The 55,855-nt window shown below is 70.8% G+C and carries 56 protein-coding genes and 1 tRNA gene (1 of these 57 cut by a window edge); 25 read left to right on the top strand and 32 right to left on the bottom strand.

The features are described from left to right. The 4 genes from OG700_RS22110 to OG700_RS22095 all read right to left on the bottom strand — a co-directional run. On the bottom strand, positions 1–610 hold the start of the coding sequence (locus OG700_RS22110) for an SDR family NAD(P)-dependent oxidoreductase (RefSeq protein WP_405616172.1). 797 nt of this gene lie to the left of the window's left edge; 610 of the gene's 1,407 nt are visible here — the first part of the coding sequence; its start codon is at positions 608–610; its stop codon lies off the left edge, out of view. A gap of 211 nt (positions 611–821) precedes the next feature. Further along, complete coding sequence (gene otsB / locus OG700_RS22105) at positions 822–1,664, bottom strand: trehalose-phosphatase (protein WP_405616170.1); 843 nt, start codon at positions 1,662–1,664, stop codon at positions 822–824. A 19-nt stretch (positions 1,665–1,683) separates the two neighbouring features. After that, positions 1,684–2,022, bottom strand: a complete 339-nt coding sequence (locus OG700_RS22100) for a DUF3263 domain-containing protein (RefSeq protein WP_405616168.1) — start codon at positions 2,020–2,022, stop codon at positions 1,684–1,686. A 12-nt stretch (positions 2,023–2,034) separates the two neighbouring features. Continuing rightward, positions 2,035–3,255 (bottom strand): ABC transporter substrate-binding protein, encoded by a 1,221-nt coding sequence (locus OG700_RS22095; RefSeq protein ID WP_405616166.1) that lies wholly within the window; start codon positions 3,253–3,255, stop codon positions 2,035–2,037. Between the two features lie 298 nt (positions 3,256–3,553). On the opposite strand from OG700_RS22095, the gene OG700_RS22090 reads away from it, so the two are divergent. From OG700_RS22090 to OG700_RS22075, 4 genes are all read left to right on the top strand, one after another. After that, a complete protein-coding gene (locus tag OG700_RS22090) occupies positions 3,554–4,486 on the top strand; it encodes an ROK family protein (protein WP_405616164.1) in 933 nt (310 codons plus the stop codon). After that, a complete protein-coding gene (gene nagA, locus OG700_RS22085) occupies positions 4,486–5,721 on the top strand; it encodes an N-acetylglucosamine-6-phosphate deacetylase (RefSeq protein ID WP_405616162.1) in 1,236 nt (411 codons plus the stop codon). The genes OG700_RS22090 and nagA overlap by 1 nt, the downstream gene beginning before the upstream one ends. 215 nt (positions 5,722–5,936) lie before the next feature. Then, positions 5,937–6,860 carry a 1-phosphofructokinase family hexose kinase gene (locus tag OG700_RS22080; RefSeq protein ID WP_405616160.1) on the top strand — a complete coding sequence of 308 codons (924 nt, stop codon included), beginning with the start codon at positions 5,937–5,939 and terminating at the stop codon, positions 6,858–6,860. A 47-nt stretch (positions 6,861–6,907) separates the two neighbouring features. Further along, positions 6,908–7,771, top strand: a complete 864-nt coding sequence (locus OG700_RS22075) for a ketose-bisphosphate aldolase (protein WP_405616158.1) — start codon at positions 6,908–6,910, stop codon at positions 7,769–7,771. Between the two features lie 36 nt (positions 7,772–7,807). Here OG700_RS22075 and OG700_RS22070 read toward each other — a convergent pair whose 3' ends face one another. Both OG700_RS22070 and cdgB read right to left on the bottom strand, forming a co-directional pair. Continuing rightward, complete coding sequence (locus OG700_RS22070; protein ID WP_405616155.1) at positions 7,808–8,812, bottom strand: CBM35 domain-containing protein; 1,005 nt, start codon at positions 8,810–8,812, stop codon at positions 7,808–7,810. A gap of 206 nt (positions 8,813–9,018) precedes the next feature. Further along, positions 9,019–10,950 carry a diguanylate cyclase CdgB gene (gene cdgB / locus OG700_RS22065; protein WP_405616153.1) on the bottom strand — a complete coding sequence of 644 codons (1,932 nt, stop codon included), beginning with the start codon at positions 10,948–10,950 and terminating at the stop codon, positions 9,019–9,021. A 371-nt stretch (positions 10,951–11,321) separates the two neighbouring features. Between cdgB and OG700_RS22060 the strand changes: the two genes are divergently transcribed. After that, complete coding sequence (locus OG700_RS22060) at positions 11,322–11,924, top strand: flavin reductase family protein (protein WP_405616151.1); 603 nt, start codon at positions 11,322–11,324, stop codon at positions 11,922–11,924. 172 nt (positions 11,925–12,096) lie between these two features. Here OG700_RS22060 and arfB read toward each other — a convergent pair whose 3' ends face one another. Further along, the gene (gene arfB / locus OG700_RS22055; protein WP_405616149.1) at positions 12,097–12,528 is read right to left on the bottom strand and encodes an alternative ribosome rescue aminoacyl-tRNA hydrolase ArfB; all 432 of its coding nucleotides are present in this window, start codon (positions 12,526–12,528) and stop codon (positions 12,097–12,099) included. Between the two features lie 156 nt (positions 12,529–12,684). On the opposite strand from arfB, the gene OG700_RS22050 reads away from it, so the two are divergent. Both OG700_RS22050 and OG700_RS22045 read left to right on the top strand, forming a co-directional pair. Continuing rightward, complete coding sequence (locus OG700_RS22050) at positions 12,685–13,260, top strand: TerD family protein (protein WP_354606872.1); 576 nt, start codon at positions 12,685–12,687, stop codon at positions 13,258–13,260. A gap of 180 nt (positions 13,261–13,440) precedes the next feature. Next, complete coding sequence (locus tag OG700_RS22045; protein WP_405621874.1) at positions 13,441–13,938, top strand: hypothetical protein; 498 nt, start codon at positions 13,441–13,443, stop codon at positions 13,936–13,938. A 318-nt stretch (positions 13,939–14,256) separates the two neighbouring features. Here the strand turns inward: OG700_RS22045 and OG700_RS22040 are convergent, their stop codons facing one another. After that, positions 14,257–14,979, bottom strand: a complete 723-nt coding sequence (locus OG700_RS22040; protein ID WP_405616147.1) for a pentapeptide repeat-containing protein — start codon at positions 14,977–14,979, stop codon at positions 14,257–14,259. 136 nt (positions 14,980–15,115) lie between these two features. Here OG700_RS22040 and OG700_RS22035 point away from each other — a divergent pair, with 136 nt between their 5' ends. Both OG700_RS22035 and OG700_RS22030 read left to right on the top strand, forming a co-directional pair. Continuing rightward, entirely contained in the window at positions 15,116–16,282 is a 1,167-nt protein-coding gene (locus OG700_RS22035) for an NAD(P)-binding protein (protein ID WP_405616145.1), read from the top strand. Between the two features lie 123 nt (positions 16,283–16,405). Continuing rightward, the gene (locus OG700_RS22030; RefSeq protein WP_405616143.1) at positions 16,406–17,416 is read left to right on the top strand and encodes a zinc-binding dehydrogenase; all 1,011 of its coding nucleotides are present in this window, start codon (positions 16,406–16,408) and stop codon (positions 17,414–17,416) included. Here the strand turns inward: OG700_RS22030 and OG700_RS22025 are convergent, their stop codons facing one another. The 3 genes from OG700_RS22025 to OG700_RS22015 all read right to left on the bottom strand — a co-directional run bounded on the left by OG700_RS22025 (position 17,417) and on the right by OG700_RS22015 (position 19,435). Then, positions 17,417–17,914, bottom strand: a complete 498-nt coding sequence (locus OG700_RS22025) for a hypothetical protein (RefSeq protein ID WP_405616141.1) — start codon at positions 17,912–17,914, stop codon at positions 17,417–17,419. 81 nt (positions 17,915–17,995) lie between these two features. Beyond that, positions 17,996–18,520 (bottom strand): GNAT family N-acetyltransferase, encoded by a 525-nt coding sequence (locus OG700_RS22020; RefSeq protein ID WP_405616139.1) that lies wholly within the window; start codon positions 18,518–18,520, stop codon positions 17,996–17,998. 24 nt (positions 18,521–18,544) lie between these two features. After that, the gene (locus OG700_RS22015; RefSeq protein WP_405616136.1) at positions 18,545–19,435 is read right to left on the bottom strand and encodes an aminoglycoside phosphotransferase family protein; all 891 of its coding nucleotides are present in this window, start codon (positions 19,433–19,435) and stop codon (positions 18,545–18,547) included. Between the two features lie 189 nt (positions 19,436–19,624). Between OG700_RS22015 and OG700_RS22010 the strand changes: the two genes are divergently transcribed. The 3 genes from OG700_RS22010 (at position 19,625) to OG700_RS22000 (ending at position 22,441) form a co-directional block, all read left to right on the top strand. Beyond that, on the top strand, positions 19,625–20,293 hold the full coding sequence (locus OG700_RS22010) for a rhomboid-like protein (RefSeq protein WP_405616134.1): 669 nt from the start codon (positions 19,625–19,627) through the stop codon (positions 20,291–20,293). Next, the gene (locus tag OG700_RS22005) at positions 20,290–21,687 is read left to right on the top strand and encodes an NAD(P)/FAD-dependent oxidoreductase (RefSeq protein WP_405616132.1); all 1,398 of its coding nucleotides are present in this window, start codon (positions 20,290–20,292) and stop codon (positions 21,685–21,687) included. The genes OG700_RS22010 and OG700_RS22005 overlap by 4 nt, the downstream gene beginning before the upstream one ends. Positions 21,688–21,907: 220 nt before the next feature. After that, entirely contained in the window at positions 21,908–22,441 is a 534-nt protein-coding gene (locus tag OG700_RS22000; protein WP_405616130.1) for a hypothetical protein, read from the top strand. Between the two features lie 13 nt (positions 22,442–22,454). Here the strand turns inward: OG700_RS22000 and OG700_RS21995 are convergent, their stop codons facing one another. Then, positions 22,455–23,738, bottom strand: a complete 1,284-nt coding sequence (locus tag OG700_RS21995) for an ankyrin repeat domain-containing protein (RefSeq protein WP_405616128.1) — start codon at positions 23,736–23,738, stop codon at positions 22,455–22,457. A 273-nt stretch (positions 23,739–24,011) separates the two neighbouring features. Then, positions 24,012–24,088: transfer RNA gene (locus OG700_RS21990), tRNA-Thr, on the bottom strand. A gap of 203 nt (positions 24,089–24,291) precedes the next feature. Here OG700_RS21990 and OG700_RS21985 point away from each other — a divergent pair. The 3 genes from OG700_RS21985 to OG700_RS21975 all read left to right on the top strand — a co-directional run bounded on the left by OG700_RS21985 (position 24,292) and on the right by OG700_RS21975 (position 26,802). Then, a complete protein-coding gene (locus OG700_RS21985) occupies positions 24,292–25,428 on the top strand; it encodes an ABC transporter ATP-binding protein (RefSeq protein ID WP_405616126.1) in 1,137 nt (378 codons plus the stop codon). Between the two features lie 196 nt (positions 25,429–25,624). Further along, positions 25,625–26,047: a hypothetical protein gene (locus OG700_RS21980; RefSeq protein WP_405616124.1), complete on the top strand. Its 423-nt coding sequence runs from the start codon at positions 25,625–25,627 to the stop codon at positions 26,045–26,047. A 38-nt stretch (positions 26,048–26,085) separates the two neighbouring features. Next, the gene (locus OG700_RS21975; RefSeq protein ID WP_405616122.1) at positions 26,086–26,802 is read left to right on the top strand and encodes an NDP-sugar synthase; all 717 of its coding nucleotides are present in this window, start codon (positions 26,086–26,088) and stop codon (positions 26,800–26,802) included. A 206-nt stretch (positions 26,803–27,008) separates the two neighbouring features. Here the strand turns inward: OG700_RS21975 and OG700_RS21970 are convergent, their stop codons facing one another. From OG700_RS21970 to OG700_RS21940, 7 genes are all read right to left on the bottom strand, one after another. After that, positions 27,009–28,763: a DoxX family protein gene (locus tag OG700_RS21970; protein WP_405616120.1), complete on the bottom strand. Its 1,755-nt coding sequence runs from the start codon at positions 28,761–28,763 to the stop codon at positions 27,009–27,011. A gap of 137 nt (positions 28,764–28,900) precedes the next feature. Further along, entirely contained in the window at positions 28,901–29,851 is a 951-nt protein-coding gene (gene rlmB / locus OG700_RS21965) for a 23S rRNA (guanosine(2251)-2'-O)-methyltransferase RlmB (RefSeq protein ID WP_405616118.1), read from the bottom strand. A gap of 164 nt (positions 29,852–30,015) precedes the next feature. Continuing rightward, a complete protein-coding gene (gene cysS / locus OG700_RS21960; RefSeq protein ID WP_405616115.1) occupies positions 30,016–31,437 on the bottom strand; it encodes a cysteine--tRNA ligase in 1,422 nt (473 codons plus the stop codon). A gap of 186 nt (positions 31,438–31,623) precedes the next feature. Further along, entirely contained in the window at positions 31,624–32,028 is a 405-nt protein-coding gene (locus tag OG700_RS21955) for a PPOX class F420-dependent oxidoreductase (protein ID WP_405616113.1), read from the bottom strand. A gap of 88 nt (positions 32,029–32,116) precedes the next feature. Beyond that, a complete protein-coding gene (gene ispF / locus OG700_RS21950; RefSeq protein ID WP_405616111.1) occupies positions 32,117–32,647 on the bottom strand; it encodes a 2-C-methyl-D-erythritol 2,4-cyclodiphosphate synthase in 531 nt (176 codons plus the stop codon). Further along, positions 32,637–33,383: a 2-C-methyl-D-erythritol 4-phosphate cytidylyltransferase gene (ispD, locus tag OG700_RS21945; protein WP_405616109.1), complete on the bottom strand. Its 747-nt coding sequence runs from the start codon at positions 33,381–33,383 to the stop codon at positions 32,637–32,639. Before ispD ends, ispF begins: the two co-directional genes overlap by 11 nt. Positions 33,384–33,846: 463 nt before the next feature. Continuing rightward, the gene (locus tag OG700_RS21940; protein ID WP_003953493.1) at positions 33,847–34,329 is read right to left on the bottom strand and encodes a CarD family transcriptional regulator; all 483 of its coding nucleotides are present in this window, start codon (positions 34,327–34,329) and stop codon (positions 33,847–33,849) included. Between the two features lie 686 nt (positions 34,330–35,015). Here OG700_RS21940 and OG700_RS21935 point away from each other — a divergent pair. Next, positions 35,016–35,765: a DUF461 domain-containing protein gene (locus OG700_RS21935; protein WP_405616107.1), complete on the top strand. Its 750-nt coding sequence runs from the start codon at positions 35,016–35,018 to the stop codon at positions 35,763–35,765. Between the two features lie 84 nt (positions 35,766–35,849). On the opposite strand, the gene OG700_RS21930 is transcribed toward OG700_RS21935, so the two are convergent. Next, positions 35,850–36,530, bottom strand: coding sequence for a response regulator transcription factor (locus OG700_RS21930; RefSeq protein ID WP_189110519.1), 681 nt, complete (start codon positions 36,528–36,530; stop codon positions 35,850–35,852). Next, positions 36,527–37,792 (bottom strand): sensor histidine kinase, encoded by a 1,266-nt coding sequence (locus OG700_RS21925; RefSeq protein ID WP_405616105.1) that lies wholly within the window; start codon positions 37,790–37,792, stop codon positions 36,527–36,529. Before OG700_RS21925 ends, OG700_RS21930 begins: the two co-directional genes overlap by 4 nt. A 199-nt stretch (positions 37,793–37,991) precedes the next feature. Here OG700_RS21925 and phoU point away from each other — a divergent pair, with 199 nt between their 5' ends. Together phoU and OG700_RS21915 are read left to right on the top strand one after the other, a co-directional pair. After that, positions 37,992–38,672, top strand: coding sequence for a phosphate signaling complex protein PhoU (gene phoU / locus OG700_RS21920; RefSeq protein WP_078076550.1), 681 nt, complete (start codon positions 37,992–37,994; stop codon positions 38,670–38,672). A gap of 133 nt (positions 38,673–38,805) precedes the next feature. After that, positions 38,806–39,006, top strand: coding sequence for a hypothetical protein (locus OG700_RS21915; protein ID WP_405622278.1), 201 nt, complete (start codon positions 38,806–38,808; stop codon positions 39,004–39,006). 377 nt (positions 39,007–39,383) lie between these two features. Here the strand turns inward: OG700_RS21915 and OG700_RS21910 are convergent, their stop codons facing one another. Beyond that, positions 39,384–40,145, bottom strand: coding sequence for a phosphoglyceromutase (locus tag OG700_RS21910; RefSeq protein ID WP_405616103.1), 762 nt, complete (start codon positions 40,143–40,145; stop codon positions 39,384–39,386). 144 nt (positions 40,146–40,289) lie between these two features. On the opposite strand from OG700_RS21910, the gene OG700_RS21905 reads away from it, so the two are divergent. After that, the gene (locus OG700_RS21905) at positions 40,290–41,612 is read left to right on the top strand and encodes an MDR family MFS transporter (RefSeq protein WP_405616101.1); all 1,323 of its coding nucleotides are present in this window, start codon (positions 40,290–40,292) and stop codon (positions 41,610–41,612) included. A gap of 13 nt (positions 41,613–41,625) precedes the next feature. Here the strand turns inward: OG700_RS21905 and OG700_RS21900 are convergent, their stop codons facing one another. The 3 genes from OG700_RS21900 to OG700_RS21890 form a co-directional block, all read right to left on the bottom strand. Next, on the bottom strand, positions 41,626–43,281 hold the full coding sequence (locus OG700_RS21900) for a N,N-dimethylformamidase beta subunit family domain-containing protein (protein WP_405616099.1): 1,656 nt from the start codon (positions 43,279–43,281) through the stop codon (positions 41,626–41,628). A gap of 150 nt (positions 43,282–43,431) precedes the next feature. Then, positions 43,432–44,667 carry a helix-turn-helix domain-containing protein gene (locus tag OG700_RS21895; RefSeq protein WP_405616097.1) on the bottom strand — a complete coding sequence of 412 codons (1,236 nt, stop codon included), beginning with the start codon at positions 44,665–44,667 and terminating at the stop codon, positions 43,432–43,434. Positions 44,668–44,669: 2 nt separating this feature from the next. Further along, positions 44,670–44,984, bottom strand: a complete 315-nt coding sequence (locus OG700_RS21890) for a putative quinol monooxygenase (RefSeq protein ID WP_405616095.1) — start codon at positions 44,982–44,984, stop codon at positions 44,670–44,672. Between the two features lie 598 nt (positions 44,985–45,582). Between OG700_RS21890 and OG700_RS21885 the strand changes: the two genes are divergently transcribed. Both OG700_RS21885 and OG700_RS21880 read left to right on the top strand, forming a co-directional pair. Further along, a complete protein-coding gene (locus tag OG700_RS21885) occupies positions 45,583–45,831 on the top strand; it encodes a hypothetical protein (protein WP_405616092.1) in 249 nt (82 codons plus the stop codon). Continuing rightward, on the top strand, positions 45,828–46,070 hold the full coding sequence (locus tag OG700_RS21880; RefSeq protein ID WP_405616090.1) for a hypothetical protein: 243 nt from the start codon (positions 45,828–45,830) through the stop codon (positions 46,068–46,070). The genes OG700_RS21885 and OG700_RS21880 overlap by 4 nt, the downstream gene beginning before the upstream one ends. A 98-nt stretch (positions 46,071–46,168) precedes the next feature. On the opposite strand, the gene OG700_RS21875 is transcribed toward OG700_RS21880, so the two are convergent. Together OG700_RS21875 and mshA are read right to left on the bottom strand one after the other, a co-directional pair. Next, on the bottom strand, positions 46,169–46,717 hold the full coding sequence (locus tag OG700_RS21875; RefSeq protein WP_405616088.1) for a YbjN domain-containing protein: 549 nt from the start codon (positions 46,715–46,717) through the stop codon (positions 46,169–46,171). After that, positions 46,710–48,053, bottom strand: coding sequence for a D-inositol-3-phosphate glycosyltransferase (gene mshA, locus OG700_RS21870; RefSeq protein ID WP_405616086.1), 1,344 nt, complete (start codon positions 48,051–48,053; stop codon positions 46,710–46,712). Before mshA ends, OG700_RS21875 begins: the two co-directional genes overlap by 8 nt. A 259-nt stretch (positions 48,054–48,312) precedes the next feature. Between mshA and OG700_RS21865 the strand changes: the two genes are divergently transcribed. The 3 genes from OG700_RS21865 to OG700_RS21855 all read left to right on the top strand — a co-directional run bounded on the left by OG700_RS21865 (position 48,313) and on the right by OG700_RS21855 (position 52,029). After that, positions 48,313–49,179, top strand: a complete 867-nt coding sequence (locus tag OG700_RS21865) for a class I SAM-dependent methyltransferase (RefSeq protein ID WP_405616084.1) — start codon at positions 48,313–48,315, stop codon at positions 49,177–49,179. Between the two features lie 155 nt (positions 49,180–49,334). Then, positions 49,335–50,474 (top strand): C40 family peptidase, encoded by a 1,140-nt coding sequence (locus OG700_RS21860; RefSeq protein WP_405616082.1) that lies wholly within the window; start codon positions 49,335–49,337, stop codon positions 50,472–50,474. A 286-nt stretch (positions 50,475–50,760) separates the two neighbouring features. After that, entirely contained in the window at positions 50,761–52,029 is a 1,269-nt protein-coding gene (locus OG700_RS21855; protein WP_405616080.1) for a PP2C family protein-serine/threonine phosphatase, read from the top strand. 39 nt (positions 52,030–52,068) lie between these two features. Here OG700_RS21855 and OG700_RS21850 read toward each other — a convergent pair whose 3' ends face one another. From OG700_RS21850 to OG700_RS21840, 3 genes are all read right to left on the bottom strand, one after another. Next, positions 52,069–52,410, bottom strand: coding sequence for a DUF2516 family protein (locus tag OG700_RS21850; protein WP_405616078.1), 342 nt, complete (start codon positions 52,408–52,410; stop codon positions 52,069–52,071). A 132-nt stretch (positions 52,411–52,542) separates the two neighbouring features. Further along, positions 52,543–53,223 carry a hypothetical protein gene (locus tag OG700_RS21845; RefSeq protein ID WP_405616076.1) on the bottom strand — a complete coding sequence of 227 codons (681 nt, stop codon included), beginning with the start codon at positions 53,221–53,223 and terminating at the stop codon, positions 52,543–52,545. 17 nt (positions 53,224–53,240) lie between these two features. Next, positions 53,241–53,717, bottom strand: coding sequence for a helix-turn-helix domain-containing protein (locus OG700_RS21840; protein ID WP_405616074.1), 477 nt, complete (start codon positions 53,715–53,717; stop codon positions 53,241–53,243). A gap of 266 nt (positions 53,718–53,983) precedes the next feature. Between OG700_RS21840 and OG700_RS21835 the strand changes: the two genes are divergently transcribed. Beyond that, the gene (locus OG700_RS21835) at positions 53,984–54,454 is read left to right on the top strand and encodes a DIP1984 family protein (RefSeq protein WP_405621872.1); all 471 of its coding nucleotides are present in this window, start codon (positions 53,984–53,986) and stop codon (positions 54,452–54,454) included. 399 nt (positions 54,455–54,853) lie between these two features. Here OG700_RS21835 and OG700_RS21830 read toward each other — a convergent pair whose 3' ends face one another. After that, positions 54,854–55,444: a DUF4240 domain-containing protein gene (locus OG700_RS21830; RefSeq protein WP_405616071.1), complete on the bottom strand. Its 591-nt coding sequence runs from the start codon at positions 55,442–55,444 to the stop codon at positions 54,854–54,856. Positions 55,445–55,855 lie beyond the last annotated feature (411 nt).

Genomic DNA, 55,855 nt, shown 5'->3' with positions numbered 1-55,855 from the left:
CCTGCCGGGGGTCGCGCAGGTCGAGCGCGGCGACGCGCAGCCGGTCCCACCAGTCGGCGGCGTCGGGGGCCGCCGCGAAGCGCCGTACCGCGTCCTGGGGGAAGCGGGTGGTCACGGTGAGGTCGGCGCCGTCGCGCAGCAGCATCAGCGCGAGCTGGTGGCCGATCTTGACGCGCCCGCCGGTCAGCAGCGCACGGTGCCCGGTCAGATCGGTGCGGGCGCCGCGGCGGGTGAGGTTGTCGCGGGCGCAGTCGGGGCAGAGGCGGTGGTAGAAGTGGTGGATCCGCCGGTAGTGGTCCTTGCAGACGTAGCAGCGCTGGGCGCGCCTCAACTCGCCCACGAACCGGTCGTCTTCATCGCCGCGGGTCGGCGCGTCGGCGGCGAGCGGGGCGTCCGTCGTCCGGTCCGGCGCGCCCATGACGGTGCCGGCCTGGGTCTTGGCGTCCACCGCCGCGCGGGCGCCACGGGTGGCCGAGCGGCGTTTGCGCCGCCCGTCCCGGAACAGTTCGCTCGCGGCCCGCTCCAGCCGCTCGCGCCGGGGATCCTCGATCGACAGGCCCCGCGCCTCGTTCAGCGACTCCAGCGTCGCCTGTATCCGGTCGTCGTCCATCGCGCCCTCGCCCCCGTAAACACCGAAGGACCATGATGCGCGACCCGGCCGCGCAGTGTCGCCCGCGTTTCCGCGCGTGGCATCTCCAGTGCTATGACCGGAAGGGTTCACCGGGTCGGTCCGGTGGGCCGCGCAACCCGGTCGACGTTCCCGGCCACAGCACGAGGGCGTGTTGCGAAAGTCCCGCCTGGCCGACGACGCCTGGCACGCCCTAGAGACGGGCCGCCACCGATGCCAGGAAGCCGACCAGTGCCCCCGGGCCCGGCAGCACCAGGTCCGCCTTCTCGGCGAGTTCGGGGACCTCGCCCGTGCCGCTGCACAGCAGCAGACCCGGGTGGCCGTTCGCGCGCAGGGTGTCGACCGCCGCGAAGGCCGGGAGGTCGCCGAGGTCGTCGCCGCCGTAGACGACCGTCTCGGCGCCGACCTCGCGGACGTACTCCTCCAGGGCCACGCCCTTGTCCATGCCGGGCGGGCGCAGCTCCAGGACGAGGCGGCCCGGTTCGAGCATCAGGCCGTGCCGGGCCGCCAGGCCGGCGAGGGGGCCACGCAGGGCGTCGAACGCCCCCTGGGGGTCCGTGGCGCGGCGGGTGTGGACCGCGACCGCCTGGCCCTTCTCCTCGATCCACGTACCGCGCCAGGCGTCGAACCGTTCGAGCAGTCCGGGGAGTTCGGCGCGGACGGCGGCGACTCCGGGGTGCGGTGCGGGGGTGCGTACGGTGCCGCTGACCGCGTCCCAGCGTTCGGCGCCGTAGTGGCCGAGGACGACGAGGTGTTCCAGGCCGGGCACACCGGCGAAGCCGCCGTACCGCACCGCGACACCGGCCGGGCGGCCGGTGATCACCGCGACGGACGCCACGTGCGGGGCGAGGGCGACGAGCGCGGGGACGGCGCCGGGGTGGGCGCGGGCCTGTTCGGGGTCGGGGACTATCTCGGCGAGCGTGCCGTCGAAGTCGAGCGCGACGACGGCTTTACCGGGCCGGGCGAGGAGCGCGGCCAGGCCGTCGGCGCCGGCGGGGGTGACGGGGGTCGGCAGGGGGTGCGAGTGGCTGCCCATGTTCCGACCCTAGCCGCCGTCAGCGGCGGGCGCGGCGGGCGTCGCGGATCCGGCGCAGGCGGTTGACCGTCACCGGGTCGTGGGCCAGGGCCGGCGGGTCGTCGATGAGGGCGCCCAGCAGTTGGTAGTAGCGGGTGGGCGAGATACCGAGCTGTTCTCTGATGACGCGCTCCTTGGCGCCGGGACCGGGCCATGAGCGCTGCTCGACGGCGAGGACGGCGCGGTCGCGCTCGGTCAGTTCCGACCGTCCGGCGGAACCGCGCCCCTCGTGCGGCGTGGGTACGGCCTCGTGCTCGGCCTCGGGCTCGGATCCGGATCCGGGCTCAGGTGCGGGTGTGGGTGCGGGTGCGGCGGTCATAGGGCTGACACGCTACTCGGCGCTCTCCGCCGTGGTCGCGTCCCGGCCGATCCTCGCCAGGATCTCCGACGGCACCGCCCCGGGCCGCACCGTCTTGCCGATGTTCTTCTTGATGTCGTCGCTGACGCCCGCCCACGACGTCTTGCCGAACGGGTACAGCTCGGCGGTGGGCAGCGCCTCCAGAAACTGGCGCAGTTCCTTGTGCTCGTCGTCCGCCACCATCGTCTCGGACGCGCTGTAGGTGACCGGCAGGAGGTCGTACTGCCCGACGAAATCCATGACGTTCTTGTCCTCGAAGGCGAAGTCGAGGAATTTACCCGTCTGTTCGCGGTGGCCGGGCTGCTTGAAGGCCATGATCCAGTCGGCGACACCCATCGTCGCCTTGGACTTGCCGTTGACACCGGGCAGCGGCACCATCCCGACGTCGACGCCGGCCTTCTCGGCCTCCTGCATCATCGTCGGGTGCCCGTTGAGCATGCCGACCTTGCCGTTCGTGAACGCCTTGAAGGCGTCGGCGCGGTCCAGTTCGCCGGGCGGTACGGGGCCGGTGAGGTCCTTGCCCACCAGCTCCTTCTGGAGCCATTCGAAGGTCTTGATGTTCTGGTCGGAGTCGACCGCGTACGAGCCGTCGACCGCGTCCGTGTAGCCGCCGCCACCGCTGAGCATCCACATCATGGTCTCGGCCTGCGCCTCCTCGGCGCCGAGCGGCAGGGCGAACGGGGTCGTGACGTCCTGTGCCTTGAGCGCCTCGGCGGCCGACCGGATGTCGTCCCAGTTCTCCGGCGCGGCGAGACCGGCCGCCGTGAAGAGGCCCTTGTTGTAGAACAGCAGCCGGGTGCTGGCGACGAACGGCATTCCGTACTGGGTCTGGTCGACCTTTCCGGCGTCGGCGAAACGGGAGAGGAAGTTGGCCTGTGTGGGGACGGAGAGCAGTTCGTCCGCGCTGTACAGCTCTTCCTTCTTCACGTAGTCGGCGTAGGCGCCGATCTGCGCGATGTCGGGGGCCTCGCCGTCCCTGACCATCTTCGCCACATCCGCGTCGACGGTCTTCCAGGAACGCACATCGACATCGACATCGATGCCGGGGTTCTTGGCCTCGAACTCCTTGGCCAGACTGTTCCAGTACTTCTTCGAGCTGTTGGCGGCACTGTTGCCGTAGTCCGCCGCCACGACCTTCAGGGTGACGTCACCCGAACCGCTGGAGCTGCCGCAGCCGCTCAGCGCCATCGTCATGCCCAATGCGGCTATCGCCGCGGTATGCCTCAGGAAGCGCTGCTGCACAGCTCTTTTCCCACCCTCGTATTCGCTCGGCCGTCTCTACGGCGTTGTCCGTCCCAGTCGGTCCCCCGCGACGTCCTGCGTTGACGAGCTGCGATTTTCCCCCATGGACTGCCGGAGGTCTACATCGGCCCCGTATCGCTTCGGCAACTTCCCTCCCACCCGGCGGGTTTGGCGAAGACTTTGTATGGGCTGGCAACAATCCCGCACAGTGGACTAGACCTTTCTTGGGTTTTCGCGCGAGAATGCGCATGTGAGACACGTCATCGCCCTGGATGTGGGCGGCACCGGAATGAAGGCCGCCCTGGTCGGGACGGACGGCGCGCTGCTGTACGAAGCGCGCCGTGCCACCGGCAGGGAGCGCGGCCCCGACGCGACCGTCGAGACCATCCTCGGCTTCGCGGCGGATCTGCGCGCGTACGGCATCGAGCACTTCGGCGAGAGCGCGGTCGCCGCCGGGGTCGCGGTGCCCGGCATCATCGACGCCGAGCGGGGGATAGCGCTGTACGCGGCGAACCTCGGCTGGCGCGACGTACCCCTGCGGGATCTGCTGGGCGCGCGCCTCGGCGGCGTACCGGTCGCGCTCGGGCACGACGTACGCACCGGCGGGCTCGCCGAGGGGCGGCTCGGCGCCGGCAAGGGCGCGGACCGGTTCTTCTTCGTCCCGCTCGGCACCGGCATCGCGGGCGCCATCGGCATCGACGGCACCATCGAGGCCGGCGCGCACGGCTTCGCGGGCGAGATCGGGCACGTGGTGGTCCGGCCCGACGGGCCCGTGTGCGCCTGCGGGCAGACCGGCTGCATGGAGACGCTCGCCTCGGCGGCGGCCGTGACCCGGGCGTGGGCGGCGGCCAGCGGTGATCCGCGGGCCGACGCCGCCGACTGCGCGAAGGCCGTCGCCTCGGGCGACCCGAGGGCCGTGGCGGTCTGGACGGACGCCGTCGACGCGCTCGCCGCCGGGCTGGTCACCGCGCTCACCCTGCTCGACCCCCGAAGGCTGATCATCGGTGGCGGTCTCGCCGAGGCCGGGGAAACGTTGTTCACACCCCTGCGGGCCGCGGTCGAGGAGCGGGTCACGTTCCAGAAGCTGCCCGAGATCGTCCCGGCGGCCCTCGGGGACACCGCCGGATGCCTGGGCGCGGGGCTGCTCGCCTGGGATCTTCTCTCCACGGAGGTATCCGCCTGATGGCCGCACGCGCCGAAAGCACGGTTCTCGCCGACAGCATCGTTCTCGCCGGCGCCCGGGTGGTGCTGCCGACCGGTGCCGTGGAGAACGGACGGGTGAGGGTCGAGGGCGGACGCATCACCGAGGCGGGGCCGACAGCCTCCTCCGTAGGAGACGCACCCGCAGGACCCGCAGGAGACGCGCCTCCTACGGAGGCCGGCCCCGGAACGCTCGACCTGACCGGCCACTGGGTGGTGCCCGGCTTCGTCGACATGCACAACCACGGCGGCGGCGGCGCCTCCTTCACGGCGGGCAGCGCGGACGACGTCCTCAAGGGCGTCCGTACGCACCACAAGCACGGCACCACCACGCTCGTCGCCTCCACCGTCACCGGCGAGATGGACTTCCTCGCGCAGCGCGCCGGGTTCCTCTCCGAACTCGTCGAGCAGGGCGACCTCGCCGGTATCCACTTCGAGGGCCCGTTCATCTCACCCTGCCGCAAGGGCGCGCACAGCGAGGCGCTGCTGCGCGACCCGGACCCGGCCGAGGTGCGCAAGCTCGTCGACGCGGCCCGTGGCACGGCCAGGATGGTGACCCTCGCCACCGAACTGCCGGGCGGCATCGACTCCGTACGGCTGCTGGCCGAGCACGGCGTGATCGCCGCGATCGGGCACACGGACGCGACGTACGAGCAGACGGTGGAGGCCATCGAGGCGGGCGCGACCGTCGCCACGCACCTGTTCAACGCGATGCCGCCGATCGGCCACCGCGCGCCGGGGCCGATCGCCGCGCTGCTGGAGGACGAGCGGGTCACCGTCGAGCTGATCAACGACGGCACGCATCTGCATCCGGCGGCGCTGGAGCTGGCGTTCCACCGCGCGGGCGCGAACCGGGTCGCCTTCATCACGGACGCGATGGACGCGGCCGGTTTCGGTGACGGTGTCTACCAACTCGGGCCGCTGGAGGTCGAGGTCAAGGACGGCGTCGCGCGGCTCGCCGTGGGCGGCTCGATCGCGGGCTCCACCCTCACCCTGGACACGGCGTTCAGGCGCGCGGCGACGATCGACCGGCTGCCGGTCGCCGATATCGTGCGGGCGATCTCCGCCAACCCGGCGAAGCTGCTGGGCGTGTACGACCGGGTGGGCTCGCTGGAGCCCGGCAAGGACGCCGACCTGGTGATCCTCGACGCGGACTTCGCGGTCACCGGCGTACTGCGCAAGGGCGAATGGGTGGTCAGGCCCCAACTGGGCCGGTAGGCCGGGCCGTCCGGCGATGGAGGGCAGGCCGGCCGGGCCGCGTTGTGGGCCCGGCCGACGATTGAGGACGAACCAGCCGCCGGACGGACCCCGGCCGTCCGATCCGGCCCACCAGTGGGACCGCCCGCCCCTCGTTTGGCATGATCAGGGCAGTACGGAACGGGTACGGAGCGGGCAGCCACCCCCTCCCCGACACATCCCCGAGGGGGCCCCGCATGATCCTCACGGTCACGCTCAACACCGCCCTCGACATCACCTACCGGACCACCGCGCTGACCCCGCACGCCACCAACCGCGTCGCCGAGGTCGCCGAACGGCCCGGCGGCAAGGGCCTCAACGTCGCCCGGGTGCTGTCGGCGCTCGGCCACGAGACCGTCGTGACCGGCTTCGCCGGCGGCCGGACCGGCGACGCGCTGCGCGAACTGCTCGCCGCCGAAGGCGGCCCGTCCGACGCCCTCGTACCCATCACGGGCACCACCCGCCGCACCATCGCCGTCGTGGACGAGACGACCGGCGACACGACCCAGCTGAACGAGCCGGGCCCGACCGTCACACCCGCCGAGTGGGCCTCGTTCCTCACCTCCTACGAAGGGCTCGCCGCCCGCGCGGAAGCCGTGGCACTGTGCGGCAGCCTGCCGCCCGGCATCCACGTCGGCGCGTACGCGGAGCTGGTACGCCTCGCACGGGGCGCGAACCGGCCCGTCCTGCTCGACACCAGCGGCGAACCGCTGCGCCGGGGCATCGCCGCCCGCCCCGACCTGGTGAAACCCAACGCCGACGAACTGGCGCGGCTCACCGGCTCCCGCGAGCCGCTGCGCGCGACCCGTGACGCGCGCAGGCGCGGCGGCCGTGCCGTGATCGCCTCGCTCGGCGCCGCCGGACTGCTTGCCGCGACCCCGGACGGCTCGTGGCGTGCGGCACCGCCGAAGGCGGTACGGGGCAATCCGACGGGCGCGGGCGACTCGGCGGTGGCCGGGCTCCTGTCGGGGCTCGTGGAGCGGCTGCCGTGGCCCGACAGGCTCGCCAGGGCGGTCGCGCTGTCCACGGCGACGGTCCTGGCGCCCGCGGCGGGCGAGTTCGACCGGGAGGCGTACGCGGAGCTGCTGCCACGCGTCACCGTGACCGAGCAAGCACCGTGACGGAACAAGCACCGTGACGGAACGGAACAGTCAGAACAGGGGAGCACATGCCACTCGTCAGCACCGGTGAACTCGTCTCGGCGGCAGCCGCCGATGAGCGGGGTGGACGGGGCGGCATCGCCGCGTTCAACGTCATCACGCTGGAGCACGCCGAGGCGATCGCCGCCGGCGCCGAACGCGCGGGTCGCCCCGCGATCCTCCAGATCTCCGAGAACGCGGTGAAGTTCCACGGCGGCCGACTGACGGCCATCGCCGCGGCCACCGCCGCCGTCGCCCGCGCCTCGGACGCCCCGCTCTCGCTCCATCTCGACCACGTCGAATCGGCCGAACTACTGCGCGCCGCCGACGGCGAGGGCTTCAGCTCGGTGATGTTCGACGCGTCGAAGCTGACCTACGACGCGAACGTCGCCGCCACGGCGGAGGCGGTCGCCTGGGGCCACGCACACGGCATCTGGATCGAGGCCGAACTGGGCAAGGTCGGCGGCAAGGACGGCGAACCGCCTCTCGGCGCCCACGCCCCCGGCGTCCGTACCGACCCGGCGGAGGCGGTCGCGTACGTACGCGCCACCGGCGTCGACGCGCTCGCCGTCGCGGTCGGCTCCTCGCACGCGATGACGGACCGCACGGCGGCCCTGGACCACGAGTTGATCGGCGCACTGCGCCGGGCCGTCCCCGTACCGCTGGTGCTGCACGGCTCGTCGGGCGTCCCCGACGCGGAGATCCGGCGGGCGGTGGCGGCGGGCATGGTCAAGATCAACGTCGGTACGGCCCTGAACACGGCCTTCACCGGCGCCGCCCGCGCCTACCTGGAGGCCGACCCGAAGTCGGTCGACCCCCGGAAATACCTCGCCCCGGCTCGCGAGGCGATGACCGGGACGGTGGCGGCTTTTCTGAAGGTGATCGGCGGCTGACCGACCACCCGCCGCGGGCGATCGGTCCCGCTGCCGCTACCTGGGCGGCGAGACCTCAAGCCAGTCGAGGATGGCATCGCACTGGTTGCCCTGCTCGCAGGAGATCTTGATCTCGTTGGCCCCCTTCTGGAGCTGGACCGGCGCCCAGGTGGTCTGCCAGTTCTTCTCCCAGTCGGGGTCGTCCGACTTGATGAAGTTCTTCAGGCCGAGCGGGGAGCCGTTGGCCTTTCCGTTGACCGTCAGCGTCGCGTTGGCGTCCTTCGCCGGGATGGCGTAGCGCACGTTGAGCGCGTACTCCCCCGCCGTCGCGATGTCGGCCCGCCAGGTGACCGAGGCGCCGACGGTGTTGAAGCCGGTCACATACGCGCCGTCCGCGCCCTTCGCGCCCTTGATGTCCTTCGCCAGCACCGCCGGTGCCCCGAGCTTGAGCGTCGCCGCGTCCTGCTTCGGGAGTTCGACGGGCTTGTCGGCCTCCGGGTCCTTCTTGCCGGGGTCGTCGCTCGGCTCGGCCGACTCGCCCGCGGTCGGGCCGCCCGTCGGGGTGCCGTCGGCGTTCTTGTCGTCGTCTCCGTTGGAGAGCAGCGCGGCCGTGATGCCGATCACGACGACCGCCACCACGGCGACGGCGCCGATGAGCAGGCCCTTCGTGTTGGGTCCGCCGCCGTTGCCGCGACCGTCGCCGCCGCGCTGGGCGGGGACCGTACGGGTGGCGGCACCGCCGGTCTCGGGGGCCGCGTAGTGCGCGTCGGGGGACTGGCCGTAGGGGGCGGGCGGGCGGCCGTACTGCTGCTGGCCTCCGTACTGAGGCTGCTGCCCGTAGGGCTGCTGCTGCTGCGGGACCTGGCCGTACTGGCGCTCGCCGACGGTCCTGACCTGGTTGTACGACGTTCTCGGCACACCGGGCTGGGAGGCGGGACCGGGGTAGCCGTAACCGCCGCGCCGGGCCTGCGCACCGTTCGCGGCCGTCTGTCCGTCCTCGTACAGATAGCCGAACGGATCGTCGTCCTCGGGCGTACTCGCGCCGTTGTTCCCGGCCGTCATCCCTGGTCACTCCTTACCATCTCGCCAGCGTCGCCGACCGGCCGAGCCTACCTCGATTGGGTAAGCATACGGACGGGCCTTGACCGGAGTGGGCGATTGCCCCATCCCCCATGAACATCAAGGGACGTCGGTGGACACCGGTGAACCGCCGTACAGAGAGATAGGACACGGCGGGCCGCCTCGGCGACCCCGGCACAGCGACGACGTTATCCCGCCCGGCGGTGCACCTTGTTCCGCGAGCGCTTCTCGATGTACATGCGCTGGTCCGCGGATTTGAGCACTTCCTCGACCGTCATGCCGCAACTCGCCCAGCCGATACCGAAGCTGGCGCCCACCCGGACCGCCCTGCCGTCCACCCTGATCGGCGGGATGATCGCGTTCCGCAGCCGAACCGCCAGGTCAGCGGCGTCCGTCGCGCCGAGGCCGTCGGCGAGGACGACGAATTCATCGCCGCCGAGGCGCGCGACGGTGTCGCCGTCCCGCACACCGGTGTTCAGTCTGCGGGCGACTTCGATCAGAACCGCGTCGCCGGTGTTATGGCCGAAACGGTCATTGATCGACTTGAAACCGTCGAGGTCGCAGAAGAGGACGGCGAGACCCTTGCTGCCGTCGTCGGGGTCGGGACCCGGCGCGACGGTGTGCACGTGGTGGTCGAGCGGCGCGACGGCGGAGGACATGTCGAAGCCGTCTCCTTGGAAGGCGCGCTCGGCGGCGGGGTCCTCGTAGGACTCGTAGGGGCTGTACGGCTCGTACGGTTCGTAGCTCTCGACCGCGCCGCCGTAGCCGGGGGCGGGAGCGGGCACGGGCGCGTAGCCGGCGCCGCTGGTCCCGTTGTAGCCGCCGTAACCGTCGCCGTAGCCGGGTGGGCCTTGGCCGTACGGGACGACGCCGCCGCCGTAACCGCCCTCTCCGTAACCGCCGTTGCCGGGGACGTGGCCGTTGCCGTTGCCGGGGCCGTGACCGTGACCGACGCCTGTGCCGCCGTGGCCGCCCTCGTACCCGCCGTACGCCTTGTCCACGGTCTGCGCGGCCGTCTCCCGTACCGATATGGCGTTGGGACGCTCGCAGAGGCGGGCGCTGAGGCGGGCACGCAGCTCGGCGCTGTTGGGCAGGCCGGTCAGGGAGTCGTGCGAGGCGCGGTGTGCGAGCTGGAGTTCGTTGCGCTTGCGCTCCTCGATGTCCTCGACATGGGTAAGGAGGAAGCGGGGGCCGTCGGTGGTGTCGGCGACGACGGAGTTGCGCAGCGAGACCCACACATAGCTGTTGTCCCGGCGCGCCAGGCGCAGTTCGGCGCGACCGCCCTCGGCCGATGTGCGCAGCAGGGTGCCGATGTCCTCGGGGTGGACGAGGTCGGAGAAGGAGTAGCGGCGGATCGCGGAGGCGGACCGGCCGAGCAGCCGGCAGAGCGCGTCGTTGGTCCGCAGCAGCCTGCCGTGCTGGTCCCCGCCCATCTCGGCGATGGCCATGCCGCTGGGCGCGTACTCGAACGCCTGCCGGAAGGACTCCTCGCTGGCCCGCAGCGCCTGCTGCTCGCGCTCCAGCCGGACCAGCGCGCGCTGCATGTTTGCTCTGAGGCGGGCGTTGCTTATCGCAATGGCGGCCTGGGAGGCGTACATCTGTAGTGCTTCACGGCCCCAGGGGCCCGGACGGCGTCCACCGCGCGGCCGGTCGACGGATATGACTCCGAGAAGCTCGCGCCCGCCTCCAGGGGCGTACATCGGGGCGTAGAGGCGGTCCTGCGGGTGCCACTCGTCCTCGAAGCGCGGATCGGGTCCTTCGGTGTACCACTGCGGGACGTCGTCCTCCAGCAGGATCCAGCCCTCGGTGTGGGGGATGTACCGCAGCTCACCCCAGGTCTCGCCCATGCTGAGCCGGCGTTCCCAGGAGGCGCGCGCCCCGACGCGGCCGGTGATGAACGCTTCGGCGGCGGCGTTGCCCGCGAAGGCGGCGACGACCAGATCGCCGTCGGGCTGGACGAGATTGACGCAGGCCAGCTCGTAGCCGAGACCCTTGACTATGCCGTCGGCAACTGTCTGCAAGGTGTCGGCCAGGCTGCGGGCGGTGTTGAGCTCGCCGACAACGTCATGCAGCTGCCGCAGGGTCGCAAGGCGGACGTACGGCTCCGACTCGGTCTCCATCGTTCGCTCTCCCCGAGACCTCGACAGCAACTCCAGAATTCTCATCGGCTCGCTTGATGCGGTATCCCGGCCACTGAATCACAGCGAGCTGCGCACTCGGTACACAGGGTCAACAATTCCTCTGCCCTGTGACCCAAGTCACATACAGGGAAGGGGAGTTGGGTGGGGGCGTGGGAGCGCTCCAGACCTTTCATGAACGCAAATATCGAGGTCGGAGTCGTACGGCGGGGGGCGCGCGAAGGGGCGCACTTAGGGCGCACACTCCGGCGCGCGAGGGCCGTGAGGCCCCTTGGGCGTCCGGTTGGTCCTAGGACCCGGCTGGTCCTGTGGCCCGATGCGGGCATGTCACCGCCGGGGCTAGCGTGAGCGACGTGCTTCAGAAGACAACCGCCCCCCGTACCGAGGCCGCGCCTCCCGAGGCCGTCCCTCCCGAGGCCGTCCCCCATCCTGAGGGAGTGAGTAACGACGAGTTCCGTGCCGCGCTCTCCCGGCTGGCCGCCGGGGTGGTGCTGGTCACCGCGCACGACCCGGACGACGGCCCGAAGGGCGCGGACGCGGGGATGACAGCCACCGCCTTCATGTCCGTCTCCCTGGACCCACCTCTGGTGGTGGTGAGCCTGCGCACCGGCTCCCGGATGGACGACCTGCTGGACGAGCAGCCGATGTGGGCGGCGTCGATGCTCTCCGAGAGCCAGGTGTGGATCGCGGGCCGCTTCGCGATGAAGGGCCGGATCAGCGACCGGCTGCTCTTCGAGGACGTGCCCCACCGGCGCGGCGAGGTGAGCGGGGCGCCGCTGATCGACGGGGCGCTGACGGTGCTGGAGTGCCGTACGGAGCAGCGGATCGTGACCGGTGACCACACGCTCGTCGTGGGCCGGGTGCTGACGGCGTCCGTGCCGGGCGGTTCGGGGGACCTGGGACCGCTGACGTACTTCCGGGGGAAATACCGGCAGTTGGGCCAGGGGAACGACTGAAGCCGAACGCACCGGGACGAGCGGACAGGGCGGAATCGGACCGGCGCGAATCGGACCGGCGCGAATCGGACCGGCGCGAATCGGACGGGGGCGAATCGGACGGGGCGCCGAACGGCACCACGACCGCTTGCGAACGCTCCACCTACCGCCACCTACCACTCGCGCCGACCGGCTACGACCAATCCCGGCCGTTGCGCCCGCGCTTGGTCTCCGCGCGCTGCTTCTTCTGGCGCAGCCTGCGCTCGTTGATACCGCGCGGGATCTTCGTGGCCCGGCGCGGACGGGGCGGCGGGGCCGTCGCCTCGGCGAGGAGCGAGGCCATCCGCACCAGGGCCGTCTCCCGGTTGCGCCACTGCGAACGGTGCTCGGACGACCGTACGGTCACGACACCGCCCACCAGCCGGCTGGCCAGCCGCTCCAGCGCCCGCTCCCGCCACACCGGAGGCAGCGCCTCCGTCTTGGCGAGGTCGAAACGCAGCTCCACCTGTGAGTCGCTGGTGTTGACATGCTGCCCGCCTGGTCCCGAGGAGCGCGAGAAACGCCACATGAGCTCGGCCTCCGGGAGGAGGACCGAGCCGCGGATGACGTGCGTGGACCCGGACATGTGTCCATCGTCCCGTGTCCGCACAGACAAATCAAAGGCGTTAAGGAACCTCTGGGTCCTCCGTGTGCGTTATGCCGGGTGACGGTAGCTTCGGAAGCCGATCGAAGCCCGCGCACAAGCTCGTACACCTCGTACGCGACGAAAGGGACCATCCCCATGGCTGTAAGCCTGTCCAAGGGCGGCAACGTCTCCCTCACCAAGGAGGCACCGGGCCTGACAGCCGTCACGGTCGGCCTCGGCTGGGACGTCCGCTCCACCACCGGTACGGACTTCGACCTCGACGCCTCGGCGATCGCGGTCAACGCGGGTGGAAAGGTTGTCTCCGACAGCCACTTCATCTTCTTCAACAACAAGTCCACACCGGACCAGACCATCGTCCACACCGGCGACAACCGCACCGGTGAGGGCGCGGGCGACGACGAGGCGATCAACGTCAACCTGGCCGGCCTCCCCGCCGACGTCGACAAGATCGTCTTCCCCGTCTCCATCTACGACGCGGAGACCCGCAGCCAGAACTTCGGCCAGGTCCGCAACGCGTACATCCGCATCGTGAACCAGGCCGGCGGCACCGAGATCGCCCGCTACGACCTGAGCGAGGACGCCGCCACCGAGACCGCGATGGTCTTCGGCGAGCTGTACCGCAACGGCGCCGAGTGGAAGTTCCGCGCGGTCGGCCAGGGTTACGCCTCGGGCCTCGTGGGCATCGCCACGGACTTCGGCGTCAACCTCTGAGTCGCTGACCGGCGATTCGAGTCGCTGACTCGACGACGCTGATTCGACGACGCCGACTCGACGAGCGCGAGGGGCCTCCGGCTGCGGCCGGGGGCCTTCGGCGTGTGCGGCGGCCACCCGGCCCGGCCCGTCCCCCGGTGGGCGCGGACGCGTCCGCGCGGCGTCGTGACACCATCAGGCGTGCTCGACATCGGCTACTCCCTCTCCCGTCGCTTTCCCGATCCCCCGCAGACCGACTACCGCCGCGCCGACGTCCGGACCCTGCGGCACGATCTGTTCTGCGGCGATGTGTATCTCGCCGACACCAAGGCCGACCGCGAGGTGTCCACGGGCTGGGGATGGGTGCCGGTGCTGGACTTCGCCTGGGCGCTGTGCGACATCGTGGAGCGGCTCGACCGCGATCCGCGCGGCAGCCGGTCGGCCCACAGGCAGTACGCCGAGCTGGACTTCACCGAGTCGGCGGACCGCCTGCTCTTCGAGCGGCGCTTCGGCTGGGTGGACGTGGCCGCCGACTGGATGCCCGCCGACGAGGCCCCGCTCACCTTCGGCCACCGGCTGCTGCGCCGCGAGTCGCGCGACTTCCTGCACGACCTGCTGGCCGATCTCGGGGACATGCACGAGGGCCTGATGGACAACCCCATGATCTGGGACATCCAGGCCCGCTTCCCCCGCGTCTGACCACCCGCGCCCCCGCCCCCCTTTCTCCGCACCCCCTTGCCCTGACATACGCCGACATGATTCGCGATGGGCGATTCCGCGCGACCCTGTCGGACGTTTTCGGATTGGCAGGCGTACATCCGACGGAGCCGGGCAGACGCACTTCCGCCGGGACGCCACCAGGAACCAGACACCAGGTTCACCCCCCACATGGCTGAGCCCCCGGAGCACATTGAAGGCCCCGACCCACCCCCCACGGTCGGGGTCTTCCGCTTGCCCGGCCCCCCGCCCGGGCACGCCGCCCCCGCCCCCGCCCCCGCCCGCTTCGGGGAGCGGCGCTCAGCCGCCCGTCGCGTCCTCCACCCGTACGCCGATCTGCGCCGCGAACGCGGGCGCCAGATCGAGCAGTTGCGCCGTACTGATCACCGCACCGGCCAGCCGGTCGATCCCGCGGGCGATGCCCAGCTCGGCGACCGTCCGCAGGTCGACGTCCTTCATCCGTACGCCGCTGAGGTCCGCGTCCTTCAGGACACAGTCGCGGAACTCGACGCGCTCCAACTCCGCTCCCCCGAAGTCCGGTTCGGCCAGGACACAGCCCTCGAACACCACGTCCTTGAGCTTCGCCCTCCGCAGATTCAGATAGTCGATCTTGCCGCCCCGGATCAGCACCCGCTCGAACACCGCGCCGTGCAGCTGCACCCCGCCCAGCCGCGCGTCCAGCACCTCGACGTCGCGCAGCGACGCTCCCCCCAGATCCGTGCCCACCCCCCGGATGCCATCGAGAACGCAGTCGATGAAGCGGGCCCGGCCCAGATCCGTCCGGTCCAGCCCGCACTCGCGCAGCGCGCAGTCGATGAACCGGGACCCCGGGCCCTCCTGGTCCGCCAGGTCCAGTCCGCCGAACTCCTGCCCGTCGTGATCCCCGTCGGGCTCCAACTCCCCCTCGTACGGCACCAGCGGCGGCAGCCGGACCTCCGGCCGCCGCGCCGACGTACTCCTGCCGGTCGCACCCCGTTTCCGTGTCGTCGATCCGTCCGCGCCTGTCGTCGTCCTGCGAGCCATGACCCCATCGTGACGCACGCCACTGACAACGCCCCCGAATCCCGCTGTCCCCATGTCACAAACCGCACCCCCCGCTCCGTCACCTACATGGAGACCCAGCACATGCGGACCGTGCACGAGTGAAGGGGCAACAGCCATGGAGCACATCACTGTCGTCGGCGGCGGCTTCGCCGGACTCACCGCGGCCATCTCGGCGGCCGAGTCGGGCGCCCGGGTCAGCGTCTTCGAGGCGCACCACACCTTCGGTGGGCGGGCCCGCACCTCCGAGGGGCCGTACCGCGCCAACGAGGGGCCGCACGTCTTCTACCATCGCGGCCCGCACTGGGCCTGGCTGCGGCAGCGCGGTCTTCTCGGCCCGATGGCACGCGTGCCGGCCCTCGAAGCCGCCCGCCTGCGCTTCCACCGCGACGGCGCACTCCGTAAAGCCCCGCCCTTCGGGCTGCTCAGGGCGAGCCGCAGCAGGGCCGAACGGGCGCCCGTGGACGTCGACTTCCACACCTGGGCCACCGAGCGGCACGGCCACGACGCGGCCGTCGCCGCCGCCCGTTACGCCGCCGTCGTCCTCTTCCACCACGACCCGGGCTCGCTCTCCGCCGCCTTCGTCCAGGAACGCCTCCGGCGCGCCGCCACCGTCCCGCCGGAGGCGCACATCGCGGTCGGCGGCTGGAGCCAGGTCATCGACCGGATGCTCGCGCGGGCCTGGAACCTGGGCGTACGCATCGAGACGGTCGCCCGCGTCGACACGCTCCCCGAGGACGGTCCGGTGATCGTCGCGACGTCGCTCGACGCGGCCCGGCCGCTGCTCGGTGACGACAGCCTGCGGTGGGCGAGCGGGCGCACCGCCCTGCTGGATCTCGCGCTCACCGCGCGCAGAGGCGACCCGTTCGTCATCTGCGATCTCGACGCGCCGGGCTGGCTGGAGCGGTTCACCGCCGCGGATCCGTCGCTCGCACCGGCCGGTGAGCAACTGCTCCAGGGCCAGTTCCCGGTCGGCCCCGGCGAGTCCGGCACCGTCGGCGTCGCCCGCGCGGAAGCCCTGCTCGACCTGGGCTTCCCCGACTGGCGCGAACGGGCCGTCTGGCGGCGCCAGTCACTCGCCGAGGGCCGTACGGGAGCGGTCGACCCGCCGGGCACCACCTGGCGCGACCGGCCGCGCGTCGACCGGGGTGACGGCGTCTATCTCGTCGGCGACCAGGTCGCCGCGCCCGGTGTCCTGTCCGAGGTGTCGTTCAACAGCGCGATCGAGGCGGCCTCGCTGGCGCTGCTGAGGGTCGGCGGCGTACGGCTGCGGCACTCCGCTTGACCTCAAGTCCGCTTGAGGTCGGAGGCTGGCTTCCGTACACCACACCGGGACACGAAACGCCCGGACGCGACGCACCGGGCGCACCACGCACCGGGCGCACCGGATTGAACGAGGGAGCCAGCCATGCACGCCATCCGCCTCCACGCCTTCGGGCCCGCCGAGAACCTGGTCCTTGAGCGGACCGACGACCCCGTCCCCGGCCCCGGCCAGGTCCGGATCACCGTCGCCGCGGCCGGGGTCCACCTCCTCGACACCGCCCTGCGCGAGGGCATGACGGGGCCGTACCCCACCCCCGCCGAACTGCCCACCATCCCCGGCCGTGAAGTGGCGGGTACGGTCGACGGACTCGGTGCGGGCACCGACCCGAGCTGGCTCGGCAAGCGCGTCGTCGTCCATCTGGGCATGGTCCCCGGCGGTTACGCGGAACTCGCCGTCGCCGATGCCTCCCGGCTCCACGAGATCCCCGACAACCTCGACGCCGCCGAGGCCGTCGCCATGATCGGCACCGGCCGTACGACCATGGGCATCCTCCAGTTCACCCCCCTCGGCCCCGGCGACATCGCGGTCGTCCCCGCCGCCGCCGGAGGCATCGGCACGCTGCTCGTCCAGTACGCGAAGAACGTCGGCGCCACCGTCGTCGGCCTGGCCGGCGGCCCCGCCAAGGTCACGCGCGTCACCGAGAACGGCGCCGACATCGCCGTCGACTACACACTGCCCGACTGGCCCGAGACGGTCCGCGCCCACCTCGACGGCCGCTCCGCCACCGTCGTCTTCGACTCCGTCGGCGGCGCGACCGGCCGCGCCGCCGTCGACCTCCTCGGCAAGGGCGGGAAGCACATCGTCTTCGGCTGGTCCGGAGAGGGACTGCACGACGGCGAGCCGCTGAGCTTCACCGAGGAGGAACTGGCGGCGCGCGGCATCACCTCCGAGGGTGTCCTCGGCCCCGTGATGGTCCAGAAGGCGGGCGGGGACATACGCGTACTGGAGGACCGGGCCCTGGCCGAGGCCGCGGCGGGCCGCCTCCGCCCCGCCGTACAGCGCTTCCCGCTCGCCGACGCGGCCCGCGCGCACCGGGCGATGGAGACGCGCGGCACGATGGGCAAGGTGGTCCTGGAGCCGCCGCTCGGCGCGTGATCAGGCCGGCGGCCGGCCGGGCGCCTTCAGGCGCTCGGCCAGCCGGTCGAGGCCGCCCTTGATCAGCTGCCCGTACCCGTCGTCGCCCAGCGTCCCCACCACGTCGAGCCCGCGTGCCAGGTGCTCACGAGCCAGGTCCAACTCACCGAGCCGCCGGTACACATCCCCCAGATTGAGGTGCAGCGACGGGTAGAACGCCGCCACCGGACCCGCCACCCCCGCGAGCCGCGCCCGCTCGTCCGACACCAGGTCCGCCGCCTCCAACGCCCGCAGGTCCCAGACCAGCTCCTCCCGGGGATCGTCCTGGACATCTGCCATGGAGTGGGCCAGCGCGCATATGTGGAACGGGTCGCCGTCCGCGCCCAGCCGGTCCCACACCCCGGCGAACACCCGCCGGGCGGCCTCCCGTTCACCACGCTGCCCCAGCTCCATGCCACGGCCGATCTCGGCCATCACGGGATCGGGCTGTTGGATCGTCTCGGACACGGTCTCGGACACGAGGTCCCTCCAGAAAAGTCGGCGCCATCCGCACTCGTCACCGAGCGTAGGGGCACCCACTGACAACGCCCCTCACACCCCTCACACCTCGGGCGCACCAGCCGCACCGGGCTCACGGGTGGCACCGGGCTCATGGGTGGCACCCAGCGCCGCCAACTCCCCGTCCGTCAGCCGGAACACCGTCCACCCGTCCTGCGGCCGAGCCCCCAACGCCCGGTAGAACGCGATCGACGGCTCGTTCCAGTCCAGCACGGACCACTCCAGCCGCTCGTACCCGCGCTCCACGCAGATCCGCGCCAGCTCCGTCAGCAGCGCCTTCCCGTGCCCGCCCCCGCGCAGCTCCGGACGGACGTACAGGTCCTCCAGATAGATGCCGTGCACCCCGCGCCAGGTCGAGAAGTTCAGGAACCACAGCGCGAACCCCGCCACCACGCCGTCGTCCGTCTCCGCGATGTGCGCGTACGCGGCGGGCCGCTCCCCGAACAGCGCCTCGCGCAACCGCGCCTCGGTCGCCCGCGCCTCGTCCGGGGCCTTCTCGTATGCCGCCAGCTCTCGGATCATCGCGTGGATCACCGGAACGTCAGCGGCCGTCGCCGTACGAATCATGACCACAGCCTGCCCTTTCGGTGGCTACCGCGCCAACAGCGCCCGCGCCACGGCCGCCTGCGTCGGCGACAGCGCCCCCTCGCCCTCCTCGATGTCCCACAGGAAGTTCTGAAGCACCCGCCCCAGCGTCCACGCCCGCGCGCACGCCCGGTCCAGCCCCATGACCTCCGTCATCAGGTCGAACCTCCACAGGATGTCGCCCGCGTCGAACCGGTTGACGAGGGCGGGCAGCAGCTCGAACCCCGGATGGCCCGCCAGCGGCTTCGGGTCGATCGCCAGCCACGGCTCACGGGCGTCACCCCCGGCGGGCGCCAGCACGTTCCCGAAGTGCAGATCCCAGTGCAGCAGCCGGTCGCCCGGCTCGCCGGCCACCTCACGTACCGCCGCCGCGCAGTCCCGGAGCAGCCGCCGCTCCGCGCCGTCCGCGAGCGACCCCGCCCGCACCGGCGTCTCGTCCAGCATCGCCGCCGCGATCCCGCCCAGCCCCCGCATCCCCGCCGGCGCGGGCAGCGCCGTCAGCCGGGCCAGCAGCCCGGCGACGACCGCCACCCCGTCCCCTACGGGGACGCCGTTCAGGTCCCGTGCCGCGTCCAGCCGTTCCAGCAGCAGCGTGCCCGTCTCCTCGTCGTACTCCAGCACCCGCACCGCGCCGTCGCCGTCCCACGCCCGCAGGGCCACCGGCTCGCCGGCCGTCTCCTCGTCGAGGTCCTGGAGCTTCAGCACGGCGGGCGTACCGTCCGCCCGCGCCACCGGCAGGACCAGCGCGCACATGCCGTGCATGGCCGGACCCGTACGCCGCAACTCCCACCTCCCAAGAAAGTCCGCCGCACGCGCCGGGAGCGCGGCGATGAACGCACGCCCCCGCGCACCCAGAAGCCTCGACTGCGTCCTCGCCAACTCCGCCGGAATCTCCATCGGCCGAGCCTACGAGCGCGTCCCCGGAAGCTCGACCGCGTTTCCCGACCGCGTTTCCCGACCACATACAAGACCACGTACGAGACCCCATGTCGGCACGCACGCGTTCCCGCACGCACGCGACCCCCGCGCAGCTCGCCCGGAATGTCGATCCCGTCGAAGCACCCGCGCCCGTGGGTGAATCACCCCATGCGCCGCCATCTCCGCAAGGCCGCCCACACCGTTCGGGTCTGGATCAGGACCGCCCCCGGCACCTACCTCTGGCTCGCGGCCCTCTTCATCACGACCGTCGCCCTGCACCACATGTCACCGCAGTTCCAGGAGGAGTTCCTGCGCCGGCGCTCCACCAACCTCGACCAGCTGGCCGACAACCCCCTGCGCGTGCTGATCGCCAGCGCCTTCTGGATCGACGGCGGCGCATGGCTCCCGTACGCCGCCCTCTACACCGTCTTCCACGCCCCCGCCGAACACTGGCTCGGCACCCTGCGCTGGCTCGGCACCGCCGTCGCCGCGCACGTCGGCGCCACCCTCATCAGCGAAGGCATCCTCAGCTGGGCCATCCACACGGGCCACGCGCACGAAGCCGCCAGCGACACCCTCGACGTGGGCGTCAGCTACGCCCTCGCGGGCGTCGTCGCCGTCCTCACGTACCGGATCGCCCCGCCCTGGCGCTATCCGTACGTAGGAGCCGTCCTCATCTTCTACGGCGTCCCGCTCATCGCGGGCCCCGACTTCACCGACATCGGCCACTTCACCGCCGTCCTCATCGGCCTCGCCTGCTACCCCCTCACCCGGGGCCGCCCCCGTGCCCCGGACCTGGACACAAGTACGAAGAGCGGTGTACGAACACCCTCATGAGCAGCAGCACCATCAACGGCGGCATCTCCTTCTGGTACGCCCAGGACGGCATACCGGCGCCCCGCGAACCCCTCCCCGGCGACACGACCGCCGACGTCTGCGTCGTCGGCGGCGGCTTCACCGGCCTGTGGACGGCCTACTACCTGAAGAAGGCCGTGCCCTTCCTCAACATCACCGTCCTGGAAGGCAAGTTCTGCGGATACGGCGCCTCCGGGCGCAACGGCGGCTGGCTCTACAACGGCATCGCCGGCCGCGACAGCTACGCCCGCAAGTACGGCCACGACGCCGCCGTACGCCTCCAGCAGGCCATGAACGGCACCGTGGACGAAGTCGTACGCGTCGCCGCCGACGAGAACATCGCCGCCGACATCCACCACGGCGGCGTCCTCAAAGTCGCGTACACCCCCGCGCAGCTCGCCCGGCTCAAGGACTTCCACACCACCGAGATCGCCTTCGGCGAGAGTGACCGCACCCTGCACGGCGCACGCGAGACCGCCGAGCGGGTACGGGTCACCGGAGCCGTCGGCTCCGCCTGGACCCCGCACGGCGCCCGGCTGCACCCCGTCAAACTCCTCAAGGGCCTCGCCGCGGCAGTCGAAGCGCTCGGCGTCACCATCCACGAGTCGACGCCCGTCACCGACATCAAGCCCAAACACGCCGTCACCCCGTACGGCACCGTCCGCGCGCCCTACATCCTGCGCTGCACCGAGGGCTTCACCGCCGGCCTCAAGGGCCGGCGCCGCTCCTGGCTCCCCATGAACTCCTCGATGATCGCCACCGAACCGCTGCCCGCCGCGGTCTGGGACACCATCGGCTGGGAAGGCCGCGAAACCCTCGGCGACATGGCGCACGCCTACATGTACGCCCAGCGCACCGCCGACGACCGCATCGCGCTCGGCGGCCGGGGAGTCCCGTACCGCTACGGCTCCCGCACCGACAACGACGGCCGCACCCAGAGCGCCACCATCGCCGCCCTGCGCGACATCCTGGTCCGCCTCTTCCCCACCACGGCCGGCGTCCGCATCGACCACGCCTGGTCTGGCGTCCTCGGCGTCCCCCGCGACTGGTGCGCCACGGCCACCCTGGACCGCACCACCGGCCTCGGCTGGGCAGGCGGCTACGTCGGCTCGGGCGTCGCCACGGCCAACCTCGCGGGCCGCACCCTGCGCGACCTGATCCAGCAGGACTCCGGCCAGGGCGGCCCCACGGACCTCACGGCCCTGCCCTGGGTCAACCACAAGGTCCGCAAGTGGGAACCGGAGCCCCTGCGCTGGCTCGGGGTCCACACCCTCTACGCGGCCTACCGCACGGCGGACCGCCGGGAAGCCACCTCCAGCACCCCCACGACCCACCCCCTGGCCCGCGCGGCGGACCGCGTCTCGGGCCGCCACTGACGCGCCGGGCGGCCCGGTCCCGCCCAGGGCTGTCGGTGTCCCGTCGTAGGCTCCTGAGCGGGCGCGCGACCAGCGCGAAGACGTGACAGGAACGTATCGGAGACGGGTTGATGCGGCACACGAGTTGGCACGCGGCGAAGCTGCCGAGCACTCTGGTCCGGCGAGGACCGCGACCCCCGGCAGGGCGTCCAGGACCGGTCCCGGCGCACCGAGGCGCCCGATGACCGCCCGCGCGGGGGAGACGTTCCGGACCCACCGGGCCGTGTCCGACATCGAGGCGCTGCTGGCCCTGCCCCTGCCGTCGGCAGGTCCGACCGTCAGCGAGGGCGAGCCGGACACCGGGGAGTGGACGGCGACCGCCGGCGAAGGCTTCCGCCTCGTCCCGCTCTGGGAAGGCGACTCCCTGACGGGCGTATACGGACCGGAGTGGAATGACGCGGAGGAGGCGGCGGAGCAGCACCTGGCCGCGCTGGTAACGGAGTTGGACACCCGCTGGGGTGGCCACCGGCCGGTGTCCATGCGGGTGCCGCTCTTCCGTCACCAGGCGGCGGACCCGATGCCGCCGCTGTTCCAGGCGCTGTGTGACGAGGACTGCTACGGCGATCTCGCGGTCTGGGGCCCGGTCACCGCCGAGCCGGACGCCGGCCGGCGGTGGGTCGGGATCTCCGTCAACCAGAGCGACGGCGACGCCCCGATGATCATCGTCGCGGTGGTCAGCGGCGCGCCGGTCACCGAACTGGACGAACGCCCCTGACCGACGGCACGCGCTACTCCCTCAGTCGACGGCGCACCTGGGACGGGCGCCGTCCTCCCGCAACGTCGTAGGCCGTCCTGCCCGCCGAATCCGTACGGTCCCGGTCGGCTCCCGCCCCCAGCAGCCGGTCGACGATCCGGGGGAACCCGCGCGCCGCGCCCGTCATCAGCGCGGTCCTCCCGCCGTCGTCACAGGCATCCACCTCGGCGCCACGTCGGAGCAGCATCTCAACCAGTTCGAGGTGGTTGTCAGAGCAAGCGACAGCCAGTGCCTCGTCGCCGCGGTCACCGAGCCGTTGATTGACATCGAAGCCCCGGTCCAGGAGATGGCCGGTCGCCGCGATCCGGTTGTGCCGGACCGCATACCGCAACAGGCTTGCCCGCGGCTCCAGTTCCGCCCCAGCCGCGACCAGTCGGCACACGATGTCCAGATGCCCCTCCCGCACGGCGTTCTCCAGCGGAGTCGGACCTTCATGGGCAGTCAGTTGGGCACCGCGGCTGAGCAGTGCGTCCACCGTGGACATCCAGCCGCGTTCGGCGGCGAAGCCCAACGGGGTCTGACCGCGGACTCGGCTCACGTTCACCTCGGCACCCCGCTCGATGAGCGCCTCGCTGAGTTCGCGGTGGCCCGTCATCGCGGACAACACCAGCGGGGTGACGTCCTGTCCCCGGATGTACGGATCCGGAATCGGGCCGTCCACCGGTATACCGCCGTCCAGAAACGCCCGCACCGCCCCGAGATCACCCCGCACCACAGCACCGGCCAACGCCGCCGCCGGCTCAACCTCCTCCGCATCGGCCGCTGTTGACACGCCCTCGGGATCCGCCGACCGAGGTGCCGCGCCGGCCCCCGACGAAGGCTCATCCGGCAGCGCGTGCTTCCGCAGTGACTCATGCAGCTGGTACTTCGCCACCACCTCGTCCGCCGTGCGGTGCAGCAGAGAACGGTCGTCGTAGAACACCTGAAAGGTGTCGTAGCGTTCATCGATGTGGGAGAGGGCCAACATTTTGGTCCAGTCGAACATGTCGTCGTCCCGCTCCGGCACCGGGGCCCGGAGCACATCAAGCATGATGTCGTCCACGCCGTCGCCTGCCTGCCGGCATGCCGCCAGTATGTATCCCATGACCAGCCGCTGTGGCCACGTCTTCAGGGACCAATATGTCTCTGGGAGGTACTCTCCTTCACCTTCCCAGGACAGATTCTCGACTACGTCGTCCACGTAGCTCCACTCCACGTCATTGACGACGTCCATCACCATGTCGTAGCAGTAGCCGTGCGCGTCCTCGTCGCCAGTCACAGGACAACCCAAGCACCCACCACTGACAATCACCGTCCACCCGCCCGAGTACCCCACCCACCCGCGCGCCGCCCCTTGGCACGACAGCCCTCGCCAAGGACGCCGCGCAACGCAGGGGAGACACGTTCTTCCCCAGCCCGGAGCCCACCACAGAACCCGCGACTGAGACCAGAACCGAGACCACCGACAGCCGCGCGGTACACCCTCGACGGCGCCAACGCGTCCGCTGAAGGCGAAACCCCAGCTCGGACGCGGTCCTGACCGGGGTTCCTGTGGAGCCCCCTGTCGGATTCGAACCGACGACCTACGCATTACAAGTGCGTTGCTCTGGCCAACTGAGCTAAGGAGGCGTGCGGGAAAACTATAACCGGCACGGGTCACAGGTCGGCCGGGAATTTCGTCTCCTCACACCTACTGACAGATCTTGAAACGCGGGGTAACGTCACCGTGAGTTCACTCAGGTGGACTAGACCCTTCCTCCACTGTTCGGCGGAGGACCCTCCTTTACTCGGATCGTCCGGCACGTTCCTGCCGGTGAAGGGACCACATCACCATGGCCACTGTTCAGTTCGACAAGGCGACCCGCGTCTACCCGGGTTCCACCAAGCCCGCCGTCGATCAGCTTGAGCTCGACGTCGCGGACGGCGAGTTTCTCGTGCTGGTCGGGCCTTCCGGCTGTGGCAAGTCGACCTCCCTGCGCATGCTCGCGGGTCTTGAGGACGTCAACGGCGGAGTCATCCGCATCGGTGACCGCGACGTGACGCACCTGCCGCCCAAGGACCGGGACATCGCGATGGTGTTCCAGAACTACGCGCTGTACCCGCACATGTCGGTTGCCGACAACATGGGCTTCGCGCTCAAGATCGCGGGCATCAACAAGGCCGAGATCCGTAAGAAGGTCGAAGAGGCCGCGAAGATCCTCGACCTCAGTGAGTACCTGGACCGCAAGCCGAAGGCGCTCTCCGGTGGTCAGCGCCAGCGTGTGGCGATGGGGCGCGCCATCGTGCGTGAGCCGCAGGTGTTCCTCATGGACGAGCCGCTGTCGAACCTCGACGCCAAGCTCCGTGTGTCGACCCGTACGCAGATCGCCTCGCTCCAGCGCCGTCTGGGCATCACGACGGTGTACGTCACGCACGACCAGGTCGAGGCCATGACCATGGGTGACCGGGTCGCCGTCCTGAAGGACGGTCTGCTCCAGCAGGTGGACTCGCCGCGCAACATGTACGACCGTCCCGCCAACCTCTTCGTCGCCGGCTTCATCGGCTCCCCGGCCATGAACCTGGTCGAGGTGCCGATCACCGACGGTGGTGTGAAGTTCGGCAACAGCGTCGTCCCGATCTCCCGTGAGGCGCTGTCCGCCGCGGCCGACCGCGGTGACAGCACCGTCACCGTCGGCGTCCGTCCGGAGCACTTCGACATCGTGGAGCAGGGCGGCGAGGCCGCCAAGTCGCTGTCGAAGGACACCGAGGACGCGCCGGCCGGTCTGGCCGTCACCGTCAACGTCGTCGAGGAGCTGGGCGCCGACGGTTACGTCTACGGCGACGCGCAGGTCGGCGGCGAGCACAAGGACCTGGTGGTCCGCGTCAACGGCCGTGCCGTTCCCGACAAGGGCGCCAAGCTGCACGTCGTGCCGCGTCCGGGCGAGACGCACGTCTTCGCGTCGTCCACGGGCGAGCGCCTGAGCGACTGAACGTAAGAGCGTACTTACGGCCCCGCACTTCGGTGCGGGGCCGTTTGCGTATGCCGCTCAGGCGGACAAATACCCCGGCACACCGGCCATTTCGAATCGTGTACGTCAACACCCGATTCGAAAAGACCTGTCGAACCGTCCCTCGGCCGAGTGACTAAATGTCGCCAAATCATCACTGACCGCTACGCTCGCCTGCGTGACCCACACAGCCCGCCGAATCGGCCGAACTCTCGCCCTCGTACTGCCCGTCGTCCTCGTACTCTCCGGAACCCTGGCGGTCGCGACCGTCCCGTGGGCGGCGAAGAACTCCGACGCGCAGATCCTCACCGCCTCCTCGGACAAGGCGTCCGTACGCGCCAAGTCCCGTGCCCCGCACGACGTTCTCCGCGACAAGCTGCTCGTGGAGCTTCGGGAGAAGGACCCGGGTATCGCCCTGACCCACCTCCAGCGCCAGATCGAGGAGCGCCCCTCGCTCGCGAAGCACTGCATGTCCCTGGCCCGCGCGCTCGGCCGTGCCGCTGTCGCGCAGTACGGTCCCACCCGCGCGCAGTCGTTCTCCCGCCCCGTCTGCGACACCTCGTTCGCCTACGGGGTCTCCCAGCAGACCGCGGGGAGCTGAGCACCGGCTCCCCGGCCGGCCCGCCTATCGTTCACGGCATGATGACGTTTCCGACGCAGGCCGTGGTCCTCGCGGGCGGCCAGGGGTCGCGGCTGCGGCCGTACACCGACGACCGTCCCAAGCCGATGGTCGAGATCCCCGGGACGGGGACCCCGATCATCGGCCATCAGCTTGCCTGGCTGGCCGCCGAGGGCGTCACGGACGCCGTTGTCTCGTGCGGCCATCTCGCCGAGGTGCTCCAGGAGTGGCTGGACACGTCACAACTCCCGCTGCGTGTCACGACCGTGGTGGAGAAGGAACCGCTGGGGCGCGGCGGTGGCCTCAAGTACGCCGCCGCCCGGCTGCCGGAGCCCGGGCAGTCCTGGTACGCCACCAACGGTGACATCTGGACCCGTTTCTCGCTGCGTGAGATGGCCGCCTTCCACGCCGAGCGCGATGCGATCGCGACACTGGCCCTCGCCCGGCCGCGGATCCCCTGGGGCGCCGTGGAGACCGACGAGTTCGGCCATGTGCTGGACTTCATCGAGTCGCCGCCGTCGCCGTATCTGATCAACGCCGGTGTGTACGTGTTCTCGTCGGCGTTCGCGAATCTGCTGCCCGAGCGCGGCGACCACGAGCGGACGACCTTTCCCCGGCTGGCGCGCGAGCGGCGGCTGGCGGGCTTTCCACTGCCGCAGGGCGCGTACTGGCGCGCCATCGACACCGCGAAGGACCTCACGGAGGCGGCCAAGGAGCTGGCCGCCGCCGCGCGTTGACGTCCGCGCGTTGACCTCCGCGCGTTCGTATCGGCGCAAACCGGTTCTGGCGGGTCCTGACGGCTTCTGACGGGTGCCGGGTGACCTCGGGAGCCGTACCGGACGTCCCAAGCCCGCAGACGGGCACACAGCACGCGTACGAGGGCGGCCACCCGATCCCGCCGGGTGGCCGCCCTCGTACGCGCTGCTGCGCCGCGTCGGCCTCGTCAGCCGAGCAGGCCGCCGATCGGGTTCTTGGCGCCGCCTCCGCCGCCGGTGGACGAGCCGCCTCCGCCGCCCGTCGTACCGCCGCCGTCGCCTCCGCCGCCCGTGGTGCCGCCACCACTACCGCCGCCGCCCGTCGTACCACCGCTCGTGGCGGGGCCGCCCTGGCTGCTCGACGGCGGGGGTGCCTGCTGCGACGTCCGCGAGGGCGCCTGGCCGGTGCCCTGGGACTGGCTGGGCTGCCCGCCCGCGCCGGTCCGGCCGGGCTCGCGGGCCGGGTCCTGGCCGGGCTTCGACCGCTCGGCCGCCGGGCCGCTGGTCTGGCCGGCCGTCGGCGCGGCGCTGCCGCCGTTCTGCCGGGCTTCGCCGGTGGGCGTGCCGGACGCGCCGCTCTTGCCGCCGGACTTCTGCGGGAGCGGCGATCCGGGCAGCTGGTTGACCGGGTTGTTCGGTCCGGGCACGGTCACCATGTCCGTGGACCGTACGGCGCCGCCGAGCATGGAGCCGATGAGCAGCGTCAGACCGATGACGACGGTCGCGACGACCGCGCCGCGGCGCAGGACGCGGCGCCGCAGGTCCCTGAGGTGCGAACGCGGGCCGAGCTTGCGCCAGGCCTCGCCGGCCAGGCGTCCGTCCACCGAGTAGACGGGGGCGCCCGCGATGATCAGCGGGGACCACGCGGCCAGGTAGATGATGTCGGGCGCGTCGTAGACGGGGACGGTCCGCCAGCTGACGGTGAGGATCAGCGCGGCCGAGAGCAGCGCCCCGAAGCAGGCGGCGAGCCGCTGCCAGAGGCCGAGGACGGTGAGCACCCCGGCGACGACCTGGAGGAACGCGACGCTGAGTCCGGCGCCGACGGGGTGCGAGAGGGCGAAGTCGCGCAGTGGTTCGGCGAGCGCCCACGGCTGGAGCGAGCTGAGCCAGGTGACCATGGAGCCGCGTTTGCCGCCGTCGAAGTAGACGGGGTCGCAGAGCTTGCCCATGCCCGCGTAGATGGAGATGAGGCCGAGGAAGACGCGGAGCGGCAGGAGCACCACACCGAGGTTCATGCGGCGGCCGGGGTAGTAGGCGTGCCGTACGGCGGCCTCGGCCGCCGAGATGTCGTGCCGTCGTCCGCGCGGGTCGTCGTCGTAGTCGGGCGGCCCGTCGTGGCCACGGCCGTCGTAGTCGCGGTCGTAGTCCCGCTCGTACTCGCGGTCGTCACGGTCGTCGTGCCCGCCGCGGTGACGTGCGCCGCCCGCGCCGTACGTGTCGTACTCCGGTGCGTCGTACGCGCCCACGGCCTGCCGCATGGGAGGCAGCAGCGGGGTGTCGGACCCGCCGCCGCCCAGCGGTACGCGGGGGGTCGGCATGGTGTCGTCGCCCAGGTCGATCCGCGGGATGACCTGGGTGGAGCCGGCGACCCCCGGTCGGTGGGGGCCGCCCGGGGCTTCGGCGAGGGCCGTGCCGGCGGCTGTCGCGGAGGAGTTCCGTACGGCCTGGAGGAGCCCGGTGGCTCCGAGGTCGCCCGGTTCCGACCTGCCGCTCCAGACGACGGGGGCCCTGCGGCGTGCCGCGCCCCCTCCGCCGCTCATCGCGGGGATCCGCGCGGTGTCCGCCGTGGCGCGTGCGGGGCTGGGGCGCTGGCTCGATGCGAGCTTCACCCGAAAGCTGGCGTGGTTCACGATGACCTGCGCGGGATCGCAGTCCACCTTGACCATGCTCAGCGGGGGCTGTTCGTCGAACCCGGGCCGGGGCGTTCTGGTGTCCACACTCATCTAACCGAGTGACTTGTGTTTAGGACACTGCCTTGACGACCGGTAAATGTCCGAGACCCGTCAAGAGCGGCGGGATGGGGACATCCGTACGAAGGTGACCCCCGCCCGGCCGGGCGAGGGTCACGGCGGCCGGCTGCTCAGGCGCGTCGGCGGGCCGCCTCGTACAGCACCACACCCGCCGCGACACCCGCGTTCAGCGATTCGGCACCGCCCGGCATCGGAATCCGCACCCGGTAGTCGCAGGTCTCGCCGACCAGCCGGGACAGGCCCTTGCCCTCGCTGCCGACCACGATCACGGCCGGGCCGCCGAGCGCCGGAAGGTCGCCGACCTCGAGCTCACCGTCGGCGGCGAGACCGACGACGGTCAGGCCCGCCTTCTGGTAACCCTCCAGCGCGCGGGTGAGGTTGGTGGCGCGGGCGACGGGCGTACGGGCGGCGGTACCGGCCGAGGACTTCCACGCGCCGGCGGTCATCCCGGCGGCGCGCCGCTCGGGCACGACGACGCCGTGACCGCCGAAGGCGGTGACGGAGCGGACGACGGCACCGAGGTTGCGCGGGTCGGTGATGCCGTCGAGCGCGACGATCAGCGGGTCCTCGCCCGCGTCGAAGGCGGCGGCGGCCAGGTCCTCCGGGTGCGCGTACTCGTACGGCGGGACCTGGAGCACCATGCCCTGGTGGTTGAGGCCGTTCGTCATACGGTCCAGCTCGGGCCGGGGGGCTTCCATCAGGTGGATGCCACCGCGGTCGGCGGCGAGCTGGAGGGCCTCGCGCACGCGCTCGTCGTTCTCGATGTACTGCTGTACGTAGAGCATCGTCGCCGGTACGCCGTCGCGCAGCGCCTCGAAGACCGGGTTGCGGCCGACGACCATCTCGCTGGTGCCCTTGCCGCCGCGCCGGGCGACCTGGCGACGGGCGGTCAGCTTGGCCTTGGCGTTGGAGGAGCGGTTCTGCACATGGCCCTTACGGGCGGACGCGGGCGGCGTCGGGCCCTTGCCCTCCAGGCCGCGGCGTCGCTTGCCACCGCTGCCGACCTGCGCGCCCTTCTTGTTGGACGTGCGGCGGTTCCTGCGTTGGCTGTTCCCGGCCATGACCTACCTGTTTCGTTGCTTTCGTCGGTTCGTGAGAACTTCACTTCGTTCACGTGAGTGTGCCGCCCGGCGGCCGGACAGCACAATCGAGGCCCCGGTCGAGGCCCCGTGGCACCCGGTCCGCCCGGCGCCTCCTCCTCAGGAGGCCGTCGCGTTCGACCCGCTCAGCGCGGGCCCAGCGTCCACCGCGGGCCGGACGGGCCGTCCTCGATGACGAGTCCGGACTGCTGGAGCTGGTCCCGGATGGCGTCCGCCGCGGCCCAGTCCTTGCGGCCGCGCGCCGCCTCGCGCTGGTCGAGCACCAGCCGTACGAGGGTGTCGACGACCCCGTGCAGGCTGTTGCTCTGCCCGTCGGGGCCGCTGTCGCCCGCGCCCGCTCCCGTCCAGTGTGCGTCCAGCGGATCCAGACCGAGAACACCCAGCATCGCGCGGACCTCCGCGAGGCGGGCGACGGCCGCTTCCTTGTCGTCGGCGGCGAGGGCCGAGTTCCCCTGCCGGACGGTGGTGTGGATGATCGCGAGGGCCTGCGGGACACCCAGGTCGTCGTCCATCGCCTCGGCGAAGGCGGGCGGCACCTCGCCGGCCGGCTCGACGGTGTGGCCGGCCAGTTCGATGACGCGCTGGACGAAGCCCTCGATCCGCCCGAAGGCGGACTCGGCCTCGCGCAGGGCCTCCTCGCTGTACTCGATCATCGAGCGGTAGTGCGGTGTGCCGAGGTAGTAGCGCAGGACGATCGGCCGCCAGTGCTTGACCATCTCGCTCACCAGGACCGAGTTGCCCAGCGACTTGGACATCTTCTCGCCGCTCATCGTGACCCAGGCGTTGTGCAGCCAGTACGCGGCGAACTCGTCGCCGTACGCCTTCGCCTGCGCGATCTCGTTCTCGTGGTGCGGGAAGACCAGGTCGAGGCCGCCGCCGTGGATGTCGAAGGCGCTGCCGAGGTACTTGTGCGCCATGGCGGAGCACTCCAGATGCCAGCCGGGCCGACCGGGGCCCCAGGGGGTCTCCCAGTACGGCTCGCCGGGCTTGGCGGCCTTCCACATCGCGAAGTCGCGCGGGTCGCGCTTGCCCGTCTCGCCCTCGCCGGAGGGCTGGCGCAGGTCGTCGATGTCCTGGTTGGAGAGCTGGAGGTAGTCCGGGTAGGACCGCACGTCGAAGTAGACGTTGCCGTCGCTCGCGTAGGCGTGACCGCGCTCGATGAGGCCGCGCATCATCTCGATCATCTCGGGGATGTGCCCGGTGGCGCGCGGCTCGTAGGTGGGTGGCAGGCAGCCCAGGACGTCGTAACCGGTGTTGAAGGCGCGCTCGTTCTCGTACCCGATGGCCCACCAAGGGCGGTGCCGCGCGGCCGACTTGGCGATGATCTTGTCGTCGATGTCGGTGACGTTCCGTACGAAGGTCACGTCGTAACCGCGGTAGGCGAACCAGCGCCGCAGAATGTCGAAGTTGAGCCCCGACCTGATGTGCCCGATGTGCGGTGCGGCCTGCACGGTGGCGCCGCAGAGGTAGATCGAGACACAGCCCGCGACGAGCGGGGTGAAGTCACGGATCTGCCGGGCGCCGGTGTCGTACAGCCGAATAGTCACGCGACAAGGGTAGTGCGCCCGGAGCAGTGCCCCGGGCCCCTTGGGGCCACGGGACACCGAAGCGTGACGTTGGACGCCTCCGACGGCCCTCGTCACGGCGCCCGCACGGCGGTCCGGGCACTGCCCGTCATCGGACAGCGCCCGGTGACGGACAGGTGGCGGTGACGGGTGACGTCACGGGTGGTGTCACATGCGGCCGACGACCTTGCGCGGGGTGATCCGGACGATCACGCGCTCGCCGTCCTGGCCCGCGTTCGGGTTGTACTCGCGGTACGACTTCCCCACGTACTTCATGGCCAGCTCGTCGATCAGCTCCTGTCCGCCCTCCGTACCGAGGGTGGCCGACCCGCGGATCTCGGCGTACGTGTACGGGGCGTCGAAGGGCTGGAGCATGACCGTCACCCTCGGGTCGCGCCGCAGGTTCGCCTCCTTACGGCGGCCGACGGCCGTCGAGATGAGGATGTCGTCGCCGTCGCGCTTCACCCATACCGGCGACACCTGGGGGCTGCCGTCGGGCTGGATGGTGGCGATCGCGACGAAGACGGGACTGTCGAGAAGCTCCTTGAGCTTCTCGGAGAGAGCGACTGCCATTGATGCTGCCTTCCTCAGGAGGGATGCGCTGCGGTACGCGTACCCCGCGATGCTTCCTCAACCGACGCCGGGCGCCAGGTATTTCGGGTCAGCCCGCGCGTACCAGCAGCGCCGTGGCGATCGCGGCCAGGCCCTCACCGCGTCCCGTCAGTCCCAGGCCGTCGGTGGTCGTGCCGGACACCGATACGGGCGCGCCTACGGCTTCCGACAGCGCCTTCATGGCTTCGGCGCGCCGCTTGCCGATCTTCGGCCGTACGCCGATGACCTGGACGGCGACGTTGCCGATGACGAAGCCTTCGGCGCGGACGATTCTGGCCGCCTCCTTGAGGAGGGTGACGCCCGAGGCGCCGGACCACTCGGGCCGCGAGGTGCCGAAGTGCGCGCCGAGGTCGCCGGCGCCGGCCGCGGAGAAGAGCGCGTCGCAGGCCGCGTGGGCGGCGACGTCGCCGTCGGAGTGCCCGGCGAGGCCGTAGCCGTCGTTCTCGGGGCCGTCCCACAGCAGGCCGGCGCACCACAGTTCACGCCCGGCCTCGAAGGCGTGCACGTCGGTACCGATGCCGATCAGCGGCAGACCGGCGGGCGCGAGTCCGGGCGCGAGTCCGGTGGGCTCAGAATCCATCGTTGGCCCTCCTGCGGGCGAGTACGGCCTCGGCGAGCACCATGTCCAGCGGCCGGGTCACCTTGAACGCCTCCGCGTGGCCGGGCACGACCACCACGGGCTCCCCGAGCTGTTCGACGAGCCCGGCGTCGTCCGTGGCGCCCTGGCCGGCCGGTGGCACGGCCAGGTGCGCGCGTACGAGCGTGTCCCGGTCGAAGCCCTGCGGGGTCTGCACGGCGCGCAGCCTGGCCCGCTCGGGGGTGGCGACGACGGGCTCGGGCTGGTCCTTCTCCCCGGGCTCGACCTCTTTGACGGTGTCGGCGAGCGGCAGGGCGGGGACGACGGCGGGTGCGCCGGCCCGTACGGCGTCGACCACCGCGTCCACGGTGTCGACCGGCACGAGCGGCCGGGCCGCGTCGTGGACGAGGACGGTGGTGATGTCCTCCGGCAGGGCCTCCACGCCGAGCCGGACGGACTCCTGGCGGGTTCCGCCGCCGGGCACCACGAGATAGTCGGTGCGCGCGGGCAGCGAGTGCTCGCCGAGGAGCAGCTTCACCGTCGCCGCCTCGCCGGGCGGGGCCACCACGACCACGAGGGAGACCGCGCGGGAGGCCGCCATGGCCCGTACCGCGTGGACCAGCATCGGCGTGCCGCCCAGCGTACGGAGCGCCTTGGGGGCGCCGGGGCCGAGCCGTATGCCACGGCCCGCCGCGGGGATCACGGCGGCGGTGCGGTGTGGGCTCGATTCGTCTGACATCGGTTGCACTCCGGCAGGTTTGTTTCCTCGGCCGACATGGGTATGGCCCCAGCGTGCCGGGCGCGGCGCCTTGACCGGACCCTTCCGTGACACTGGTTGAGCCCAGCTGCGCCAGCTGCCCGGGCCCGGCACACCAGGATCGGGCACAGGCGCATGTGTCGGATGCGAGTACGGATACGGATACGGGGATTGCGGAAACTCGGTTGTGACGGGGCGTCACAACCACGTAGATCTTAGGGCCAGTTCAGGTTCGCGAATCAGGCCCGTGAAGAGATTCCGCCGAAGATGTTCCGCCGCCGGGATCCCGGGCGTCCCTGGGCATGCCGCAGTGCCCGGCGACGCAGCATGGAAATCACTGCTGGTCAGCGGGCACCGCGGCATTGATGCATGGTCCTGTTTCACGCCCGACGGCTGATCAACGACGGCTGATCAACAGAGTCGGGACGTCCGGGTCAGGACCCGGTCAGGACGCGAGGACCTCGTCGAGCAGAGCCTCGGCCTTGTCCTCGTTCGTGTTCTCCGCGAGAGCCAGCTCGCTCACCAGAATCTGGCGCGCCTTGGCGAGCATGCGCTTCTCACCTGCGGAGAGTCCACGCTCTCGCTCCCGACGCCAGAGGTCACGGACCACTTCGGCGACCTTGATGACATCGCCGGAGGCGAGCTTCTCAAGGTTTGCCTTGTAGCGCCGGGACCAGTTCGTCGGCTCTTCTGCGTACGGCGCCCTCAGTACTTCGAAGACCCGGTCCAGCCCATCCTGACCGACCACATCGCGCACTCCGACGAACTCCGCATTGTCCGCCGGGACACGAACCGTCAGGTCGCCCTGGGCGACCTTGAGCACCAAGTAGGTCTTGTCCACGCCTTTGATCTGACGAGTTTCGATAGCCTCGATCAGCGCGGCCCCGTGATGGGGATAGACCACGGTGTCGCCAACCTTGAACGTCATGTGACAGGTACCCCTTCCGTGGCTATCCAGGGTAACACGGGAACGGCTTCTTCTGAATGGCGTTTTCGCAGGTCAGGGCACATCTCGGGGCTTGACAACAGCAATGGGAACGTGCTGCGAACGGCTTCCGGAAGAGGGTATTCGCAGGTGGGAGGCGCTGCGAAGCAGGGCGGAAACACATCCGTTCCGCCGCCCGGAACCCCATCCCGATGGGCCGAACGTCCGCATTTGTCGGGTTCCAAGGGCTGAACTTCCCCTGCTCCGTTCGGATGTCGATCACACGTACGGACGGAAGTGCGAACCCAATCCGAATTTGATCACCAGGGGTTTCTGAAGCTATCCGGCGCTATTCGTAAGGAATGTGTGTCGAGCCGGGGAATTGATCACCGGATTTATGTGAACGGCGTACTAAACATGCTGTCCACACTTACTTCAGGCGTCACTCCCGTCCCGCTTCCGGTCCCGGTCCCGCTTCCCAGCTCGCTTCCAGGCCCGCGTCCGGTCCCGATTCCATGCCTCCGCCGAGAAGGACGGACAGGAGCCGGCCATGGGAGCCGCCGCGCGCCGGGCGCCGTTGAGGGCGGGTCGGGTGCGACGGCGTGACGGGGGCTCGGTAGCCTGGGCCCGCTGAACCATCGCTGATCCGTCCTCAAGCCTGTCCGTACGTCAAAGGAGTTGCCGCCGCCGTGAGCCGCAGCCTTCGACGCGGCACCCTCGCCGCGTCTGCCATCGCGTTCTCGATCGCCTCGCTCGCCGCGTGCGGTGCCGGCAACAACGCGCAGACGCTCGGCGTCCGACCTGACAACGCCTCGACCTCCATCGGCGACATCAGCGTCCAGAACGCCACGGTCGTCACTCAGCCCAAGGCCACCACCGAGGGCCCCGCCGCCATCACGGCGAAGCTCTTCAACAACGGCCGCACCCAGCAGACGCTCGACGCGATCACGCTGCCGGGCAGCGGTGCCACGGTGAAGATCAGCCCGGCCAAGGGCAAGGGGCCGCTCACGGTGCCCGCCAACGGCTCGGTCCTGATCGGCGGCGAGGGCAACGCCTCCGCCGTGATCGAGACCGGCGACGAGCCGGCGCGCAACGGTGACGCCCAGCGGGTCGTGTTCCAGTTCAGCGAGACCGGCGACGTCGCGCTCGACGCTCTCGTGGTGCCGGCGAACGGACCCTTCACGGGCTTCGGCCCGAGCGCGTCGCCGTCGTCGTCGCCGTCCACCGGGCCGTCGGAACAGCCGGCCGGAACCCCTTCGGGGACGCCGTCCGACGGCGCGTCCGGCGCACCGGGCGACGGGGCGACGGACGGGGCGGCCGACGGAGAGTCCGAGACGCCGCCCGGCGGCACCGCCGAGGGCGCGGACCAGGGCACCGCCGAGGGCGAGCAGTCGACGCCGACGGACTCCGCGTCGGCCTCCACGAACACCGAGCACTGACAGCGGGCCGACACGCGCGCAAGGGTGCCGCACCGGGATTCCGGTGCGGCACCCTACGTACGTAAGAGAGCTGGGGTGAGCGGTTTACGGCTCGAACTTGTAGCCGAGACCGCGCACCGTCACCAGATACCGCGGCGCCCCCGGATCGGGCTCGATCTTGGCGCGCAGCCGCTTGACGTGGACGTCGAGGGTCTTGGTGTCCCCCACGTAGTCCGCGCCCCAGACCCGGTCGATCAGCTGCATACGGGTCAGCACCCGGCCCGCGTTGCGCAGCAGCATCTCCAGCAGGTCGAACTCCTTGAGCGGCAGGTCGACCTTGCCGCCGGAGACCGTCACGACGTGGCGGTCCACGTCCATCCGGACCGGTCCCGCCTCCAGCGCGGCCGGCGCGACCTCCTCCGGCTCGCCCCTGCGGCGCAGCACCGCGCGGATGCGCGCGACCAGCTCCCGCGAGGAGAAGGGCTTGGTCACGTAGTCGTCGGCTCCTATCTCCAGGCCGACGACCTTGTCGATCTCGCTGTCCTTGGCGGTCACCATGATCACCGGGACGTTGGACTTCCCGCGCAGCTGGCGGCACACCTCGGTGCCGGGCAGACCGGGCAGCATCAGGTCGAGGAGGACGAGATCGGCGCCGTTGCGTTCGAACTCGTCAAGCCCCGCGGGCCCGGTGGTCGCGATCGCGACCTCGAAGCCCTCCTTACGGAGCATGTAGGAAAGAGCGTCGCTGAAGGATTCCTCATCCTCGACGACGAGCACTCGGGTCACGGAAGGACCTCCGGGGCAGGGATCTCGGTCGATTGGTCAAGATCGTTGAGGTCGTGATGAAAGCGGCGCTGGGCGTCTTCGTCCGTGCCGGCGGTGGGTGTGCGGTCCCGTCCGGCGCCCGCTTCGGGGAGCCTCAGGGTGAAGGTGGAGCCCTGGCCTTCGGAGCTCCACATCGTGACCTCCCCGCCGTGCGAGGCGGCCACGTGCTTGACGATGGCCAGGCCGAGGCCCGTACCACCGGTGGCCCGGGAGCGGGCCGGGTCGACGCGGTAGAACCGCTCGAAGACGCGCTCGCGGTCCTTCTCGGAGATGCCGATCCCCTGGTCGGTGACGGCTATCTCGATCAGATCCCCGCCGGTCGCGGCCACGGGCCGGGCCGCGATGCCCACACGGGTGCGGGCCGGGGAGTAGTTGACGGCGTTCTCGACGAGATTGCCGAGGGCGGCGGCCAGCTGGCCGCGGTTGCCCCAGACTCGCAGATCGGCGGCACCGCCGGCGGCCATGGTGATCTGCTTGGTGGACGCGGCGTGCCGGGACCTGTCGATGGCCTCGGCGACCAGTTCGTCCACCCGTACCGGTTCGGCGTCCTCCAGCGGGTCGTCGTTCTGCACCCGCGAGAGGTCGATGAGTTCCTGTACGAGATTGGTGAGCCGGGTCGCCTCGATCTGCATGCGGCCGGCGAAGCGGGTGACCGCCTCGGGGTCGTCGGAGGCGTCCATGACGGCCTCGGAGAGCAGGGAGAGCGCCCCGGTGGGGGTCTTCAGCTCATGGCTGACGTTCGCCACGAAGTCACGCCGGACCGCTTCGATCCTGCGCGCCTCCGTGAGGTCCTCGACCAGGAGCAGGACGAGGCGGGAGCCGAGTGGTGCCACCCGGGCCGATACGGCCAGGGCCTCGCCCCGGCCGGTGCCGCGCCGGGGCAGGTCCAGCTCCACCTGACGTATCTCACCGTCGCGACGGGTGTCGCGCGCCATGTGCAGCATCGGATCGACGGCCAGCTTGCCGCCTCTGACCAGGCCCAGCGCGTACGCGGCGGAGCTGGCCTTGACCACCGAATCGCTCTCGTCGAGCACGACGGCGGAGGAGCGCAGGACGGAGAGCACGGTGTCGACGCCGGGCGGAAGACCGGCTTCCGTATGCAGTGAGCTACGGGTGGGCCTGGCCTGGTCGCGCTCGCTCCAGCGGAACGCCAGCATGGCGATCACGCCGGTACAGGCCCCGGCGATCGCTGCCAATGCGGCGACTGCCGCGTTCACGTCCATGCATCCAGGTTATGCGCGTTGAGCTGCACTCTCCCAGCCGTACGGGTGTCTCCTCGAACACTCGTCGCCCAGAGTTCACCGTGGAGAAAGTACCGGTTCACTTGGGAGGGAGCATCCGGACTCCTGACGGGCCGAACGTGGGAGCGTGGGGGTCCTCAGCCCCCGGACCACCAGCAGGAAATTCCAGAGAGGGACACCCATGCGGGACGCGTACCACGAGGAACTTGACTCGATCGGCGAGGGCCTGGTCGAGATGGCCCGGCTGGTCGGGTCGGCGATCGGGCGCGCCACCACGTCCATGCTCGACGCCGATCTGAAGCTCGCCGAGAGCGTGATCGCCGGCGACCAGAAGGTCGACGACCTCCAGCACGATCTGGAGGCCAGGGCCATCGCGCTGCTGGCACGCCAGCAGCCGGTCGCCACCGACCTGCGGATCGTGGTCACGTCACTGCGGATGAGCGCGGACCTGGAGCGCTCGGGCGACCTGGCGCAGCACGTCGCCAAGCTGGCGCGGCTGCGCTTCCCGGTCAACGCCGTGCCGCACGACCTGCACGCGACCATCCTGGAGATGGGGCAGCTCGCGCAGCGGCTGATGGCGAAGGCGGCCGAGGTCATCATCACCAAGGACGTCGATCTGGCGCTCCAGCTGGAGCAGGACGACGACGAGATGGACCTCCTGCACCGCACGCTGTTCCAGCACCTGATGGACGACCGCTGGAAGCACGGCATCGAGACGGCGGTGGACGTGACGCTGCTCGGCCGGTACTACGAGCGGTTCGCCGACCACGCGGTGTCGGTGGCCAAGCGCGTGGTCTACCTGGTGACGGGTGAGCACGCGGACGAGATCCAGCAGGCGGAGGCTCCGGTCGAGGGCGCCTGACGGCTGCGCGGTGCGCGGTGCGCGGTGCGCGGACTTCAAGGGTTTCCAGGGGGGCGCAGGGGGCGTGTTGGGGTGGTGCGGAAGGGCGCCTGCGCGCATGCGCCGTTGATGCGCCCGCCGTGGTGCCGGTGCAATGGGCGCAGACGCCACCCACGTACGCCCGTGCACCTTCGAGGAGGAACCCATGGCCGAGTCCCCGATGACCGATACCCAGCAGGAAGCGCCCGTCGAACGAGCGTGGCTGGAGCTCCTCGGCGCCTGCGGCTGCGGGTCGGGCTGCGGCTGCGGCTGCCAGTCGGGCGCGCCGTGCGCCTGCGGGGGCAGCTGCGGCTGATCCGGACAAGGGCCCGGTCCGGTGGTGGACCTCCACCCGGACCGGGCCCTGCTAGGGCATGTTTCGAAAGTCCCGCCTGGCCGACGACGCCTGGCACGCGCACTCGCCGCGTTGTCGGAATCATCCAAGTACGCCCAGTACGAGAACGATCCTCCGCCTTGCGATCGCACGCACCAGACGCCGTCGGCCCCGCCCCTCGGGCGGACGGCGCGACTCTCGCAACACGCCCAGGCCCTGTCCGGGAACGTGGACCGGGTCGCGCGGCTCGTGGGCCGACCCCGGTGAACCCTTCCGGTCACAGCACCAGCTGCGGTCTGCCTCGTGCGGACTGCTACGCGCGGGCCGTTCGCGGCTGAGACCGGCTACTTCTTCTTGCCCTACTTCTTCTTGCCCTGGTTCTTCACGGCCTCGATCGCCGCCGCCGCCGCGTCCGGGTCCAGGTAGGTGCCGTGCGGCTTCAGGGGGCGGAAGTCCTCGTCCAGGTCGTAGGAGAGCGGGATGCCGGTGGGGATGTTGAGGCCCGCGATGTCCGCGTCCGAGACGCCGTCCAGGTGCTTCACCAGCGCGCGCAGGCTGTTGCCGTGTGCGGCGACCAGGACCGTGCGGCCGGTCAGCAGGTCCGGGACGATGTTGTCGTACCAGTACGGCAGCATGCGCACGACGACGTCCTTGAGGCACTCGGTGCGCGGGCGCAGCTCCGGCGGAATCGTCGCGTAGCGCGGGTCGTCGCTCTGCGAGAACTCGGCGCCGTCCTCCAGCGGCGGCGGCGGGGTGTCGTACGAGCGGCGCCAGAGCATGAACTGCTCCTCGCCGAACTCGGCGAGCGTCTGCGCCTTGTCCTTGCCCTGGAGCGCGCCGTAGTGGCGCTCGTTCAGGCGCCAGGAGCGGTGGACGGGGATCCAGGAGCGGTCGGCGGACTCCAGCGCCAGGGTGGCGGTGCGGATCGCGCGCTTCTGGAGGGAGGTGTGCAGGACGTCGGGCAGCAGGCCGGCGTCCTTGAGCAGTTCACCGCCGCGCACGGCCTCCTTCTCGCCCTTGTCCGTGAGATTGACGTCCACCCAGCCGGTGAACAGGTTCTTCGCGTTCCATTCGCTCTCGCCGTGGCGGAGGAGGATCAACTTGTACGGTGCGTCGGCCATGTGCCCGAGCCTAATCGAACGTTCCCGATTGACGCCTGCCGTCAATCGACTGGCGGCTCGGCGACGCGCGTACGTAAGTTGCGGTTGGCCGCTCGGCCACTTACACCACCAATGCCGGAAGGCAGACCTCGGGGGGACCGCCGCATGTCGATCGCCGGACTGGGACGCGCCATGGGCGAGAGCGTCAGAAGGAGCGTCGCGGGGCTGCCCCGTGAGTTCTGGTGGCTGTGGACGAGCACGCTGGTCAACCGTCTCGGTGCGTTCGTCACCACTTTCATGGCGCTGTATCTGACCATCGAGCGCGGCTACTCGGCGTCGTACGCGGGTCTCGTCGTCGCGCTCCACGGCCTCGGCGGTGTCATCTCCGCGGTCGGCGCGGGCGTGATGACCGACCGGCTCGGGCGGCGGCCCACGCTGCTGATCGCGCAGTCGTCGACGGCAGCTTCGGTGGCGCTGCTCGGCTTCATGCAGCACCCCGTGGCCATCGCGGCCGTCGCGTTCCTGGTCGGCATGACCTCCAACGCCTCGCGCCCCGCGGTGCAGGCGATGATGGCGGACATCGTGAAGCCCGAGGACCGGGTGCGGGCGTTCTCGCTCAACTACTGGGCAATCAACCTGGGGTTCGCGATTTCGGCGGGCGCGGCGGGCTTCATCGCCGAGTACAGCTATCTCGCCGGTTTCCTGGGTGAGGCGGCGCTGACGCTGACCTGCGCCGTACTGGTCTACGTCAAGCTGCCCGAGTCCCGGCCCGAACGCGTCCTGGTCGACGGGAAGAGCGCGCCGGAGATCGGGATGGGGACGGTCCTGCGGGACGGCCGCTTCATGGGTGTGGTCGGGCTGTCGTTCGTGGTCGCGCTGATCCTCCAGCAGGCGTTCGTGGGGCTGCCGGTGGCGATGGGCTCGGAGGGGTTCAGCAGCTCCGACTTCGGGATGATCATCGCGTTCAACGGGGTGCTGATCGTGGCGCTCCAGATCCCGGTCACCCGGTTCATCGAGCACCGTGACAGCCGCCGGCTGCTGATCCTGTCCTCGGTGCTGATGGGGTACGGCTTCGGGCTGACGGCCTTCGCCGGGTCGCTGGCCGTGTACGCGCTGGCGGTGTGCGTGTGGACCCTGGCCGAGATCGTCAACGCCCCGACCCAGATCAGCCTCGTGGTCCGGTTCTCGCCGGTCCACGGGCGGGGGCGCTACCAGGGCATGTACACGATGTCGTGGGCGGTGGCAGGTCTGGTCGCGCCGCTGATGGCCGGCCTGCTGATCGACCGCTACGGCGCCGACTGGCTGTGGGGCGCGTGCGCGCTGCTGGGGACGGTGGCGGCGTGCGGCTACTGGCTGCTGATGCGGGGGCTTTCGACGGGCGTGGTGGAGGCGGGCGGGGTGGAGGCGGGCGGGGTGGCCACGGAGGCGGACGGGGCGGACAAGGTGGCGGAGCCGGGTGTCGTGCGAGAAGTGACCGAGTCGCGGTGAGAGGTGAGAGCGGTCAGGCCCCCGGAGGCAGCCGCTCCTGGCTTTCCGTCGCCGCGTGCCCGTACACGCTCCGTACGTTGTCCCTCGGCGCCGGCCTGGTCCGCCCGGCCGGGCCCGCCGCGAAGGCGCGGAGCACGTTCTCGGTGGTACGGGTGACGAACGCGCCGGTGCGCGCGTCCATCCCGTGATTCCGGCCGTTCTCCCCGGTCCCCGCCATCAGACCCTCGACCCACCGCATCGTCCCGGAGGCGAAGACGCCCGCGCCGCCGGGCACGGTGTAGTACGCGGAGTCCGCGTGGCTGTCGCGGCCTGCGCAGACCAGCGGGGAGTGGGCGACGATCTCCAGCGGCGACGGTGTGGGCTGCCCCGGGGTCACCCGGTCGTACTCCACGCCGACCAGGTGGTCGAAGGAGTCGCCTCGCTTCGCCCCGGTCCCCTCGAAGATCCAGTGGTCCGCGCCGTGGACGACGTACGGGGCGTCCACGGGGAACCCCTCGTACAGGACGCCGGTCAGGGAGGACTCCGGGTCGGCGGCGGGGGGCGCCCGGAAGTCGGTGGTCACCATCGTGCGGTGCTCGACGAGGTACGGGTCGTTCCGGTAGTCGTCCTTGAAGCAGACGACCGTACGGACGGGACCGGTGCCGCCGTCCTGCTCCAGCCGGATCCGGCGGTAGCAGGTGTTGGCGCCGAGGAAGGCCAGGTTGGTTCCGGCGTCGCGGGCCCGGGTGACGTGGCGGCGCTGCTCGGGGGTCCAGTACTCGTCGTGCCCGAGCGAGACCACGGCCGTGGCGTCGCGCAGCACCGAGGGGGTGAGGTGGACGTCCACGCCCGTGGTGTACGCGAGCGGGATGCCGAGGCGTTCGGCGAGGACCACGGCGGCGCGTTCGTAGACCAGGAACTTCTCGGCACCGTTCTTGTCGTACGGCCGGTCGAAGCTGACGGCCAGCGAACGGGTCCCGTACGCGCCGTTCTCGCCCTCGTAGAGGCTGTAGCCGCCCCACAGGTTGTACGCCTGCCAGGTCGCGGGCGCGTGCATCAGTACCGTCCGGCCTGCGGCACTCGCCGAGCGGACGATCAGCGGGACGTAGCGCTGGTGCCCGTTCTCGGCGTCCAGCCGCAGCAGATACGCGCCCTCCGGCCAGCCGTCGGTGCGGACGGCGAGGGTACGTTCCCAGTCGGCCCGCACCGTGTCGGTGTACGTCACCATGCGCGGGCCGCTCTGGACGCGGCCCGCCACCCGGCCGGAGCGCCACACCAGCCTGGCCTGGGCTCCGCCGTACCAGCCGATCCGGTAGGCGGCGACCCGGAGGCCGGGTGCGGTGGTGGAGACGTACAGCCCGAACTCCTCGCCCGGCTCCACACTCACCGTGTCCGTGTATCCCTCGACCGCATCGGGCGGCCCCACGGAGCGGATGCGCCAGTCGGGACTGCCGGGCCGCGCCCGCTCGGCGGTGGCGTCGGCCGTGGGGTCGGTCGTGGGGTCGGTCGTGGGGTCGGCACCGACGCCGGTACGGCTTGGCGCACGGTCCGCGGAGTCGCAGCCGGCCACCGCGCCCACGGCGATCCCGGCGACGCCCGCGGCGGCGGCCTCCAGGAAATGCCGGCGGTCCAGCCGCCCGCGGCGCTCCGGGGGCTCACACCGCTCTGTGTCGTCGTCAGTCGTCGTCATCCGTCGGCCCGTCCCACGTGTCCTGCCGTGTCCCGGCGCTTGTGGTCAGCACGATCCTGGGCGGGTACGCGCTGACGGGCGACCCAGGGGGGCCGAATGCGCGTACAGCGGGAATGGGGATGCAGCGGGCCAGTGCCGGATCGGGAGCGCCTACGCCATCGCGTCCGCTCGTGCGGCGAGACCGCGCAGCTCAGGCGACGCCGTACGGCCAGCCATCAGCATCAGTTCCCTGATGACGCTCCGAGCCGCGATGTGGCTCCGGATCACATCGGGGGCAAGCGTCTCAGCTCTCAGCAAACACTCGAGCGCGTCGCCGGGCTGACGCCGCTGTGCGTGGGCCCGCCCGAGGTCCATCAGCAGCCTGGCCTGCCGTTCGGCGGAAAGCTCACTGGCATCCAGCCCATTCGCGATATCGAGTGCTTCGCCGGCGTCCCCGAGGTCAACGGCCGTGGAAACCGCCTGGATCTCGACGTTCTTGGGGCCGAACTCCAAGTCGAAATCGTTGCGTTCCGCTCCGATCCTCGCGGCCACCGCTCGGGCTTCGCCGATCTGTCGACGGGCGGAGGCCCGCTCACCGGCACGCGCGTGCACCAATGCCAGGACCAGGTGGAGCGAACCGACGACTGACAACTCCTCCGGGGTGGTGTTGTCGCCTTCCGCGTGCCGGGACAGAACATTGACCGCTGTGGTAGCGGCATGCTCGGCCTGGTCCAGGCGCTGGAGTCTTACGAACGCATGGACAAGCCGGAAGACTCCCGCGAAGACGCCCAAACGGTCACCGGCGAGTTCAGCCTCACGGATCGCGCGGTCTGCCGACAGCCACGCGGCATCCGCTTCGTTCTGCCGAACGAAGGCCGCCGCCAACGCCTGATACGTGCGGGCCAACAGCCGGTGAATCTCGGGCTGGTACTCCGCAGGCGCGGTGCGGGAAGCACGCTCCAGCCGTGGCACCAGCGGCCCCAGAGCCGCGCTCAGGTCGGTGAATCGACCGTCCTGGGTGAGCTGCCAGATCCGATCGACCTCGTCGCTCAACTCGACCACCGTCGCCGGGCGGCCGTCCTCGACCGGTTCCAGCACGACGTCAAGCGCCGAGTGCCCCGAGAGCACGAGCCGCACCTGGTCCAGATCATTCGGCGGCGCCACGACTGGCGCGTCCGGTTCGGCAGTGCCCGGCGCTTCGGGTCGCAGATCCTGTAGCGATACGCCGAGGCCGTCCGCGAGCAATCGCAGCACATCGAATCGGTTGACCGGCTGGATGCCCCGTTCAACCTGAGACATCCAACTGGCCGTACGTCCGATTGCTGCGGCCAGTTCGCTCTGTGTGAGACCCCGGCGCTTTCGGAGTTCCGACACCCGTGCGCCGAAAGCCCGCAGTCCTTCCGCCACGACTACGCCGCTGCCTTTCCACCGATGGCGTCGAGGAATGTCACTTCGACGCCGACAACGTACTGCTCGCGCTCATCCAAGAACTGCTTGGTGTGCGGCTGCGCCTCATGCGCGTCGAACGCGGCGCGGTCGGCGTACAGCTCGTAGAAGACCCGGATGAGCGGCTCGCCGACGGGGATGTGAGTGACATAGGCCATCGTGCCCGGCTCCTTGTCCTTGATCCCGTTCAAGGTGCGAGCACACAGCTCGTCAAAGGCAATCGACGCCTCCTGATCGCGCAACGCAAACCGGACGACGAGCCCGAAACCCTCATACATACATACTCCTTCCAGTCGCGCCAAGTCTGACAGATGCGCAGCTCAACTGCGAGTAGCAGATTAACTTCACTCGCAGAGTTTCTGCGAATATTCTCGTAGTCACATCACTACCTGGAGTGATCTGGGTGACCAGGTCGAGAGGGTGGGGGGACCACCACGCAAGTCATCCGGGCCAAACCAAGGCAGGCCCCCGCGACCGCGCGAACCGGAACGGGGACACGGCCGACCCGAGGAAAGCAGGTCAACGTGCTGAACCGTGTCACTCACCTCTTCGAGCAGCCGCCGCACGGCGGCGATCCATGCCTCCGCCGGATCCAGGGTGTCGAGGTGAACTCGTGGTGGACGTAACACGCCTGCGCCTCCTCCCCTGGACCGGGCCCGGAGGGAATCCCTGCTATCTGTCATCGGACGGCCACGGCCTCCACCGAGCTGACCGAAGCGCTACGCGCCACGGTGCGGGTCGCGGAAAGCCGGGGTGCGCGGCTACTGCTGGGTGAAGACAGGGATGAGGACGAGAGGACGAGAGCGAGTATGCGGAGCCCGATACTGGGGCAAAGAAGCAAAGTCGTGCCGAGGCGGCCGGAGAGGGAGGGCAATCATGGGCGAACGTCTGACGACCTACGTCGGCGGTGCCGAAGTCGAGGTGCCCAACAGCATTCCCGCCATCCGCGCCGCGCTGCCGGACGGCAGGCGCGAGGATTTCGACCGTGCCATCAACGCGGCCGGCATTGACGAGATCCACGCGGTGATGCGGCACTGGATGCTGGAGGCTGTTCCCGACCCCCAGGCCGACGAGATCCTGGACCGGCTGGCCCAGGACGAGGCCGAGCGGCGAGGTGCGAGTTGAGTTACCGCATCTCCTACGCCCCGCCGGCGGACGACACCCTGGCAAAGATGCGGAACGCCGACTCCTTCAGAAACAGGATGACGCGCACGTTGGGGCAGGACCCCTACGGCCATGGTTCAACCGCCGTCAAGGGTGAACGCGATCGACGCGAGGCGACGATCTCCGGCGCCATCGTCCTCTACTACGTCTCCGGCTCCGTACTCACCGTCACGGTGGTGAGGCTCGTCACTCTGTCCTGAGCCCAGTGGCTGCCACACCGACACAGTGTCCCCGGCTGACACCGGGGGCACTGTCGTAACGTCCGGACCCCAGGGCACCGGGGCAGGCGGGCAGCGGCTCAGTCGGTCGGGTGGGGTGGCCCCGGCGGGGTGGTCAGGTGGGTGAAGGCGTCGAGGTTTCTCGTGGACTCGCCGCGCGACACCCGCCACGCGTACTCCTTGCGGATCGCGCTCGCGAAGCCCAGCTCCAGCAGCGTGTTGAAGGAGCCGTCGGCCTCTTCGAGTACGGAGCCCAGCAGCCGGTCCAGTTCGTCCTCGCCCACGGCGGACAGCGGCAGCTTGCCGGCGAGATAGACGTCGCCGAGCCGGTCGACCGCGTACGCCACCCCGTACAGCTTGAGGTTGCGCTCCAGCAGCCAGCGGTGGACGCCGCCCTCGTTCTCGTCCGGATGCCGGATGACGAAGGCGTTGACGGAGAGGGAGTGCCGGCCGACGCGCAGGGAGCAGGTCGTGGAGAGCTTGCGGGTGCCGGGCAGCGTGACGACGAAGGAGCCGGGGCCGGGGCTCTCCCACGCCAGGCCGGAGTCGCGGGCGGCGGCCGTGAGGGTCCGCTCGACAAGGTGCGCGGCGTGGGCGGCGACCGTGTCCCCGCTCGCTTCGTCAGCCATGGTGCGAGCGTACGCGACCTCGGTGATCATGCACGGCGGCCGTGTAGACGTCCGCCGTCGCCGACGCCGCCGTGTCCCAGCCGAAGGACTGCGCGTGCCGCGAGGCCGCCAGCCCCATCCGGTCCACCAGTTCGGGCCGGTCGATGAAGCGGGCGAGCGCCTGGGCGTACGCCTCCGGCTCGTGGCCGGGGATCAGAAAGCCGGTCTGGCCGTTGCGTACGGCCACCGGCAGACCGCCCACCGCGGCGGCGACCACCGGGGTCCCCGCCGCCTGCGCCTCGATGGCGACGAGTCCGAACGACTCGCTGTACGACGGCATGACCAGCACGGACGCCGCGCGGAACCAGTCGGCGAGCCCCTCCTGGCCGACCGGCGGACGGAACCGTACGACATCGGCGATCCCGAGCCTGGCCGCCAGTTTGTGCAGCCCCTCCGGTCTCGCCAGACCGCTGCCGCTCGGGCCGCCCACGACCGGGACGACCATCCTCCTACGGAGGGCGGGCTCGCGGTCCAGCAGGACGGCCACGGCCCTCAGCAGGACGTCGGGTGCCTTGAGCGGCTGGATACGGCCGGCGAAGAGCGGGACGAACGCGTCCTGCGGCAGCCCGAGGCGGGCGCGCGCCGCCGCGCGGCCGTCGGCGGGGCGGAAGAGGTCCAGATTCACGCCGGGGTGGACGACCGCGACCTTCCCGGGGTCCGCTTCGTAGAAGCGGACGAGTTCGTCGGCCTCCTCGGCGGTGTTCGCGATCAGCCGGTCGGCGGCGCGCACGACCTGCGTCTCGCCGATGACGCGGGCCGGGGGCTCGGGGGTGTCGCCCTCGGCGAGCGCCGCGTTCTTGACCTTGGCCATGGTGTGCATGGCGTGGACGAGGGGCGCGCCCCACCGCTCGGCGGCGAGCCAGCCGACATGGCCGGAGAGCCAGTAGTGGGAGTGGACGAGGTCGTAGTAGCCGGGGCGCTGGCCGGCCCAGGCCTGCATCACGCCGTGCGTGAAGGCGCACAGCTGCGCGGGCAGCTCCTCCTTGGCCAGGCCCTCGTACGGACCGGCGTCCACGTGCCGTACGAGCACACCCGGCGTCAGCTCGACGCTGGGCGGGAGCCCGCCGGTGGTCGAGCGCGTGAAGATCTCGACCTCGATGTTGATGGCGGCCAGCCGCTTGGCCAGCTCGACGATGTAGACGTTCATGCCGCCCGCGTCGCCCGTCCCCGGCTGGTGCAGCGGGGAGGTGTGGACGCTGAGCATGGCGACGCGCCGGGGTTTGCGGGGGTGGCCGGGGATCCGGAGCCGGGGTGGTGACACCAGGGTGCCGGCAAGCCTGGACACGTACTGGCTCACGTCGACGGCCTCTCGCTCGGAGCGCTCGGAGCATGACAAGGAGAGGGCTTGGGGGATCCCTCTGAGTCGCGGCAACACCGGAATGCGCTCCTTCATTTCCCGCTTTGCCGAATCATTACCGTTGGCGGCTCAACCCTTGGGAGGTGTTCCGGGTACTCACGGGTACTCGGTGGTGGTGGGCGGTGTGGGCGGTGCGCGGTGCGGGCGGGGTGGGCGGTCACGGGCAGTCGCCGTCCGCCGCGTCGTTAGGCTCACTCGTATGCCCGCGCGCCCGTCCTCCTCGTCCCGCCGTCCCGAAGGGACGGTCACGCGCGGCACGACCAACCCGAACCGGCTGCGCCGCATGGACCGCTGGATCGCCGCCGTACACGGCCCGGCACTGCGCCGCGCGGCCGACCCCGTCGCCGTCGACCTCGGGTACGGCGCCGCGCCCTGGACCGCCGTCGAGCTGCTGAGGCGGCTGCGGGCGGCCGAGCCGCGCACCGAGGTGGTGGGCGTCGAGATCGACCCCGCGCGGGTCGCGGCGGCGCTTCCTTACGAAGAGGACGGGCTCGGCTTCGTGCACGGCGGCTTCGAGATCCCGCTGCCGCCGTCGAGTGGCGGCAGCGGCCGCAGGCCGCTGCTGATCCGGGCGGCGAACGTCCTGCGGCAGTACGAGGAGAGCGAGGTCCCGGCGGTCTGGGACCGGCTCCGCGCCCGCCTCGCGCCCGGCGGGCTGCTGGTGGAGGGCACGTGCGACGAGATCGGGCGGCGCCATGTCTGGGTCGCCCTCGGTACGGAGGGTCCGCGCACCGTCACCTTCGCGACCCGGCTCGGCTCGCTGGACCGCCCTTCGGATCTGGCGGAGCGGCTGCCCAAGGCGTTGATCCACCGCAATGTGCCGGGCGAACCGGTGCACGCGTTCCTGCGGGACTTCGACCGGGCGTGGGCGGCGGCCGCCCCGTACGCCTCGCTGGGCGCGCGACAGCGGTGGATCAGGGCCGTACGGGATCTGTCGGCCCACTGGCCGCTGGCCGGCCCGGCGGCGGGCGGCGGTGCGGGCAGATGGCGGCAGGGGGAAGTGACGGTGGAGTGGTCGGCGCTGGCGCCGAACTCCGGCGGAACGGACGTGTTCAAGGGAACGTGAGCGGCAAGCCGTTCGTCCCTGACGGGTAGACGCGACCGCGTCGACCGGCACCGCCCCCTGTCGTTCCGGGGACGGGCATGGCACGATCGCGTCGGCGGAGAAGAGTTACTGACAGTAAGTCAGATGCGTTCGTCCGAAGTCCGGAGGAAAAGCTCGTGAACCGACGCCGTTGTGTCACAGCCGCGATCACGGTCGTCTGCGCTCTGTCGGTGCTCGCGTCACCGGCGTTGCTGAACCAGGCGTACGCAGCTCCCGCGACCCCAGCCTCCCCCTCTTCGCCGAGTGACCCGCCCGTCGCGCCCCGGCCCTTCGACCGGTCCCTGCCGCCCGGGGCGGACGGCAAGTCCCCCGGCGCGGACGACTCGAAGCTCGAAGCGGTGCGCCGGAAGATCGACGGGCTGTACGGCAGGGCCGCCTCCGCCACCGACGCGTACAACCTCGCCGAGGAGCGCGCCGACAACCAGTCGACCGAACTGGTCAGGCTGTCCAGCGAGATCGTCAACGGCCAGGTCCGGATCGACAGACTCAAGCGGCAGGCAGGCGCCGCGGCCCGCGCGCAGTACCGCGCGGGCGGACTGCCGCCCGAGGCCCAGCTGATGCTCACCGACGACCCGCAGCTCTTCCTGGACGGCGCGGGCCGGGTCCAGCGGGGCCAGAAGGCGACCAAGGATCTCCTGGGCCAAATGACCAAGGCGCAGGGCGACTTGACGGCGTACACGAAGAAGGCCGGCGCCGAGTGGACGAAGCTCGAAGCCAGCCGGGTCAAGCAGGCGAAGGCGAAGAAGCAGATCCAGCGGCAGATCAAGGCCGCCAAGAAGATCGAGGCGGGGCTGGAGAAGGAGGAGCGCGACCGGCTGTTGATGCTGGAGCAGGAGGACGCGGCCAAGTCACAGGCGGCCTGGTTGGGTTCGGGCGCGCTCAAGGACATCAACGGCGAGGCGAGCGCCCAGGGCAAGAAGGCGATCGAGTACGCGACGGCACAGATCGGCAAGCCGTACGTGTGGGGCGCCGAGGGGCCGTCGTCGTTCGACTGTTCGGGGCTGACGTCCGAGGCGTGGGCGGCGGCCGGCAAGGGCATCCCGCGCACCTCGCAGGAGCAGTGGCGGCTGCTCCCCCGTGTCGCCGTCGCGGACATGCGGCCCGGCGACCTGATCATCTACCACGAGGACGCCAGCCATGTGGGCATGTACGTGGGCGACGGCTCGATCGTCCACGCGCCGCGGCCGGGCCGGCAGGTGACGCTGACGGGGGCGGGCTCGATGCTGATCCTCGGGGTCGTCAGGCCGGACAAGTAGGAAGCGGGCCGGACCCACATCCGATTCACCCCTTCTGCCCCCCTTGCCTCATTCGCGGCTTCCGGCTCCCCTCCCACGTGATGTTTGTCATGGCCCTTTCGGCCCTCGGAGTGGCCCTGATCGCGCCGGATGCGTGGCGGGAAGCGGCATATGGCGCGGGATCTTCTCCGTACGGCGTTCCGGACGCCATTCCTTTCGGGCGCCGGCTACCGCTAGGGTCCCGGTCGGTGGGACGTCGATCGTCGCCCCACCGCGCCCTCGGGGGGAGGGAAGGACTCACAGACCGATGGCCGTACCTGTACCCGTGCCGCGCCAGCGCACGGGCTCGACAATCGAGAGTGCGCCCGCCCCGGAGACCTCCGGCGGAGGCGACCTCACGCTCCTCGTCATCGAGGACGATCCCGCGGGCACCTTCAGCGCGCCGGAACTCCCCGACGCGGCCGGCACCCGGGTCCGTATCCGCACCGCGCGCAACCTCACCGAGGCCGAGCGCCTGCTCACCGACGACATCCAGTGCGTCCTCGTGGACCTCGCGCTGCCGGGCCGGGACGACGAAGGCGACGGCGACGGCCTCGCGCCGCTCAAGCACGTGCTGCGGCTCGCGCCACGCCACGCCGTTCTCGCGCTGGCCGCCGAGGGCGACAGCGAGCGCGCCGCCGCCGCGGTGCGGGTGGGCGCGCAGGACTACCTCTTCCGCGACGAGCTGGACAGCAGGCTACTGAGCCGCGCCATCCGCTACGCCGTCGAACGCAAGCGCGCGGATGTCGCGCAGCGCCAGCTCACCGAGTCCCGGCTGCGGGCGCAGGAGAACGCCCGGCTGGAGCGCGGCCTGCTGCCCACGCCGCTCCTCGAAGGCTCGAACCTGCGTTTCGCCTCCCGCTACCGGCCCGGCCGCTCCCGCGCCCTGCTCGGCGGCGATTTCTACGACACGGTCCGTACGCCCGACGGCACGGTGCATGTGATGATCGGCGACGTCTGCGGCCATGGCCCGGACGAGGCCGCGCTGGGTGTGGAACTCCGTATCGCCTGGCGGGCGTTGACCTTCGCCGGGCTGAGCGGGGACATTCTGCTCTCGACGCTCCAGAAGGTGCTGGAGCACGAGCGGGAGAGCGAGGAGATCTTCGCGACGCTCTGCACGGTCGACATCGCACCGGACGGACGGCGGGCGGGGCTCTGCCTGGCCGGCCACCCGTCCCCGCTGGTCGTGCGCGCCGGGCGGGCGCCCGAGCTGCTCCCGTACGACGGGGGCGGCCCCGCGCTCGGCCTGCTCCCGCGCGCCCGCTGGCCGCGCCGCGAGGTCGGGCTGGGCGAGGCGTGGAGCCTGCTGATGTACACGGACGGGCTGATAGAGGGCCGCGTCGGAGCCGGCACGAAACAGCGGCTCGGTCAGGACGGCATGGTCGAGATGATCACCGCCCAGCTGGCGCGCGGCCTGAGCGGCGAGGAGCTGCTGGAGGCCGCGGTGGCTCAGGTTCGGGAGCTGAACGGTGGCGAACTGACGGACGACGTGGCCGTCCTGCTGCTGGACCGGGGCCGGGTGGCGGCCACCGCCTGAGCGGGCTCCGGACTCACCGGCCGCCGTCGTACGGTCCGATCACCGACCGCCGTTGTACGGCCCGTACGGTCCGTCGCTGCTGGAGCCGCCACTGCGGCGCCCGCCGCCCCCACCGCCACCGACCTGCTTGATCGCGGGGCGCACATCGACGAAGTACACGATGACCGCGATCAGCCCAATGATCGGCAGGAAGGACAGGAGCGGGAAGATCAGGCTCACCACGAGGGCAATCGCGAGAATGATCAGCCAGAACGGCTTGGTCTGCTTGTCAGCCGCGCGGAAGGCGTCCTCACGCCGGATGAACGCGTCGACCAGCGCGAAGCAGGCGAACACGGTCAACGGAATACTCAACAGCGCCACGAGCCCGTCGAAGCCGGCCATCAACACGTTGCCCACCGCCCGTTTCTGTCCGAATCATGTGCCTGATCGTGTGCCTGATCGTGTGCCGACAAGGTACCCGTACAACGGACCGGACACCGCTGAGGTGCCCGGTCCGCCCTCATCGCCTCGCTGCTACTTGCCCGCCGGAGGCGTGGCCTTCTTCGCGGCGGCCTGCTTGCGCGCGGCCGGCTTGCTCGTGGTCGTCTTCCTGGCGGCGGGCTTCGCCCCGGTGGCCCCGGCCTCCGGCCTGGCCGCCTTCGTCTCGCTCTTGACCGCGGGCTTGGCGGGCGCGGGCTTGGCGGGCGCGGGCTTGGCCTGGGCGGGCTTCGGGGCCGGCTTGGCCGCCGGCTTCCTCGCGGGCGCGGGCTCGACGGCGATGGCGATCTCCGTCATCTCGTCCGCGGCCTCGCCGCGCCAGCTCCGTACGGACTGCTCGCCGCGCTCGGCGACCTTCTCGTACGTCTCACGGGCCTTGACCGCGTACTCCGCGGCCACGCCCACGCCCCGCAGCGCCAGGTCCTGAGCGGTCTCGCCCAGCTTCTTCAGATCGGTGTCCAGCGACCCGAGCGCCTCGGTGACCTTGGCCTGAACGGTCGTCTGCGCCTCCTTGGCCTGCGAGGCGACCCTGTCCTGGACGAGCTTGGGGTCCGCGTTCCGTACCGCGTCGATACGGCCCGGGGCCTCCGCGCGCAGCTGCTCGATCAGCCCGGGAACCTTCTTCGCCTGCTCGACGGCGAGGTCCGCCGTACCGGCCGCGAAGTAGAGGGGGGTCGGGTCGCTGAACGTCTTGCGCAGGTCGTCGGTGATGGCCATGACTGTGGTCCTCCGGATCAGTGTGAGGGTGGGGTGGCGGCACCGCCGCCGGCCGTACCGGGCGTGTCCCCGTCGGCGTCCCCGATACCGGTACCGGCGCCCTTACCGGCCGGTCCCGCGGTCGCCGTCGCTTCCGTGCTCTCGGTGCCGAGCCCGTTCTCCTTACGGAAGGACTCGTAGATCTGCAGAAGCACCTGCTTCTGCCGCTCGTTGATCGACGGGTCGGCGAGGACGACGGCACGCGTCTCCAGCTCCTCGCGCTCCCGCTCGTCGAGCATCCCGGCCTGTACGTACAGCGTCTCGGCGGAGATCCGCAGCGCCTTGGCGAGCTGCTGGAGGATGTCCGCGCTCGGCTTGCGCAGGCCGCGTTCGATCTGGCTGAGATACGGATTGGACACCCCGGCGGCCTCGGAGAGCTGCCGCAACGACAGCTGCGCGTTGCGCCGCTGCTCGCGCAGGTACTCACCGAGATTGCCGACGTTGAGTGATGCCATGACTCCAGGGTGCCCACTCTTGCTAACTTTTGCAAGCACCCGCTTGCAAAAGTGTTCCACGCAACAGGGGCGCCGGGTGACGGAAATCCTTTGCTGGCTGTCCGTCCTCAGCCGTGCTGTCCGACTCTCTTTCGTAGCGCTCCGAGCGGCTGTCCGCTCTCGCTCCAGTGGATGGTCAGGGCCTTCTGTGGAAGGAAATTCAAGTGCGTATGAGCTGGTTCGCACTCGTATACTCGTGCGAGCTCATGGAGGGGGAGGTGGAGACAGTGAAGCTTGCTGAGGCACTGGCAGAACGTGCGGAGGCGACGCGCCGGGTAGAACAGTTGCGAGCGCGCGTCGTCGGCAGTGCGCGGTACCAGGAAGGGGAGGCGCCCGCCGAGGATGCCGCCCAGTTGTTGGCTGAGGCCGGTGAGGTGCTGAGCGCTCTGGAAACGTTGATCCGGCGGATCAACCGGACCAACGCCACCGTGGAGATGGGTCCCGACGGCACGCTCACCGATGCCCTCGCACGCCGGGATGTCCTGCGGTTGCGTCACTCTGTGGTCACCGCGGCGGCGGACGCGGCGGCGGGTAGCGGCGAGCGGGGATACGGCCGGCAACTCCGGTCCGAGCTGATGATGCTTTCCGCGCTTCCGGTCGCGGAACTGCGCGGTCAGGCGGATGTTCTCGCGCGGGAGATCCGCGAGGTCGATGTGCGGATCCAGCGTACGAACTGGGAGGTGGATCTGCTGGACTGAGGAGTCCAGCAGACGGGGACGATGTGGAGCAGGTAGCAGCTTCGGAGGCGTGCACACACCGAGGGCCGGCGGTTCCGGCCCACTCCTGGCGCGTGAAGAGCAACGCGGGGTTCGACTCCCCATCAACAGTGCAGCTCAGCACGGCGCACAGGTAAAGGTGCACATCGCACAGCACATCACCACGTGCAGATCCGAAGCGGTGAGGGCGGGTTCGGGGTTTTCCACATCGCAGCACCATGGACAACAGCGGTCCGAGGACAACGGGGGCGTGCGAATGGCTGATGGCACAGGGCATCGAGTGGTTCGAGAGCTCCGCTGAAGAGCAGTCCAACACCCTGCGTCTGCGTCTCCTGTCGCATTTCTGCGTCCAGGCCGGCCTGATTCCGCGCGCTGCCGCCCCTACCGGGCCAGCGGCCGCAGGGGGAACATCGCGCTCAGCCGAGGCTGTTTGCGCGCTGCCTCGCCTTCGCTCCGCACGTCCCACTGCTCGCCGAGTGGTCCTCGGCTACGCCCCGCATCGTCCTGCTCGGCTTCGACGGCTTCGTAGAAGGTGCCGCCGCGGTCGTCGATTCCGGTGAGGAGCCCGTACGCCTCCATGGCGACGTAGTCGAGGGGCTCCCACTCGGGCCAGTCGTCGTTCCAGAGCTCGCGAGGGCGAGCCATCAGGCACTGAACCTCAGGGGTGTCGGCCAGAGCGTCGGGATCGGCCACTGCCCGAGAGAAGGCGTTCTGGCCAAGCCCCACCATCCACAGGCCGAAGTAGCAGAAGCCGTCGTCCGAACACCAGCCGCCGAAGATCCGCTCCGCCGCAGCCCATAGATCCCAGGTGAAGGCTTCGTGCGTCACTTCGTCCAGGCGAACCTGGAACTGCACGATCTCTGTCAGTGGCCTCCGCGACAACTCGTCACGCAACCACGCGAGCCGTTCGTCCCGGCCCCGCGTGTGCCGTCGGCACTCTTCGATGAGCTTCCAGAAGGAATCGATGTCCACGCCGGCACTGTGTCAGGTACCTCTGACACCGCGGTCGGCGGACTGTGTCCGCGTCCGGGGCACGGGTTCCGGACGGGTCAACCTGCGTACCCATCTCATGGCGCGGATGAAGGACTCTCATAGGCACCGGTCTGACCTTGACCGGCTGACACGATCGGGCCGACATCACACATTCAAGTTGAGTAAATTCCTCGGTCACACGGCGCGGGACGGCGGGACGCCACTCGCGGTCGCGTGCTGTCGCGTGCTGGTGGATTCCCTCGATCGTGATGTGGGCGATGGCGGTCGGCGCGGCGTATGCCTTGGCGTCGGCACATGGGCCGGGCAGTAACGCGTCCACCGTCCGAAGAACCATCGGTTGTCGCGGACGAGGGATACGGGATCGGCGCGAGACATGCGTTGCGGGTAGTG

Source organism: Streptomyces sp. NBC_01508 (assembly GCF_045040315.1).
In the GTDB taxonomy this organism is placed as follows: Bacteria; Actinomycetota; Actinomycetes; order Streptomycetales; family Streptomycetaceae; genus Streptomyces.
This window is presented reverse-complemented; position numbering and strand designations above follow the sequence as displayed.

Coding starts and splice junctions, on each gene's coding strand:
- OG700_RS22005 (WP_405616132.1), top strand. CDS start 20,290: ATGAGCAGCAGCACCATCAACGGCGGCATCTCCTTCTGGTACGCCCAG.
- otsB (WP_405616170.1), bottom strand. CDS start 1,664: ATGGGCAGCCACTCGCACCCCCTGCCGACCCCCGTCACCCCCGCCGGC.
- OG700_RS21905 (WP_405616101.1), top strand. CDS start 40,290: ATGTCGATCGCCGGACTGGGACGCGCCATGGGCGAGAGCGTCAGAAGG.
- OG700_RS21940 (WP_003953493.1), bottom strand. CDS start 34,329: ATGACGTTCAAGGTTGGCGACACCGTGGTCTATCCCCATCACGGGGCC.
- OG700_RS22035 (WP_405616145.1), top strand. CDS start 15,116: ATGGAGCACATCACTGTCGTCGGCGGCGGCTTCGCCGGACTCACCGCG.
- phoU (WP_078076550.1), top strand. CDS start 37,992: ATGCGGGACGCGTACCACGAGGAACTTGACTCGATCGGCGAGGGCCTG.
- OG700_RS21925 (WP_405616105.1), bottom strand. CDS start 37,792: ATGGACGTGAACGCGGCAGTCGCCGCATTGGCAGCGATCGCCGGGGCC.
- OG700_RS21850 (WP_405616078.1), bottom strand. CDS start 52,410: ATGGCCGGCTTCGACGGGCTCGTGGCGCTGTTGAGTATTCCGTTGACC.
- OG700_RS22070 (WP_405616155.1), bottom strand. CDS start 8,812: ATGACGGCCGGGAACAACGGCGCGAGTACGCCCGAGGACGACGATCCG.
- ispD (WP_405616109.1), bottom strand. CDS start 33,383: ATGTCAGACGAATCGAGCCCACACCGCACCGCCGCCGTGATCCCCGCG.
- OG700_RS22030 (WP_405616143.1), top strand. CDS start 16,406: ATGCACGCCATCCGCCTCCACGCCTTCGGGCCCGCCGAGAACCTGGTC.
- OG700_RS22000 (WP_405616130.1), top strand. CDS start 21,908: ATGACCGCCCGCGCGGGGGAGACGTTCCGGACCCACCGGGCCGTGTCC.
- OG700_RS22040 (WP_405616147.1), bottom strand. CDS start 14,979: ATGGCTCGCAGGACGACGACAGGCGCGGACGGATCGACGACACGGAAA.
- OG700_RS22075 (WP_405616158.1), top strand. CDS start 6,908: ATGCCACTCGTCAGCACCGGTGAACTCGTCTCGGCGGCAGCCGCCGAT.
- OG700_RS22020 (WP_405616139.1), bottom strand. CDS start 18,520: ATGATTCGTACGGCGACGGCCGCTGACGTTCCGGTGATCCACGCGATG.
- OG700_RS21970 (WP_405616120.1), bottom strand. CDS start 28,763: ATGAGTGTGGACACCAGAACGCCCCGGCCCGGGTTCGACGAACAGCCC.
- OG700_RS21845 (WP_405616076.1), bottom strand. CDS start 53,223: ATGGCCATCACCGACGACCTGCGCAAGACGTTCAGCGACCCGACCCCC.
- OG700_RS21955 (WP_405616113.1), bottom strand. CDS start 32,028: ATGGCAGTCGCTCTCTCCGAGAAGCTCAAGGAGCTTCTCGACAGTCCC.
- OG700_RS22050 (WP_354606872.1), top strand. CDS start 12,685: ATGGCTGTAAGCCTGTCCAAGGGCGGCAACGTCTCCCTCACCAAGGAG.
- OG700_RS22080 (WP_405616160.1), top strand. CDS start 5,937: ATGATCCTCACGGTCACGCTCAACACCGCCCTCGACATCACCTACCGG.
- OG700_RS21840 (WP_405616074.1), bottom strand. CDS start 53,717: ATGGCATCACTCAACGTCGGCAATCTCGGTGAGTACCTGCGCGAGCAG.
- OG700_RS22015 (WP_405616136.1), bottom strand. CDS start 19,435: ATGGAGATTCCGGCGGAGTTGGCGAGGACGCAGTCGAGGCTTCTGGGT.
- OG700_RS21885 (WP_405616092.1), top strand. CDS start 45,583: ATGGGCGAACGTCTGACGACCTACGTCGGCGGTGCCGAAGTCGAGGTG.
- OG700_RS21915 (WP_405622278.1), top strand. CDS start 38,806: ATGGGCGCAGACGCCACCCACGTACGCCCGTGCACCTTCGAGGAGGAA.
- OG700_RS21855 (WP_405616080.1), top strand. CDS start 50,761: ATGGCCGTACCTGTACCCGTGCCGCGCCAGCGCACGGGCTCGACAATC.
- OG700_RS22010 (WP_405616134.1), top strand. CDS start 19,625: ATGCGCCGCCATCTCCGCAAGGCCGCCCACACCGTTCGGGTCTGGATC.
- arfB (WP_405616149.1), bottom strand. CDS start 12,528: ATGTCCGGGTCCACGCACGTCATCCGCGGCTCGGTCCTCCTCCCGGAG.
- OG700_RS21875 (WP_405616088.1), bottom strand. CDS start 46,717: ATGGCTGACGAAGCGAGCGGGGACACGGTCGCCGCCCACGCCGCGCAC.
- OG700_RS21910 (WP_405616103.1), bottom strand. CDS start 40,145: ATGGCCGACGCACCGTACAAGTTGATCCTCCTCCGCCACGGCGAGAGC.
- OG700_RS21985 (WP_405616126.1), top strand. CDS start 24,292: ATGGCCACTGTTCAGTTCGACAAGGCGACCCGCGTCTACCCGGGTTCC.
- rlmB (WP_405616118.1), bottom strand. CDS start 29,851: ATGGCCGGGAACAGCCAACGCAGGAACCGCCGCACGTCCAACAAGAAG.
- OG700_RS22095 (WP_405616166.1), bottom strand. CDS start 3,255: ATGACGATGGCGCTGAGCGGCTGCGGCAGCTCCAGCGGTTCGGGTGAC.
- OG700_RS21975 (WP_405616122.1), top strand. CDS start 26,086: ATGATGACGTTTCCGACGCAGGCCGTGGTCCTCGCGGGCGGCCAGGGG.
- OG700_RS21890 (WP_405616095.1), bottom strand. CDS start 44,984: ATGTATGAGGGTTTCGGGCTCGTCGTCCGGTTTGCGTTGCGCGATCAG.
- cdgB (WP_405616153.1), bottom strand. CDS start 10,950: ATGGAGACCGAGTCGGAGCCGTACGTCCGCCTTGCGACCCTGCGGCAG.
- OG700_RS22100 (WP_405616168.1), bottom strand. CDS start 2,022: ATGACCGCCGCACCCGCACCCACACCCGCACCTGAGCCCGGATCCGGA.
- ispF (WP_405616111.1), bottom strand. CDS start 32,647: ATGGATTCTGAGCCCACCGGACTCGCGCCCGGACTCGCGCCCGCCGGT.
- nagA (WP_405616162.1), top strand. CDS start 4,486: ATGGCCGCACGCGCCGAAAGCACGGTTCTCGCCGACAGCATCGTTCTC.
- OG700_RS21865 (WP_405616084.1), top strand. CDS start 48,313: ATGCCCGCGCGCCCGTCCTCCTCGTCCCGCCGTCCCGAAGGGACGGTC.
- OG700_RS21900 (WP_405616099.1), bottom strand. CDS start 43,281: ATGACGACGACTGACGACGACACAGAGCGGTGTGAGCCCCCGGAGCGC.